General features: G+C 72.7%; 52 protein-coding genes and 1 tRNA gene (1 of these 53 only partly in view). 34 read left to right on the forward strand and 19 right to left on the reverse strand.

What is annotated here, in order from left to right:
* Window positions 1-140 precede the first annotated feature (140 nt).
* The 3 genes from ACGFYQ_RS28870 to ACGFYQ_RS28880 all read right to left on the reverse strand — a co-directional run bounded on the left by ACGFYQ_RS28870 (window position 141) and on the right by ACGFYQ_RS28880 (window position 1,399).
* Complete coding sequence (locus ACGFYQ_RS28870; protein WP_393748878.1) at window positions 141-374, reverse strand: chaplin; 234 nt, start codon at window positions 372-374, stop codon at window positions 141-143.
* A 241-nt stretch (window positions 375-615) separates the two neighbouring features.
* Window positions 616-1,026, reverse strand: coding sequence for a rodlin (locus tag ACGFYQ_RS28875; RefSeq protein WP_393748880.1), 411 nt, complete (start codon window positions 1,024-1,026; stop codon window positions 616-618).
* Window positions 1,027-1,144: 118 nt separating this feature from the next.
* The gene (locus ACGFYQ_RS28880) at window positions 1,145-1,399 is read right to left on the reverse strand and encodes a chaplin (protein WP_393748882.1); all 255 of its coding nucleotides are present in this window, start codon (window positions 1,397-1,399) and stop codon (window positions 1,145-1,147) included.
* A gap of 102 nt (window positions 1,400-1,501) precedes the next feature.
* Here ACGFYQ_RS28880 and ACGFYQ_RS28885 point away from each other — a divergent pair, with 102 nt between their 5' ends.
* From ACGFYQ_RS28885 to ACGFYQ_RS28925, 9 genes are all read left to right on the forward strand, one after another.
* The gene (locus ACGFYQ_RS28885; RefSeq protein ID WP_393748884.1) at window positions 1,502-2,680 is read left to right on the forward strand and encodes a DUF3344 domain-containing protein; all 1,179 of its coding nucleotides are present in this window, start codon (window positions 1,502-1,504) and stop codon (window positions 2,678-2,680) included.
* Between the two features lie 20 nt (window positions 2,681-2,700).
* Complete coding sequence (locus ACGFYQ_RS28890) at window positions 2,701-3,888, forward strand: glycosyltransferase (RefSeq protein WP_393748886.1); 1,188 nt, start codon at window positions 2,701-2,703, stop codon at window positions 3,886-3,888.
* Window positions 3,885-5,402, forward strand: a complete 1,518-nt coding sequence (locus tag ACGFYQ_RS28895; protein ID WP_393748888.1) for an exopolysaccharide biosynthesis polyprenyl glycosylphosphotransferase — start codon at window positions 3,885-3,887, stop codon at window positions 5,400-5,402. The genes ACGFYQ_RS28890 and ACGFYQ_RS28895 overlap by 4 nt, the downstream gene beginning before the upstream one ends.
* On the forward strand, window positions 5,402-6,808 hold the full coding sequence (locus ACGFYQ_RS28900) for an O-antigen ligase family protein (RefSeq protein WP_393748890.1): 1,407 nt from the start codon (window positions 5,402-5,404) through the stop codon (window positions 6,806-6,808). The genes ACGFYQ_RS28895 and ACGFYQ_RS28900 overlap by 1 nt, the downstream gene beginning before the upstream one ends.
* A gap of 401 nt (window positions 6,809-7,209) precedes the next feature.
* A complete protein-coding gene (gene murJ / locus ACGFYQ_RS28905; protein ID WP_393749203.1) occupies window positions 7,210-8,916 on the forward strand; it encodes a murein biosynthesis integral membrane protein MurJ in 1,707 nt (568 codons plus the stop codon).
* Window positions 8,906-9,682, forward strand: a complete 777-nt coding sequence (locus ACGFYQ_RS28910; protein WP_393748892.1) for a polysaccharide deacetylase family protein — start codon at window positions 8,906-8,908, stop codon at window positions 9,680-9,682. Before murJ ends, ACGFYQ_RS28910 begins: the two co-directional genes overlap by 11 nt.
* Window positions 9,679-11,052 (forward strand): glycosyltransferase, encoded by a 1,374-nt coding sequence (locus tag ACGFYQ_RS28915; protein ID WP_393748894.1) that lies wholly within the window; start codon window positions 9,679-9,681, stop codon window positions 11,050-11,052. The genes ACGFYQ_RS28910 and ACGFYQ_RS28915 overlap by 4 nt, the downstream gene beginning before the upstream one ends.
* Before the next feature lie 53 nt (window positions 11,053-11,105).
* Entirely contained in the window at window positions 11,106-11,849 is a 744-nt protein-coding gene (locus tag ACGFYQ_RS28920) for a lipopolysaccharide biosynthesis protein (RefSeq protein WP_393748896.1), read from the forward strand.
* Window positions 11,846-12,988, forward strand: coding sequence for a GNAT family N-acetyltransferase (locus ACGFYQ_RS28925; RefSeq protein ID WP_393748898.1), 1,143 nt, complete (start codon window positions 11,846-11,848; stop codon window positions 12,986-12,988). Before ACGFYQ_RS28920 ends, ACGFYQ_RS28925 begins: the two co-directional genes overlap by 4 nt.
* Window positions 12,989-12,993: 5 nt before the next feature.
* On the opposite strand, the gene ACGFYQ_RS28930 is transcribed toward ACGFYQ_RS28925, so the two are convergent.
* Window positions 12,994-14,553, reverse strand: coding sequence for a glycoside hydrolase family 26 protein (locus tag ACGFYQ_RS28930; RefSeq protein ID WP_393748901.1), 1,560 nt, complete (start codon window positions 14,551-14,553; stop codon window positions 12,994-12,996).
* A gap of 294 nt (window positions 14,554-14,847) precedes the next feature.
* On the opposite strand from ACGFYQ_RS28930, the gene ACGFYQ_RS28935 reads away from it, so the two are divergent.
* The 5 genes from ACGFYQ_RS28935 (at window position 14,848) to ACGFYQ_RS28955 (ending at window position 20,291) form a co-directional block, all read left to right on the forward strand.
* A complete protein-coding gene (locus ACGFYQ_RS28935; protein ID WP_393748903.1) occupies window positions 14,848-16,299 on the forward strand; it encodes an ATP-grasp domain-containing protein in 1,452 nt (483 codons plus the stop codon).
* Window positions 16,300-16,353: 54 nt separating this feature from the next.
* A complete protein-coding gene (locus ACGFYQ_RS28940) occupies window positions 16,354-17,655 on the forward strand; it encodes an NAD(P)-binding domain-containing protein (protein WP_393748905.1) in 1,302 nt (433 codons plus the stop codon).
* 34 nt (window positions 17,656-17,689) lie between these two features.
* Entirely contained in the window at window positions 17,690-17,950 is a 261-nt protein-coding gene (locus tag ACGFYQ_RS28945) for a hypothetical protein (protein WP_393748907.1), read from the forward strand.
* Between the two features lie 14 nt (window positions 17,951-17,964).
* Entirely contained in the window at window positions 17,965-20,052 is a 2,088-nt protein-coding gene (locus ACGFYQ_RS28950) for a SpoIIE family protein phosphatase (RefSeq protein ID WP_393749205.1), read from the forward strand.
* 71 nt (window positions 20,053-20,123) lie between these two features.
* Complete coding sequence (locus ACGFYQ_RS28955) at window positions 20,124-20,291, forward strand: hypothetical protein (RefSeq protein ID WP_393748909.1); 168 nt, start codon at window positions 20,124-20,126, stop codon at window positions 20,289-20,291.
* A gap of 49 nt (window positions 20,292-20,340) precedes the next feature.
* Here ACGFYQ_RS28955 and ACGFYQ_RS28960 read toward each other — a convergent pair whose 3' ends face one another.
* Complete coding sequence (locus ACGFYQ_RS28960; RefSeq protein ID WP_393748911.1) at window positions 20,341-20,787, reverse strand: DUF6299 family protein; 447 nt, start codon at window positions 20,785-20,787, stop codon at window positions 20,341-20,343.
* 155 nt (window positions 20,788-20,942) lie between these two features.
* On the opposite strand from ACGFYQ_RS28960, the gene ACGFYQ_RS28965 reads away from it, so the two are divergent.
* Together ACGFYQ_RS28965 and ACGFYQ_RS28970 are read left to right on the forward strand one after the other, a co-directional pair.
* A complete protein-coding gene (locus tag ACGFYQ_RS28965; RefSeq protein WP_393748913.1) occupies window positions 20,943-21,596 on the forward strand; it encodes a hypothetical protein in 654 nt (217 codons plus the stop codon).
* A 57-nt stretch (window positions 21,597-21,653) separates the two neighbouring features.
* Window positions 21,654-22,148 carry a DUF5949 family protein gene (locus tag ACGFYQ_RS28970; protein WP_393748915.1) on the forward strand — a complete coding sequence of 165 codons (495 nt, stop codon included), beginning with the start codon at window positions 21,654-21,656 and terminating at the stop codon, window positions 22,146-22,148.
* 123 nt (window positions 22,149-22,271) lie between these two features.
* On the opposite strand, the gene ACGFYQ_RS28975 is transcribed toward ACGFYQ_RS28970, so the two are convergent.
* Together ACGFYQ_RS28975 and ACGFYQ_RS28980 are read right to left on the reverse strand one after the other, a co-directional pair.
* Complete coding sequence (locus tag ACGFYQ_RS28975; protein WP_393748917.1) at window positions 22,272-23,519, reverse strand: cytochrome P450; 1,248 nt, start codon at window positions 23,517-23,519, stop codon at window positions 22,272-22,274.
* A 113-nt stretch (window positions 23,520-23,632) separates the two neighbouring features.
* Window positions 23,633-24,790 (reverse strand): low temperature requirement protein A, encoded by a 1,158-nt coding sequence (locus tag ACGFYQ_RS28980; protein WP_393748919.1) that lies wholly within the window; start codon window positions 24,788-24,790, stop codon window positions 23,633-23,635.
* Window positions 24,791-24,951: 161 nt separating this feature from the next.
* Between ACGFYQ_RS28980 and ACGFYQ_RS28985 the strand changes: the two genes are divergently transcribed.
* Window positions 24,952-25,866: an MFS transporter gene (locus ACGFYQ_RS28985; protein WP_393748921.1), complete on the forward strand. Its 915-nt coding sequence runs from the start codon at window positions 24,952-24,954 to the stop codon at window positions 25,864-25,866.
* A complete protein-coding gene (locus ACGFYQ_RS28990; RefSeq protein WP_393748923.1) occupies window positions 25,863-26,075 on the forward strand; it encodes a hypothetical protein in 213 nt (70 codons plus the stop codon). Before ACGFYQ_RS28985 ends, ACGFYQ_RS28990 begins: the two co-directional genes overlap by 4 nt.
* Window positions 26,076-26,103: 28 nt before the next feature.
* Here ACGFYQ_RS28990 and mscL read toward each other — a convergent pair whose 3' ends face one another.
* From mscL to ACGFYQ_RS29025, 7 genes are all read right to left on the reverse strand, one after another.
* Complete coding sequence (mscL, locus tag ACGFYQ_RS28995; RefSeq protein ID WP_393748925.1) at window positions 26,104-26,607, reverse strand: large conductance mechanosensitive channel protein MscL; 504 nt, start codon at window positions 26,605-26,607, stop codon at window positions 26,104-26,106.
* Between the two features lie 120 nt (window positions 26,608-26,727).
* Window positions 26,728-27,351: a hypothetical protein gene (locus tag ACGFYQ_RS29000; RefSeq protein ID WP_393748927.1), complete on the reverse strand. Its 624-nt coding sequence runs from the start codon at window positions 27,349-27,351 to the stop codon at window positions 26,728-26,730.
* A 158-nt stretch (window positions 27,352-27,509) separates the two neighbouring features.
* Window positions 27,510-27,992 (reverse strand): hypothetical protein, encoded by a 483-nt coding sequence (locus tag ACGFYQ_RS29005; RefSeq protein ID WP_393748929.1) that lies wholly within the window; start codon window positions 27,990-27,992, stop codon window positions 27,510-27,512.
* An 87-nt stretch (window positions 27,993-28,079) separates the two neighbouring features.
* Entirely contained in the window at window positions 28,080-28,913 is an 834-nt protein-coding gene (locus ACGFYQ_RS29010; RefSeq protein WP_393748931.1) for an S-methyl-5'-thioadenosine phosphorylase, read from the reverse strand.
* Window positions 28,914-28,986: 73 nt separating this feature from the next.
* The gene (locus tag ACGFYQ_RS29015; protein ID WP_328926118.1) at window positions 28,987-29,292 is read right to left on the reverse strand and encodes an FmdB family zinc ribbon protein; all 306 of its coding nucleotides are present in this window, start codon (window positions 29,290-29,292) and stop codon (window positions 28,987-28,989) included.
* 67 nt (window positions 29,293-29,359) lie between these two features.
* Window positions 29,360-30,796 carry an MFS transporter gene (locus ACGFYQ_RS29020; protein ID WP_393748934.1) on the reverse strand — a complete coding sequence of 479 codons (1,437 nt, stop codon included), beginning with the start codon at window positions 30,794-30,796 and terminating at the stop codon, window positions 29,360-29,362.
* Window positions 30,797-31,201: 405 nt separating this feature from the next.
* A complete protein-coding gene (locus tag ACGFYQ_RS29025; RefSeq protein ID WP_393748936.1) occupies window positions 31,202-32,674 on the reverse strand; it encodes a potassium/proton antiporter in 1,473 nt (490 codons plus the stop codon).
* Between the two features lie 306 nt (window positions 32,675-32,980).
* On the opposite strand from ACGFYQ_RS29025, the gene ACGFYQ_RS29030 reads away from it, so the two are divergent.
* Window positions 32,981-35,806, forward strand: a complete 2,826-nt coding sequence (locus ACGFYQ_RS29030) for a penicillin acylase family protein (RefSeq protein ID WP_393748938.1) — start codon at window positions 32,981-32,983, stop codon at window positions 35,804-35,806.
* On the opposite strand, the gene ACGFYQ_RS29035 is transcribed toward ACGFYQ_RS29030, so the two are convergent.
* The gene (locus ACGFYQ_RS29035) at window positions 35,790-36,431 is read right to left on the reverse strand and encodes a 5-formyltetrahydrofolate cyclo-ligase (protein WP_393748940.1); all 642 of its coding nucleotides are present in this window, start codon (window positions 36,429-36,431) and stop codon (window positions 35,790-35,792) included. The genes ACGFYQ_RS29030 and ACGFYQ_RS29035 overlap by 17 nt on opposite strands.
* 74 nt (window positions 36,432-36,505) lie before the next feature.
* On the opposite strand from ACGFYQ_RS29035, the gene galU reads away from it, so the two are divergent.
* The 8 genes from galU to ACGFYQ_RS29075 all read left to right on the forward strand — a co-directional run bounded on the left by galU (window position 36,506) and on the right by ACGFYQ_RS29075 (window position 46,014).
* Window positions 36,506-37,408: a UTP--glucose-1-phosphate uridylyltransferase GalU gene (galU, locus tag ACGFYQ_RS29040; protein ID WP_393748942.1), complete on the forward strand. Its 903-nt coding sequence runs from the start codon at window positions 36,506-36,508 to the stop codon at window positions 37,406-37,408.
* A 4-nt stretch (window positions 37,409-37,412) separates the two neighbouring features.
* Window positions 37,413-38,750, forward strand: coding sequence for a gephyrin-like molybdotransferase Glp (gene glp / locus ACGFYQ_RS29045; RefSeq protein WP_393748944.1), 1,338 nt, complete (start codon window positions 37,413-37,415; stop codon window positions 38,748-38,750).
* A 72-nt stretch (window positions 38,751-38,822) separates the two neighbouring features.
* Window positions 38,823-39,302, forward strand: a complete 480-nt coding sequence (moaC, locus tag ACGFYQ_RS29050) for a cyclic pyranopterin monophosphate synthase MoaC (RefSeq protein ID WP_030662516.1) — start codon at window positions 38,823-38,825, stop codon at window positions 39,300-39,302.
* Window positions 39,303-39,334: 32 nt separating this feature from the next.
* A complete protein-coding gene (locus ACGFYQ_RS29055; RefSeq protein ID WP_393749207.1) occupies window positions 39,335-39,883 on the forward strand; it encodes a molybdenum cofactor biosynthesis protein B in 549 nt (182 codons plus the stop codon).
* A gap of 17 nt (window positions 39,884-39,900) precedes the next feature.
* Complete coding sequence (locus tag ACGFYQ_RS29060; protein WP_393748947.1) at window positions 39,901-40,494, forward strand: GNAT family N-acetyltransferase; 594 nt, start codon at window positions 39,901-39,903, stop codon at window positions 40,492-40,494.
* A gap of 178 nt (window positions 40,495-40,672) precedes the next feature.
* Window positions 40,673-41,707 (forward strand): hypothetical protein, encoded by a 1,035-nt coding sequence (locus ACGFYQ_RS29065; protein ID WP_393748949.1) that lies wholly within the window; start codon window positions 40,673-40,675, stop codon window positions 41,705-41,707.
* Window positions 41,708-41,785: 78 nt separating this feature from the next.
* A tRNA-Ala gene (locus tag ACGFYQ_RS29070) sits at window positions 41,786-41,859 on the forward strand.
* Window positions 41,860-42,021: 162 nt separating this feature from the next.
* A complete protein-coding gene (locus ACGFYQ_RS29075; protein WP_393748951.1) occupies window positions 42,022-46,014 on the forward strand; it encodes a hypothetical protein in 3,993 nt (1,330 codons plus the stop codon).
* Window positions 46,015-46,086: 72 nt separating this feature from the next.
* Here the strand turns inward: ACGFYQ_RS29075 and ACGFYQ_RS29080 are convergent, their stop codons facing one another.
* Window positions 46,087-47,073: an aldo/keto reductase gene (locus tag ACGFYQ_RS29080; protein ID WP_393748953.1), complete on the reverse strand. Its 987-nt coding sequence runs from the start codon at window positions 47,071-47,073 to the stop codon at window positions 46,087-46,089.
* Between the two features lie 218 nt (window positions 47,074-47,291).
* Here ACGFYQ_RS29080 and ACGFYQ_RS29085 point away from each other — a divergent pair, with 218 nt between their 5' ends.
* Window positions 47,292-48,656 (forward strand): CoA transferase, encoded by a 1,365-nt coding sequence (locus tag ACGFYQ_RS29085; RefSeq protein ID WP_393748955.1) that lies wholly within the window; start codon window positions 47,292-47,294, stop codon window positions 48,654-48,656.
* A gap of 86 nt (window positions 48,657-48,742) precedes the next feature.
* Window positions 48,743-50,110 carry a protein kinase gene (locus tag ACGFYQ_RS29090; protein ID WP_393748957.1) on the forward strand — a complete coding sequence of 456 codons (1,368 nt, stop codon included), beginning with the start codon at window positions 48,743-48,745 and terminating at the stop codon, window positions 50,108-50,110.
* Here the strand turns inward: ACGFYQ_RS29090 and ACGFYQ_RS29095 are convergent.
* Complete coding sequence (locus tag ACGFYQ_RS29095; protein WP_393748959.1) at window positions 50,107-50,610, reverse strand: GNAT family N-acetyltransferase; 504 nt, start codon at window positions 50,608-50,610, stop codon at window positions 50,107-50,109. The genes ACGFYQ_RS29090 and ACGFYQ_RS29095 overlap by 4 nt on opposite strands.
* Window positions 50,611-50,648: 38 nt before the next feature.
* On the opposite strand from ACGFYQ_RS29095, the gene ACGFYQ_RS29100 reads away from it, so the two are divergent.
* On the forward strand, window positions 50,649-51,452 hold the full coding sequence (locus ACGFYQ_RS29100) for an exodeoxyribonuclease III (protein WP_393748961.1): 804 nt from the start codon (window positions 50,649-50,651) through the stop codon (window positions 51,450-51,452).
* Here ACGFYQ_RS29100 and ACGFYQ_RS29105 read toward each other — a convergent pair.
* A complete protein-coding gene (locus tag ACGFYQ_RS29105; RefSeq protein WP_393748963.1) occupies window positions 51,434-52,123 on the reverse strand; it encodes a MerR family transcriptional regulator in 690 nt (229 codons plus the stop codon). The two genes, ACGFYQ_RS29100 and ACGFYQ_RS29105, sit on opposite strands and share 19 nt — an antisense overlap.
* Window positions 52,124-52,300: 177 nt before the next feature.
* Between ACGFYQ_RS29105 and ACGFYQ_RS29110 the strand changes: the two genes are divergently transcribed.
* From ACGFYQ_RS29110 to ACGFYQ_RS29125, 4 genes are all read left to right on the forward strand, one after another.
* Window positions 52,301-53,836, forward strand: a complete 1,536-nt coding sequence (locus tag ACGFYQ_RS29110) for a flavin-containing monooxygenase (protein WP_393749209.1) — start codon at window positions 52,301-52,303, stop codon at window positions 53,834-53,836.
* Entirely contained in the window at window positions 53,833-54,759 is a 927-nt protein-coding gene (locus tag ACGFYQ_RS29115) for an alpha/beta fold hydrolase (protein WP_393748965.1), read from the forward strand. Before ACGFYQ_RS29110 ends, ACGFYQ_RS29115 begins: the two co-directional genes overlap by 4 nt.
* Window positions 54,756-55,640: an SDR family oxidoreductase gene (locus ACGFYQ_RS29120; RefSeq protein ID WP_393748967.1), complete on the forward strand. Its 885-nt coding sequence runs from the start codon at window positions 54,756-54,758 to the stop codon at window positions 55,638-55,640. Before ACGFYQ_RS29115 ends, ACGFYQ_RS29120 begins: the two co-directional genes overlap by 4 nt.
* A gap of 77 nt (window positions 55,641-55,717) precedes the next feature.
* Entirely contained in the window at window positions 55,718-55,930 is a 213-nt protein-coding gene (locus ACGFYQ_RS29125; RefSeq protein ID WP_393748969.1) for a hypothetical protein, read from the forward strand.
* Between the two features lie 64 nt (window positions 55,931-55,994).
* On the opposite strand, the gene ACGFYQ_RS29130 is transcribed toward ACGFYQ_RS29125, so the two are convergent.
* A protein-coding gene (locus ACGFYQ_RS29130) for a S41 family peptidase (protein ID WP_393748971.1) crosses the window boundary here: on the reverse strand, window positions 55,995-56,556 show its end. Its footprint extends 2,723 nt past the window's final position; 562 of the gene's 3,285 nt are visible here — the last part of the coding sequence; the start codon falls outside the window, past its right edge; it ends in the stop codon at window positions 55,995-55,997.

Genomic DNA, 56,556 nt, shown 5'->3' on the forward strand with positions numbered 1-56,556 from the left:
GGCTCTTTCCGTGGCGCTGGGCTCGGCCCCGGGCCCCGGGGGGGGGGGGGGGGGGTGGGGGGGGGGGGGCCGGGGCCCCCCCCGCCGCCCCCCCCGCGCCCACCCCGAGGAGGCTTGCCCTTGCGGGCGCAAGCGTTTCGTCAGTGGTTGACGCAGGCGTTGCCGAACGCGGGGTTCAGCAGCGCGATGATGTTCACGGTGTTGCCGCAGACGTTGATCGGGATGTTCACCGGGACCTGGAGCAGGTTGCCGGACAGGACGCCGGGGGAGCCCACGGCCTTGCCCTCGGCGACCGAGTCGGCCATGGCGGGGGAGGCGGCACCGGCGGCCATGAGAACGCCGGCGGCCAGCACCACTGCCTTCTTGTACTTCATTTGATTTCGATCCTTCCCGCAGGGGCGTATCCACTGCAGAAATAACAACGAGTGGTCCAGGGAAAAGAAACCGGGCATTTTCGGTGCCCGGCCGGGAATTCACCCCGATGATCCCGGGTGAATTCGCGGGGTCCGGAGGATTTGCGTCGCTATTCGCGGAGCCGGAGTCGGAGCGTCGGGTCATTCACGCGGCGAGGCCGCCGCGACCCGAAGGTGCGACGGCCTCGCCGGGGTTCCTCGGTCAGCTGCCGTTGGAGACGTTGCCGGAGAGGATCGGGATGTTGTCCAGGATGTGGGAGAGGGCCTCGTCGCCCTTCGCCTGCGTCGAGTTCTCGGTGCACTGCTGGTTCTGCGGGCTGGACAGGACCGGGATGTCCTGGATGCCGACGTTGAGCACGGCGAACAGGGACTGCACGTTGGCCTTGGCGGGCAGGGCGATGCAGGGCTTGTTGAAGGAGCCCTGGATCAGCGCCATTTGCGGGCTCATGGTGCCGTACGTGGCCTGGTTGCCGTAGATCTGCGAGGCACCGTTGCCGTTGACGGTGTTGACGCCGTTGTCGTTCCCGATGGCCATCGCCTGCGGCGCCATGGCGGCACCCATGCCCACAGCCGAGGCCGCAACCGCTGCCGTGGCCATCATCTTCTTGATCATTGTCGTCCCTTTTTTGCAGGATTGCCCGGTGCTGGAGCATCCAGAACAACGGCCGGGCCCCCGCTCGGGTTGCGTGGCTTCACCCGGATGCCGCCGTTTCGGACATCGCGGTTGACGCTCAGGCGTTCACGCAGGTGTTGCCGAACGCGGGGTTCAGCAGGGCGATCACGTTGACGGTGTTGCCACACAGGTTCACCGGGACGTCGACGGGGACCTGGAGCAGGTTGCCGCTCAGGACGCCGGGGGACCCGGCCGCGACGCCGTTCGCCGTCGCGCCGTCGCCACCGTGCGCGGAGGCGAGGCCCGCGCCGCCCATCAGCAGGGCGGCGCCCGCGACGGCCAGGGTGGTGCCGCGCACCAGCCTCTTCTTCATCTCCGTTTTCCCTTTCGGTTCGAACAATGGTGCAACCCATAACGACCCGCCCGCTTCGGGGGTGCGTGCTATCGCCCAAAAGGCCGTACGAGCGAGTCCGACGTGATTTCCAGCCCGGTTTCTGACAAAGTTCACTCCTGTTTTGTCCCCTTGATCGAAAATGGAGACAGGGTCATGGGTTCCTCCCGCAGAATCCTCGGCACCATCGGTCTGCTGTCCTGCCTCATCCTTTCCGCTAACGTCCCGGTGGCGGGGGCGACGGCCCCCTCACGTAAAGCCCCCGCGCCCAAGGAGCTGCCCCGGGTCCCGTTCGCTCAGCGTTACCAGGCCGTGCAGCACGGCGGGCTGGTACGGGCCTCCAACTCCGGCATCAGCTGCCGTCGGGAGGAGTCCCCGCAGGCCGAGCCGTGCGCCGACGTGAAGCGCGGCGCGGCCGGGGTCAACAGCGACTTCGAGATGTTCTACAGCGAGGTCGACAAGGACCCGGACACCTACAACTCCACCCGGGCCGAGCTCAAGGTCCCGCAGGGCGCGAAGGTCTCGTACGCCCGCCTCTACTGGGGCGGGAACCTCCGGGTGGGCGAGCAGAAACCGCCGGAGGACAACGGCCGGGTGCTGGTCGCCGAGCCGGGCGGCGCGTACAAGGAGGTCATCGCCGACACGGTGATGGGCCACCGCTCGGACGCGGGCAGCGACGCCTACCAGGCCTCCGCCGACGTGACCCCGCTGGTCCGCAAGGGCGGCGCCGGCATGTGGACGGTGGCGCAGCTCAACATCGCCATGGGCCACTCCGAGGTGGGGGCCTGGGGCGGATGGACGCTGGTCGTCGCCTACGAGCACCCGCAGGAGCCGGTCCGCCGGATCTCGCTGTGGGACGGCTTCGAGGGGCTGGCCGCCCGGGCCGGCGAGGGGCTGGTCGAGCTCGACGGCCTGGACGCGGCCGCCGGGTCCGCCGGGAAGGTCGGGCTGGTCGCGTACGACGGGGACCGGGGCACCCTCGAAGACTCACTCACCGTGACGGCCGACAGTGGCCGCCGGGTCGCCCTCAGCGATGCAGAAAATCCTTTCAATGATGTTATGAATTCCACCATCACGGAATTCGGACAACAAGCGTTCGTGCGACAGCCTGATTATGTGAACAATCTCGGCTACGACGCGGACGTGTTCGACCTGAGTCCCGTCCTCTCCGGCGGGGCCCGCAGCCTGAGTTTCAAGTTCACGGGTGAAAGCCAGGGTCATTTCCTCGGCGTGCTCTTCGTTCAGACAGACGCGCGCCGCTGAACGTAGGAGACCACTCCACCGTGCCCGCACAGCCTTGGGCAGCACAGCCCACGACCGTCCTCCATCTCACCCAGCCCGTAGACGGCGGTGTCGCCCGGGTCGTCACCGACCTCGTGCGCGCCCAGTCCGCCGCGGGCCTGCGCACCGTCGTCGGCTGCCCGCCCGGCGGCACGCTCGCCGACGCCGCCCGGGACGCCGGCGCCAGGGTGCTCGTCTGGCGCGCCGGACGGGCCCCCGGGCCCGGGCTGCCCGCCGAGGTGCTCGGCGCCCGGCGGCTGCTCCGCCAGGTCCGGCCCGACCTCCTGCACGCCCACAGCGCCAAGGCCGGGCTCGCCGGGCGGCTCGCCGCCCGCGGGTCCCTGCCCACCGTCTTCCAGCCCCACGCCTGGTCCTTCGACGCCGTCGCCGGGGCCACCGGCGCACTCGCGCTGCGCTGGGAGAGGTACGGGGCCCGCTGGGCCGACCGGGTGCTCTGCGTCAGCGAGGCCGAGCGCCGCGCCGGCGAGGCCGAGGGGATCACCGCCCGCTGGTCGGTGATCCGCAACGGCGTGGACCTGGACCACTTCCGCCCCGGCGGACCGGACCCCGACCAGGACAAGGCCCGGGCACGCGCCGGGCTTCCGCTGCCCGCCGACCTCCGCGGCGACGGACCGCTCGCCGTCTGCGCGGGCCGGCTCTGCCTCCAGAAGGGGCAGGACATCCTGCTGCGGGCCTGGCCGGAGCTGCTGGGAACCGTCCCCGGAGCCCGCCTCGCCCTCGTCGGCGACGGCCCCGACACCGAACGGCTGCGCCGCACCGCCCCTCCCGGCGTGCACTTCGCGGGCGCCGCCACCGACATCCGACCGTGGCTTCGGGCCGCCGATCTCGTTGTACTGCCGTCGCGGTGGGAAGGCATGGCGCTCGCCCCGCTCGAAGCCATGGCCTGCGGCCGCCCGGTCCTGGTCTCCGACGTCAGCGGTGCCCGGGAGAGTCTGCCGCCCGGCCAGGGACGCCTGTGCCTGGTGCCGCCGGAGGACCCGACGGCGCTGGCCAAGGCCCTGGGACGGCTCCTCGCCGAACCGCGGCTCCTCGCCGAACTCGGGGAGCAGGCCCGGCAGCACGCCCGGACCGACTTCGACGTGCGGCGGACCACGGACGCGGTCACCGGTCTGTACCACGAACTGCTGGGCAGGCCCCGGCCCTTGAACCAGGAGCGCATCAGCCGATGACGATGGACAGCGCACCCGCCCGACACGCCGGGCAGGGCGGCACGGGGCCCGCCGGCGGCGCCGGCGTCACTGCCGTTCGCCGTTCCGCGACCGCCATCCACCCCCCGCGCGGGCCCAGGGCCGGACAGGCCCGGCCCGCCGTACGCCCGCACCGCCGCCACGGGAGTACGACGGGGGTGCTCCCGCTGCTCACAGCGGACGCGCTGGCCGCCGTACTCACCGCGGCGGCGCTGCCCGGAACGGCCCTGCCGGCGCCGGCGGCCGCGGCGATCGCCGTCCTGCTCGCCGTACTGCACGCGCAGGCCGGGCTGTACCGGCCGCGGCTCGCCCCCTCGGCCTTCCTCGAACTGCCCGCGCTGGCCGGGCGGTCCGCCGTCCTGTGGTGCACCGCCGCCACGGTCGTGGCCGCCGTGGACCCGGGCCGGGCCCTGGGCTGGAGCGTGCTGCTCACCGCCGTGTGCCTCCAGGCCGTACTGGCGTGCGCGGGACGCGGGTTCGTCAACCAGCTCCGCCGCCGCACCCGCGTCCGCCGGCCCGCTTCGGTCCTCGTCGTCGGACCCGGCGCCGGGGCGGGCGCGGTGGCCGCCGCCCTGCACGGCCGGCCCGAGTACGGGCTGCGACCCGTCGGGCTCGCCGACACCGGCGCCGCCGAGGGGGACACCGGAGCCGGAGCCCTGCCGGTGCTCACCACCCATGAGGACATCCGGCGCGCTGTCATCCAGAACTCCGTGCGGCACGCGGTGTTCACCCGCCCGCCCGAGGCCGACGAGCGCACCGCCTCCCTGGTCCGCCTGTTCGACGACCACGGCTGCCGGCTCTGGCTCGCCGACCCGGCCGGCACCGCCAAGGTCACCGGCATGCGGGTGGCGCACCCCACCGACCAGCTGTGGGGGTACGCCGTTCAGCCGCTGCTGCCCCGGCCCGCGCGGCCGCTGGAGCGCTGGGCCAAGCGCGGCCTCGACGCAGCGCTCGCGCTGGTCGCGCTGGTCGCGGCCGCGCCCGTGATGGCCGCCTGCGCGCTGGCCGTACGGGTCTGGGACGGGCCGGGGGTGATCTTCCGGCAGGAGCGGGTCGGCCTGTACGGGCGCCCCTTCACCCTGCTGAAGTTCCGTACGCTGCGCGCCGACGAGCACGAGTCCGCCACCCGCTGGACGGTCGCGGGCGACCGCGGGATGAGCCCGGTCGGCTCCTTCCTGCGCAAGTCCTCGCTGGACGAGCTGCCGCAGCTGTGGAACGTCGTACGGGGTGACATGAGCCTGGTCGGCCCGCGGCCCGAACGGCCGTTCTTCGTCGCCAAGTTCTCCACCGTGCACCCCGGCTACGAGGCCCGGCACCGGATGCCCGTCGGCATCACCGGCCTGGCCCAGATCAACGGCCTGCGCGGGGACACCTCCATCGAGGACCGGGCCCGCTTCGACAACCACTACATCGACACCTGGTCGCTGTGGCAGGACCTGTGGATCCTCGCCCGCACGGCGGCCTCCTTCTTCCGCTTCCGGCTGGGGGGCAGCTGATGAGCCTTGCCGTCACTGGGAATTGGGCCCGGCCCGATCTGCCCGGGCTGTTGCGCCGGCACTGGCCGCTGCTGCCGCTCGCCGCGACCGTGCTCTTCCTGCTCGCCCCGCTCCCGGCGGGGGACGCGACCACCTCCGGGAAGGTCGGCCCGGCCGACGCGGCCTCGCTGATGCTCGTGTTCGTCTGCGCGGTGCAGGCGCTGCGCGGCCGGGTGCGGGCGCTGACCCCGCTGGGCGTGCTCGTGCTCGGGATGCCCGCCGTGGGGCTCGCGGTCGCGACGATGACCGCGGGGGATCCGTACGCCGCCCTGCCGGGCTTCGTCCGCTACCTCCAGGTCTTCGTGCTGGTCCCGGCGGCCGTGGTGCTGCTGGTGCGCGACGCCGGGGAGTTCCGGATCGCCGCCGGGTGCTTCGTGGTCCTGGCGCTGGTGCAGGGCGCGGTGGGGGTCGTGCAGTACGCGACCCACACCGGGGCCTCGTACCAGGGCGAGACCATCCGGGCCGTGGGCACCTTCGGCCCCGGTGACGTCATGGGCATGGCCACGGTGGTGGCGTACGGGCTGGTCGTGGCGACCGCCGTCGCGCTGGCGCCGGGGCTGCCGCGGCGGGTCCGGCGGATCGCCGGGGGCTGTGCCCTGGCCCTGGTACTGCCGCTGGTGCTGTCCTTCAGCCGGGGCGCGTGGATCGCGACCTTCGGCGCGGCGGTGCTGGTGATGGCGCTGGCCGGGATCCGGCGGGCCCTGAAGGTGCTGGTCGCGCTGTCGGCCGTCGGGTTCGTCCTGGTGGGCGGGCTCGGGGTCGGCTCCGAGATGGTCGCGGAGCGGCTGACCTCCATCACGCAGGTCTCCAGCGCCCCCGACCAGTCGGTGACCGACCGCTACACGATGTGGGCCGCCGCTGAGTCGATGTGGCGGGAGCGGCCGGCGGTGGGGGTGGGTCTGAAGGGCTTCCCGGCCAACCGCGACGGGCACGCCTCGCTGGGGCTGTCCTCCGGCAGTGACACCGAGGGCGCGGGGCAGGCGTACATCCGCCAGCCGCTGCTCTCCCCGCACAACATGTACCTGCTGATCCTGAGCGAGCAGGGGCTGATCGGGCTGGTCGCGCTGGCGGGCGGCTGGGCGGCGCTGCTGGTGGCGGGGTTGCGCCGGGTCGCCTCCGGCGGGGGGATGCGGGACTGCGGGCTGGTCGCCACGGGGCTGTTCGTGTGGCAGCTGACCGACTTCCTCTACGCGGACATCGGCGGACCGTCGACCGTCCTGACCGGAGTGATCATCGGACTCGCCGCCTGGTGGGCCCTTCCCTCCCGGGAGGACGCCGGTCCACCGCGCGGGGCCTCCTCGGCCGCCGGGTCCGCCTCCGGCGCGGTGTCGCGGGGTAGGGCCCCCGGGGTTGCGGCCCGCCCGTGACGGACACCACGCCTTGGCGGCCCGCCTCCGGCCCCCCGGCCGGGGCGGGCTCCGCCCGCGTCCCGGGCGCCCCCGGCAGCACGCCGGACCCGTCCCCGGGCCCGCTCCGGAACCCGGTCCTGCCCGGCCGCCCGCCGGCCCCCGGCTCCGTCGCAGGCCCCCCGCCGGCCCGCCCCTTCGCGGGCCACGGCCCGGTCCCGCCCGCCGGCTCGCCCGGCCTGCCCCCGGCCCCGCCGGACCCCGGCTTCGTCGCCGGGGCCGTACCGGGCCGTACCGGCGGCGCGGCGCTGCCGGGCTCGGCCGGTCACCCGGGGGCCGTGCAGGCGTCCGGCGGGTTCGTCACGGCCGGGGATCCCGGCGGGCGACCGGGGCGGAGCCTGCGGGTCGGCGCCCGTGCCGGTGTGCCGGGCGGGTCGGAGGCCGCGTACGGTCACGCCCTGGCCCGGCGTACGGGCGGAGGGCCCGGGGCGGGCGACCTCCCGAGTGGGAGCGGGCCGGCGCCGCTGGGCCGGTTCCTGGCCAAGGCTGCCGCCGTCACCGCCGGGCTGACCGCCGCCGGGGCCGTGTTCGGGCTGGTGCGGGACCAGACCATCGCGCACCTCTTCGGGGCCGGGCACGACAGCGACGCCTTCCTGATCGCCTGGACCGTGCCCGAGATGGCCTCGACGCTGCTCATCGAGGACGCCATGGCGCTGCTGATGGTGCCCGCCTTCAGCCAGGCCCTGTCCCGGCGGGCGGCCAGCCGGGCGGGGCTCACCCGCAAGGAGGCCCGCGCGCAGGACCCCGTACGGCTGCTGGTGGGGGCGACCCTGCCGCGGCTCGCCGTGTTCCTGGCCGCCGTGGCCTCCGTACTGATCGTGGCCGCGCCGCTCGTCGTCGCCGTACTGGCACCCGGTCTGCCCGATCCCGAACTGGCCGTCCAGTGCACCCGGATGACGGCCCTGACCGTGGTCTCCTTCGGCCTCGCCGGATACTTCAGCGCGGCGCTGCGGGCGCACAGGTCCTTCGTGCCGCCCGCCGCGATCTACGTCTCGTACAACATCGGCATCATCGGCACCATGGTCACCCTGCACCCCCTGTGGGGGGTGCGGGCGGCCGCCGCCGGGGTCGCCGCCGGCGGACTGCTGATGGCTCTCGTCCAACTGCCCGCCTTCATCCGCAACGTGGGCTTCGGCCCGCCCCGGGCCAAGGGCGCCCCGCGCAGCCAGCGCGACCGCGACCGCCCCACCCTCCTCGCCTTCGGCCTCATCGCCCCCGTGATCTTCTTCGCCGTCTTCCGGCAGTCGCAGGTGCTCGTCGAGAGGTTCCTCGCCGCCTCCCTGCCGCCCGGGGCGATCTCGCACCTCAACTACGCGCAGAAGGTGGCGCAGATGCCGATGGTGCTCTCCCTGATGATCTGCACCGTCACCTTCCCCGTCGTCGCCCAGGCGATGGCCGGCGGGGAGCGCGAGAAGGCCCGGCGCCGGGTCGAGCAGGACCTCGCCCTCGCCGCCCTCGCCGTCCTCGTGGGCAGCGCACTCGTCATCGGCTACGCGCCCCAGATCATCCAGGTCCTGTTCGAACGCGGCGCGTTCACCCACCAGGACACCCTCGCCACCGCCTCCGTCATGCGGGTCTACGCAGTCGGACTGCTCGGCCACTGCCTCGTCGGGGCGCTGTCCCGGCCCTTCTTCTCGACCGCCCGGCCCACCTGGTTCCCGGCGCTCGCGATGGGCGCCGGTCTGCTCGTCAACATCGTGGCCGGAGCCTTCGCCGTCGGCTGGTGGGGCACCTACGGCATCGCCGCCGCCAACGCGGCCGGCATCACCACGACCGCCGTCCTGCTGCTCACCGGGCTCGGCTCGCGGATCATCGCCATCCACGTCCGCCGGGTCGCCGTCAGCATCGGCCGGCTCGTGGTGTCCGCGGCCGCCGCCTGCGCCACGGGCTGGATCGCCGGGCCCATGGTCCCCGACCCGATGCTCAGCGCCGCGCTCGGCTGCCTGCTGGTCCCCGCCATGTTCGGAGCCACCGGCACGGCCATACGCGCTATCGAAGTCACCGCCCTGCCCGGTCAGATCGCCCAGTACTCCTCCCACTTCACGCAGAGGTTCCGCAATGTCCGCTGACACCGACACGGCGCCCGGCGCCGTGGTGGTCCCCACCCGCCGGACCGCTTCGCCGTGGGTCCTGATGTACCACTCGGTCGCCGAGTTCACCGATCCCGCCGAGGACCCGTACGGGATCACCGTCACGCCCCGCGCCCTGGAGGACCAGCTGCTGTGGCTGCGCTCCCGCGGCCTGCGCGGCGTGTCGGTCGGCGAGCTGCTCCGGGCCCGGGCGGCCGGGAGCGCGGCCGGGCTGGTCGGGCTGACCTTCGACGACGGCTACACCGACTTCCTGACCCACGCGCTCCCGCTGCTGCACCGCTACGACTGCACCTCCACCCTGTTCGTGCTGCCCGGGCGGCTCGGCGTGGACAACGTGTGGGACCCGCTGGGGCCGCGCAAGTCCCTGCTGACGGCCGAGGGCATCCGCGAAGTCGCCGACGCCGGGCAGGAGATCGGCTCCCACGGGCTGCTCCACCAGGACCTCACCGCGGCCGCCGACGACGTGCTCCAGCAGGAGCTGCGGGGCAGCCGCGACCTGCTGCGCGAGCTGACGGGGTCCCTGCCCGAGGGGTTCTGCTACCCGTACGGGCACCTCGACGCCCGGGTGGTCGCCGCCACGCGGGACGCCGGGTACGGGTACGCCTGCGCCATCGACCCCGGGCGGCTCGAAGGCCCGTACGCCCTGCCCCGTACGCACGTCAGCCAGGCCGACGGAGGCGCGCGGCTGCGGATCAAGCAGCTGCGCCACCAGGTGCGCGGGATGCGGCGGGCGGTGCTGCGGTGAAGGACGTCAAGGCCCTCCACGTCATCACCGGCCTCGGGGTCGGCGGCGCCGAGCAGCAACTGCGGCTGCTGCTGAGGCACATGCCGATGCGCTGCGACGTGCTGACGCTGACCAACCCCGGGGCGGTGGCCGAGGGGCTGCGCGCCGACGGGGTCCGGGTCGTGCACCTGGGGATGCGGGGCAACCGGGACCTGGGGGCGCTGCCGAGGCTGGTGAAGTTCATCCGGCGCGGCCGGTACGACCTCGTGCACACGCACCTGTACCGGGCCTGCGTGTACGGGCGCCTCGCGGCACGGCTCGCGGGCGCCGGGGCGATCGTGGCCACCGAACACTCCCTCGGCGAGGGAGAGATCGAGGGCCGGCCGCTGTCGGGCGGGGTGCGCGCCCTGTACCTGGCCGGTGAGCGGCTGGGAGCCGCGACCGTGGCCGTCTCGGACACCGTGGCCGCCCGGCTGGAGGCGTGGGGGGTGCCGGCCGAGCGGGTGCATGTCGTGCCGAACGGGATCGAGGCCGTCCGCTTCCGCTTCGACGAAGGCGTACGCCGGGCCACCCGGGCCCGGACCGGGCTGCCCGAGCGGGCCTTCGTGGTCGGCGGGGTCGGCCGGCTGGTGCCGGGCAAGCGGTTCGACGTCCTGGTGCGTGCCGTGGCCGCGCTGCCGGGGGCGCACCTGCTGCTGGCCGGGGACGGGCCCGAGCGCGCGGCCCTGCGCCTGCTCGCCGCCGAGCTCGGCGCGCAGAGCCGGATCCACCTGCTGGGGGAGCGCGATCCGCTGGGCGACAGCGCGGACGGCCGCACCCCGGGGATCCCGGCGCTGCTGGCCGCCATGGACGTCTTCGTCTCGCCGTCGCGGGAGGAGGCGTTCGGGCTGGCGGTGGTGGAGGCGCTGGCCGCCGGGCTGCCGGTGCTGCACGTGACCTGCCCCGCCATCGACGACCTGCCCGCCGCGCAGGCGCCCGGGGCGCGGCGGATCGGCACCGGCACGGAGGAGCTGGTCGCGGCGTTGCGCGGGCACATGGAGGCGGGTGCGCGTCGGCTGCCGCCGCCGCCGGTGGTTCGGCGCTACGACATCGCGCGCAGCGCGCGGCAGCTGCTGGACGTGTACGACCTGGCCCTGTCGGCCGCGCCGGGGCCGGGCTCCGCCCGGGGGTTCCGGGGCTCCGCCCCTGACCCCGCGCCTCAAACGCCGGCGGGGCTCAAAGATCGGGGCTCCGCCCCGGACCCCGCGCCTCAAACGCCGGCGGGGCTGGATGTGCCCCGGCGCCCGGCGCCTCAAGGGTCGGCGGGGCTGGAAATGCCCCGGGGCCCCGCGTCGCAAGCGTCGGCGGGGCTGGAAATGCCGAGCCCGCCGGGTGGCGCCGGCGCCCGTTGATACGTACCCCCGCCCGAAGGAATCCGTACTTCATTCAGGAAGCGAGCACGAGCATGGCCGACACCGCCGAGCAGAAGAAGACCGAGAAGAAGGCCGAGAAGAAGGCCGAGAAGAAGGCCGACCACCGCTCCGAGAAGAGCCCGCGGCGCCGGTTCACGCGGCCCCCCGTGTGGTGGCCGCTGCCCGCGTGCGCCCTGCTCGGGCTGGCCGCGGGCGGGGCGTACGGGGTGCTCAAGGCGCCCGAGTACGCCGCCACCAGCTATGTCGTCGCCGTCCCGGACGACACCACCGAGCCGGCCACCGCCCTCGGCTTCGCCCAGGCCTACGCCCGTATCGCCACCAGCAGCTCCACCCTCGCCTACGCCCAGCCCCGGGCCGGCATCGGTGCCCAGAGGCTGCGGACCCAGGTGCGGGCCGAGACCTCCCCCGAGTCGCCGATGATCGCCATCACCGGTACGTCGACGAGCCCCGCCGAGGCCGCCGACATCGCCAACGCGGTCGCCGACGCCCTGACACTGAGCAGCAATCAGGCCGCCAAGAACACCGGCGTGCAGCTGCTCCTCTTCAACCAGGCGGTCGCGCCGAGCGCCCCGGCCTCCCCGTCCGCCGCCATCAGCGGCGCCGTCGGGATGTGTGCCGGCGGTCTGCTCGGCGGGCTGTGGCTGCTCGCCCGGCCCGGCCGTCGCAAGGAGGAGAAGGAGGAGCAGGAGGGGGGCCGGCCGGTCGTCGAGGAGTACCCCTCGCTCCCCGCGCAGGGTGAGCACACCGAGACCAAGGAGAAGGAGTCCGTGCGATGAGTTCGGGCTCCGCCGGGGCCCTGTCGGTGACGCTGTGCCGCGACCCCCGGCAGTTCGCCGCGCTGGAGGAGCCGTGGAACCGGCTCTTCCGCGCCTGTCCCACCGCCACGCCCTTCCAGAGCCACGCCTGGCTGCACTCCTGGTGGCTGTCGTACGGGAAGGACGGCCGGCTCCGGATCGTCCTCGTGCGGCGCGGCGAGGAGCTGGTCGGCGCGGCCGCGCTGATGCTCGTACACCGGCCGCTGCCGCTGCTGGTGCCGCTCGGCGGCCCCATCACCGACTACTTCGACGTGCTCGTGGCCGCCGAGCACGCCGACCAGGTCGTCCCGGCGCTGGCCCGCGGGCTGCACCGGGCAGCCCGGGGCGCCGTCGTCGACCTGCGCGAGGTGCGCCCCGGGGCCGCCGCCGAAGCGGTGTACGAGGCCTGGACCGGTGCGCGCAGCAAGCTCACCGACTCCACCTGCATGGAGCTGCCCACGCTGCCGTTCGACGAGCTGGTCAAGCGGATGCCGGCCTCCGGGGCCCAGCGGGTGCGGGCCAAGCTCCGCAAGACCGACGCGGCCGGGATCGAGGAGCACGAGGTCACCGAGCCGGAAGTGCCGCGTGCCGTACGGACCCTGCTGCGGCTGCACGAGAAGCAGTGGCGCGGCCGCGGGGTGACCCCCGAGCACCTCAGGCCCCGCTTCGCCGAGCACCTGACCCGGGCCACCCGGCGGATGGTGCGGGCGGGGGAGGGCCGGCTGACGGAGTTCCGGCTGGACGGGAAGGTGGTGGCGGCCAACGTCACGCTGCTGTCGGCGGGGCTGAGCGGCGGCTACCTGTACGGCGCCGATCCGGACCTGCGTGCGCGCAAGGTGGACGTGGCGACGCTGCTGCTGCGCTACGAGGCGGGGCGGGCGCTCGCCGACGGCCGCCCGGTGGTGAGCTTCCTGCGCGGCAACGAGCCGTACAAGAACCACTGGCGGCCCGAGACGGTGGTCAACCAGCGGTTCCTGCTGGCCACGAGCGCGCTCGCGCCCCTGCTGCGGCTGCACGAGTCGCAGGTGACGGGGCGCGAGCGGGCGGTGGACGCGTTGCGGGAGGCGCTGCCGGCCGCCCGGGACTGGCGGGCGCGGCTCAACGAACTGCGGGTGCGATGACCCGTCTAGAAGGGCCAGAAGTCCGAGCTCTCGCCCCAGTCGAGCTTGATGCAGACCGACTGCTTGCCGACCAGCTTGGAGAGCCACTCCCCGAAGTTGAGCGGGATGCACCACTGCGTGCTGTTGACCGGAGGCCCCTCCGGTTCCGGCAGCGGCTGGGGCGTGGGGGTCGGGACCGGCGTCGGCGTCACGGGCGCGGGCTCGGGCTTCGGCACGACCGGGCTCGGGACGACGGGGGACGGCTCCGGGGTCGGAGTCGGTGTCGGGACCTCGGGTGTGGGGACTTCGGGGGCCGGGACCTCGGGTGTGGGGACCACCGGCGTCGGAACCACCGGCGAGGGCACGGGCGTCGGCGTCGGCTCGGGGACCTCGGGCGTGGGCTCGGGGACCTCGGGCGTCGGGACGAGCGGGCTGGGGGTCACGGGGAGCTGGGTCGCCGGGAGCGTGACCTCGGGCGTGGGTTCGGGCACCTCGGGTGTCGGAACGGCCGGTGTGGGCACCACGGGCGTGGGCACCACGGGGGTCGGGACGACCGGGGTCGGGACCACGGGCGTGGGCACCACCGGGGTCGGGATCACCGGGCCGGGCATCTCCGGCCTCAGCGCGTCGCGGAAGACCTTCGCGGACTGCGGGTTCTGCTTGCACTGCCACACGCCGTGCGGGCAGTAGTCGGTGATGGTGTGGTAGAGCGGCTTGTGCTGCTCGATCCACTTCAGCATGCGCCGGACGTACTCCGCGTTGTCCCCGCGCCGGAACAGCCCCCACTCCGGGTAGGAGATCTCCTTGCCGTGTGCTTTCGCGAAGTCGACGTGCTGCTGGAGTCCGTACGGCTGGGTGATCTGCTCGTCGAAGTCGCGGCCGGGACCCTGGTCGTACGAATCCATTCCGATGACGTCGACCACGTCGTCGCCGGGGTAGCAGTTGGTCCAGCCGATCGCGTCCGTACCCCTGTTCGGGGCGAAGTCGAACTTGAACTTCTGGCCGGGTACCGACCGCATCGCGTTGACGACGCGCCTCCAGTACGCCTTCCAGTTCTCCGGGTCCGGCCCGCAGCGGTGGGAGTAGGTGCTGCCGTTCATCTCCCAGCCGAGCACGATCACCGTGTCCGGGACGCCCAGGTCCACGAGCCGCTCGGCGAGCCGCTCGAAGTGCACGTCGTACCGGCCCGACGCGCCCGCCCTGATCAGCCAGGCCACCTGGCGGTCGGACAGACCGTCCTCGTTCCGCTCCTGCATGGGCACGTTGAGGACGAACATCCGGTCGTCCTCCGCCAGGCGCCACTGCGCCCAGCTCTCCAGGAAGGAGACGTTGCCCTCGATCCCCGCCCACCGGTCGCCGGGCAGGTAGGTGTGTCCGACCCGGATCTGCTTGTCGCCCAGCCAGCGCGACAGGTAGGGGATCCGGGCCACGCCGGGCTGCCCGTAGTGGAGGTAGGCGCCCATGGCGATGTCCGAGCCCTGGGCGCGGTCGTTCTCGGGTTCCGCGAGCGCGGCCCCGGTGGCGAGCAGTCCGGCCGTGACCGTACCGATGCAGGTGCTCGCCAGTCGGCGGCGTGGTGTGGGCATGGCGTCTCCCGAGCTTTCCTGAATCGGTGTGCTTACCAAAGACGTTAGACATCACATCTGACGAATGGCCTGTCCGGTGACTGCCGCATAGGCCATTCGCAGCTGCGCACCATCCCCGCTTGGTCCGACTAGGTGAAAGACGCCGTTGCCATGCACGCGTATCTCAACCATGTGCCCGCAGTTCTGCTCAGACTCGATCGGAATCCGTTCCACCACGGAACCCTTGGCGCCGTCAGATCCCTTGGCCGCAAGGGCGTGGAGGTGCATGCCGTCGTCGAGGCCGGGGGAGGACCCATGGTGCGGTCGAGGTATCTGCGCACCGTGCATCCGGGGCCGCCCGGCGGGCTGGACCCCGAGGCGCCCGAGGCGTTGCTGGAGTGCCTGACCGGGGTGTCGGAGCGGATCGGCCGGCCGGCCGTGCTCGTCGCCATGGACGATCTGAGCGCCATCGCGGTGTCCCGGGTGGCACCGATGCTGACGGACCGTTTCCGGATTCCCCATCAGCCCGACAACCTGCCCGCCCGGGTGGCCGACAAGGCCGAGCTGGCGCGGCTCTGCGCGCGGTGGGACGTCCCGCACCCGGAGACCGTCGTCCCGGCGAGTGGCGCCGAGGCGGCGGATGCCGCCTGGCGGCTCGGCCTGCCGGTGGTCGCCAAGTGGAGCCGGCCCTGGCTGTTGCCGACCGGGTCCGACGGACTGCGGAGCACCACACTGGTGCACACCGCCGGGGAGGCGCGGCGGCTGTACGAGCGCTCCGCCGAGGCCGGGAGCCGGCTGCTGCTCCAGCGGTTCCTGCCGGCCGGACCGGACACCGACTGGTTCTTCCACGGCGCCTTCGGCCGCGGCGGGCAACCGCTGCTCGTGGGATCGGGGCGCAAGGAGCTGTCCTGGCCGGTGCGGACGGGGCTGACGGCGGTGGGGCGCTGGCTGCCGGATCCGGCGGTGGAGGAGGCGGGGCTGCGGCTGGCCGAACGCCTCGGCTACCAGGGGATCCTGGACATGGACTTCCGCCGGGACGAGCGGGGCATCTTCCGGCTGGTGGACTTCAACCCGCGCCCGGGCGCGCAGTTCCGGCTGTTCACGGACGCCGCCGGGCTGGACGTCGTACAGGCGATGTACCTGGATCTGACGGGCCAGCGGGTCCCGGCGTCCTCGGGCGGGCCGGGCCGGGTGTTCGTCGCCGAGAACTACGCACTGCTGTCTGCGGTGCGCGGCCGCTCGCCGCTTCGCCTGGCGGCCGGCCCTGCCGATCCGGTGATGCCCGGTCAGGTCCCTGCCGCCGGAGTGCCTGCGGCTGCGCCGGGCAGGGGGGCGAGCCCCGACGATCCGGCGTTGCCGGTCACGGAGACCGGGGCGCCGGGCCGGCGCACGGACCCGGCCGGGCCGGTCGTGGCCGGTGCGGCGTGCCCGACGTCGGCGGGCCGCGCGGGCGCTTCCGTGCGGATTCTGCCGAAGAGGGAGCGCGGACGCGTCGAGGCGGCCTGGTTCGCCGCCGACGACCTGCTGCCCTTCCTGGCGATGCTCGGCGCCTTCCTCGGGCGCGGTTTCGCGAAGGGCGTCCGCGCCCTGTGGGGCATCCCCGCGAGGCAGGGGCGGCGCACGGCCCGCACGGCCCGCACCGCCCGCGCGGTGTTCCGGGCGCCCCGTCAGCGCGCGCCGGAGCAGCCGCCCACCACGGGCGGAGGCGCCTCTCGTCCGGCTCCGCCGGAGGCACCGGCGGAGCCGGACGAGCTGGTGACCCGTTGACCCCGCCCGGGCCGGGTTGATGACCATGGAGCTGGAGGAACGGCCGTGAGGCGGATGGACGATCTCGTGGTGGTCGGCGCGGGCCCGTACGGGCTGTCGATCGCCGCGCACGCGGCGGGTGCGGGGCTGGACGTACGGCTGCTGGGGCGGCCCATGGCCTCCTGGCGCGACCACATGCCCGAGGGCATGTACCTGAAGTCGGAGCCCTGGTCGTCCAACCTGTCCGCGCCGGACGGGCGGTTCACGCTGGCCGACTACTGCGCCACGCGCGGACTGCCCGCGGAACACGGCACTCCGCTGCCCATCGGCGCGTTCAGTTCGTACGGGATGTGGTTCGCCCGCCATGCCACGCCCGAGGTGGAGGAGGTGACCGTCACGGAGGTGACCCCGCAGGGCGACGGTTTCCGCGTCCGCATCGCCGAGGGACCGCCGCTGCTGGCCCGTACGGTCGCCCTCGCGGTCGGGGTGATGCCGTTCGTCCACCATCCCCCGGCGCTGCGCGACTTGCCGCCGGGCCACTACTCGCACAGCAGCGGCCACCGGGACCTGTCCGGCTTCGCCGGCCGCGAGGTCGCCGTGCTCGGCGCCGGGCAGGCGGCCCTGGAGACCGCCGCCCTGCTGGCCGAGCAGGGCGCCCGGCCGTGCCTGGTCGCCCGGCGCTCCCGGCTGAACTGGAACACCGTGCCGCAGCCCCTGGTCAGGCCCCGGCTGCGGGCCCTGCGCGATCCGCACAGCGGGCTCGGCACGGGCTGGCGCAGCTGGGTGTGGTCGGAGCTGCCGTGGGCGGTGCGGCGGCTGCCCCCGGCCACCCGGGAGCGGATCGCGGCGACCGCGCTGGGCCCGGCCGGCGCCTGGTGGCTGCGGGACCGGTTCGAGCGGCGTGTCCCCGTCCTGCTCGGGCACCACCTGCACCGGGCTGTGGCGGTGGGCGAGCGGACCCGGCTCGGGCTGACCACCAGGGCCGGGGAGTCCGTGGTCCTGGACACCGCGCACGTCATCGCGGCCACCGGGTTCACCCCGGACCTGGGCCGGCTGGAACTGCTCGACGCGGGGCTGCGGGCCGCGCTGGCGACCGTGGGGGAGAGCCGGACTCCGGAGCTGAGCCCCGGCTTCGAGTCCTCGTGGCCGGGACTGTTCTTCGCGGGGCTGCTGACGGCTCCCTCATTCGGCCCTTCCATGCGATTCGTCCACGGCGCGGGGTTCACGGCGGGGAGACTGGTGGGAGGAGTCCGAAAGCGCCTCGGCGCCCGGGGCCCGCTGCCGGGCTCCACCGGTGACGTCCGGTACTCCCCCGGGCTGCGCCCGGGGGGACCCCCAGGGGCCGCAGCCGGGCATCCGAAGACGTATCCGCGGTGAGATCCGCGGTGAGACGCGGTGAGAGGGGTCCGCGATGAGCGCGGAGCGAGCAGAGGGCCGCGGCTGGGTACGCATTCCCGCCAGCCGCGGGGAACAGCCCGCCGCGGCGAGGCCCGCCACGGCCAGGACCGGCGGGTACGACCGCGGCCCGTACGCGACGGGTTCCCACGCCGCCCAGCCCCCGATCTACCTCTCCCTCGTCAAGCGCTGGCGGGAGGCCGGGCGCACCCTTCCGGGGCATCCTGACGAGGAGTGGGACCGGCTGATCTCCCAGCCGTGCTGGCCCGGCCGTTAGGTGGTGTGAGTCTCGTGGCAGCGGCGGAGCGCGACAGCCCCGAGCAGGGCCGGCAGGCCCCCGTGACCGGGGCCGGGGAACGGCTCGCGCTCAACGGCATGGGCAGTTTCGAGTGGGACCTGGGCGCCGACACGCTGGCCCTGGACGAGGCCGGCTCGGCCGTGTTCGACCTGGAGCCGGAGGAGTTCGACGGCACCCCGCAGGCCCTGGGCCTGCGGATCCGGCCCGAGGACGCCGCCCGGCTGCGCGACACCATCGCGGGGGTCCTGGACAGCGGCGAGGAGTCGTACGGCGCCTACTTCACGGTGCAGCGGCGCGACGGCCGCGACCAGTGGACCCACACCCAGGGCCGGGTGATCCGGGACGAGGACGGGCAGCCGCGGCGGGTCGTGGGGATCGTCCGGGACGCGACGGCGGAGCTGGCGCAGGCCACGCTGCTGCGCAAACTGGAGACGGCCCGGGCCCAGCAGACGACGATCGTCCAGCGGACCACGGAGGCCCTCTCGCGGGCGGTGACGGTCGACGACGTCACGGCCGCGCTGACCGGTGCGGGCGCGCTGGAGCGGCTCGGCGCGGACGGGCTGGCCCTGGGGCTGGTCGAGGGCGGCACGATCAAGATGATCGCGATGAGCGGGGAGACGCTGGAGATCCTCAGCGAGCGCAACCTCACGCGGCTGGACGGATCGCTTCCGCTGTCGCACGCGGTGATCACCCGGCAGGCACGTTTCGTCACCTCGCTCTCGGCGCTCGGCGAGGAGTTCCCGCTCCTCAGGGACTACCTGAACCGGATCCAGTACGACGCGGCCGCCTATCTGCCGCTGATCGCGCAGGCCAAGGCCATCGGCGGGCTGGTCCTCTTCTACCGGCGGCGCACCGAGTTCAGCCCGGAGGAGAAGAACCTCTGCCTGGGTCTGGCGGGCATCGTGGCCCAGTCGCTCCAGCGGGCTCTCCTCTTCGACCAGGAGCGGGAGTTCGCGACGGGCCTCCAGGCCGCCATGCTGCCGCGCCGGATCCCCGAGATCACGGGCGGGGAGATCGCGGTCCGCTACCACTCCGCCTGGAGCGGGCGGGAGGTCGGCGGGGACTGGTACGACGTGATCGCGCTGCCCCGCGACCGGGTCGGGATCGTGGTGGGCGACGTACAGGGCCACGACACGCACGCGGCGGCCATCATGGGCCAGTTGCGGATCGCGCTGCGGGCGTACGCGGGGGAGGGCCATCCCCCGTCCACCGTGCTGGCGCGGGCCTCGCGCTTCCTCGCCGAGCTGGACACCGAGCGCTTCGCGACCTGCATGTACGCCCAGGTGGACCTGGAGACCGGCGGCGTACGGGCCGTGCGCGCGGGCCACCTCGGCCCGCTGATCCGGCACACGGACGGCCGTACGGGCTGGCCCAACGTGCGCGGCGGCCTGCCGCTCGGGCTGGCCTCGGTCTTCGAGCAGGAGGAGTTCCCCGAGACCCGACTCGACCTGGTGCCGGGGGAGACGCTGGTGCTGTGCACGGACGGCCTGGTGGAGGAGCCGGGCACGGCCATCACCCAGGGCATGGAGGCCCTCGCCCACGCGGTGCGCAGCGGCCCGCAGGAGGCCGGGGCGCTCGCCGACCACCTCCTGGACCGGCTCTGGGAGCGCTGGGGCTCCGGGGACGACGTGGCCCTGCTGGTGCTGCGCCGGGCCCCCGACCCGGGCACCCACCGGGCCCCTCGCATCCACCAGTACATCCACCAGGCCGACCCGGAAGGGCTCTCGGAGGCCCGCTACGCGCTGCGTCAGGCCCTGCGCGACTGGGGCATGCCGGACCTCGCCGACGACGTGGAACTGGCGGCCGGGGAACTGCTGGTCAACGCCCTGCTGCACACCGACGGCGGGGCGGTGCTGACCATGGAGGTGCTGCCCGAGCCGGTCCGGCGGATCCGGCTGTGGGTCAAGGACCGGTCCAGCGTGTGGCCGCGCCGGCGCACCCCGGGCGAGGCAGCCACCACGGGGCGCGGGCTGCTGCTCGTGGACGCGCTGGCCACGCACTGGGGCGTGGAGTCCCGGGGCGACGGCAAGGCCGTGTGGTGCGAGTTCGACGCGGCGGGCAGCCCCCGGAGCGCGGGGTGAGCGGGCTCTCACGCCGAGTTGTGGGGTGCCGGGGGCGGGGTGATGATGCGGACCATGGAACGGAACGTGCTGTGCGCAGGCTGAGCAAGGGCGCCGTGACGGGCATCCTGGCCCTGCTCCTGCTGGCCGCCGGAGTACCGACGGTCGTGGACTGGACGACGGGGCGGCCGCACGCGGACCCCGGGTGCCAGTCGGTGGCGTTCATGTCGATGACGGACGTCGCGCCCGAGTGCCGGTAGCGGCGGCTACCGGCCGGGCGTCCGCCCGGCCGGAGCGGCCGGTGCGGGCTTAGTGGTGGGTGGTCAGCTCGATCTCCTGGCGGTCCTCCGCGACCGTGTCGACGGAGCGCGGCAGCAGGCCCGAGAAGTGGATCTCGTTGAGCTGGGCCTCGGCGAGCGCCGGGCCGGGGTGGACCTTCGGCGTGTACTTGAGCGAGCCGGTGGCCTGCCACTCGTGCTCCTGCCCGTCGCAGTGCGCCTCGCCGCCGCCGAAGGCGAGCCGGGTGCCGTCCTGGATGACGGCCGCCGCGATCTGCAGCTTCGCCCCCTTGGGTGACGCGGCCTCGCAGTGGTAGGTGCCGGAAAGGATGACCGTTCCGTCCTCGGAAATGTGACCGTACGGATGTACGGAAATTCCCTGGTCGAAAACGGTGGCCTGGGCCGAGCCGGTGAATACCGTGGCGGCGGTCAGTGCGGAGAAGGCGGTCAGAGCCAGTCGGCGGCCGATGGTGCGCATTTGTTCCTCCAGGTGGGAGCGGGGGGCGGTAATCCGCCGGAACGCATTGTGCTGGCATATGGGCGGCAACTCTCTTCCCACACTCGTGTCGGTGTGTGCAATTGCCCGCTCGGGCGCGTGAGACTGGCCGAAATACATCCCCGAAGGGATCCTGCATGCGCCAGTCCGCTGTCCCCGCCCGTTTCCCCGTCCTCGCCGCCGCTCTCCTCCCGGTCCGCCGCCCCGTCCTCGCCGCCGCCCTCCTCCCCGTCCTCCTGCTGGGCGCCACGGCCTGCCAGAGCGCGCCCGAGGGGGCCGCGCTCGCCCCCGCCGCCGCCCCCGCCGTCCCGGTGGACGGCGGTGCGGTGGACGACGGGGCGCCCGGCGCGGAGGAAGCCCCCGCCCGGACCGGGGCGAAGGATGCCCATGTGGGTGAGGCCGTACGGGTGCACGGCGACCAGATCGGCCGGCACCTGCAGGCCGTGCTGGGCGCGTACGTGGACCCCGCGGTCAGCGTGGAGAAGAACTTCGCCCCGCCGGCCGGCAAGCGCTGGGTGGCCGCCTCGATGTCGTTCGTCAACGTGGGCGGGGCCTCGTACGGGGCGCTCGGACGCATGTGGGCGCACGACAGCGCGGGGCAGCGCCACCCGGTGGTGCCCACCGGCGAGCTGACGACCGGCAAACCGCTCGTCTTCGATTCCCTCGCGGTCGGTGAGCGGGCCGAGGGATGGGTCGTGTTCGAAATCCCGGAAAACGCTCGCATTGTGCGCATCCAGTACCAGGACGCGAACATGCAGGCGAATTCCGGAACGGGATTCTGGGCCGTCTAGCCCGCCTGGGTGAAAGGCCGTGAAAGGGCCGGGCGGGAGACCACTAGGGTGCGGCGCATGACTTCTACTCAAGCCGAAATCGACCGGTCCGTGCTCGGCACCCTTTCGGTGCTCGCCTGGATCGGCGACCCCTCCGAAGGCCACGACATCCCGTACCTCCTCGCCTACACCCTCGGCGACGGCCCGCAGGGCGAGAAGGCCAGCGAGGAGGCCGCTCGCGGGCTGCTGGAGGAGATCGGCCTGCCCATCGGCGACGTGGTCATGGACGGCACCCGCAGCCCGCGCACCTTCGCGGTGCAGATCCTGCTCGCGGGCAACCAGATCGCGTTGACCCTGCCCGGGCTGAACGCGACCTGCACCGCCCCGGACGAGTGGGTCGCCGCGGCCAACGAGAGCGGCCAGGCGTACTTCCTCTTCGCCACGCGTCCGTGGGCCGAGGCAGTCCCGGGCCGGCCGGTGTCCGCCGAGGTCCTCCAGGCGTTCGCGGGTGACGAGGAAGTGCTGACGAGCAGCGCCCACTGCGTCATCACGGTGCAGAGCCTGCAGCAGTAGCCGCGTACGGGTCTGCCACCACGTGCTCCGGCCGCCGGGCTCCCAGCCTGCCCGGTGGCCGGTTCCGCTTGTGCGGGCTCACGGGTTCCGTGCTCACGGGCTCCCGTGCTCAGGTCGCCGTGTTCAGGGCCGCTCGAAGGCGAACTTGAGCGAGCGGACCCGGTTGTCGAAGTTCGACCCGGCCAGATCCGGCAGCCCCACCGCGCGCAGGCCCACCGGGCGGGTCAGCAGCTCGCGGAAGAGGGCCTTCATCTCCACCCGGGCCAGGTGCGCGCCCAGGCAGAAATGCGGCCCGCCGCCGCCGAACCCGAGGTGCGGGTTGGGCGAGCGGGTGATGTCGAAGGCGTCGGGGTCCGGGAAGACGGCCTCGTCGCGGTTGGCGGAGGCGTAGTACAGGACCACCTTGTCGCCCGGCTGGAACAGGTGCCCGTCCAGGGTGTGTTCGGCGGCGACCGTCCGGCGGAACTGGATGATCGGCGTCGAGTGGCGGATCATCTCGTCCACCGCGCCGTCCGCGTACTTCTCGAAGTCCGAGAGCAGCAGGTCCCGTTGGCCCGGGTTGTCGGTCAACAGGGTCAGCCCGTGCGTGATCGCGTTGCGGGTCGTCTCCACCCCGGCCACCATCAGGAGCGAGAAGAAGGCACCGAGCTGGCGGGCGCCGAGGGCCTGGCCGTCGACGTTCGCGCACACCAGAGCCGAGATCAGGTCGTCCGTGGGGTTCTTGCGCCGCTCCCGCCCGATGCCGGCCACCATCCGCTGCATCCTGGCGAGCGCCCGCAGGCCGCGCCCGGGCATCCGCAGCCGGGCGGCCAGACCGCGCTCCACGCCGATGTGCTCGGAGGCGTGGTTGACGCGGTCGGCGATCTCCGCCCGGTAGCGCTCCGGGATGCCCATCATGTTGCAGATGACCTCCAGGGGCAGCCGGGAAGCCACCGCCGAGACGAACTCGTCGGGCTCTTCCGCGAGTACGTCGTCCACGATGCGGGCCGCCACCGCGTGGATGTCCTCCTCGGCGGCCGCCAGCAGACGGGGCGTGAAGGCCCGCTGCACGATCTTGCGCAGCTGGGCGTGGTCGGGGCCGTCCAGGTTGACCATCGAGTCGCCGAACAGGGCGCGGACCCAGCGGGCGGGCTCGGGGGTGGTGACGCCGGGGGCGCTGGCGAAGACTTTGGGGAGGCGGCTCGCCTCCTGCACCTGGGCGTGGCGTACGAGGGCCCAGTGGCCGGTGCCCTCGGGAACGAAGACGGGGGCTTCGAGGGCGCGCAGGCGGGCGAAGACCGCCAGGCGGTGGGAGGGGGGTTGCTGCCAGAAGCCCGGCTCGGCCAGTTCCCCTCCGGGGTCGGTGCCGTGGCGTTGTGCGGGGAGTGTCATGGCCGTGCCTCTTCCTGTAGCCGTTCCGCTGAGCTGCTGAACGGGTTCGGGGGTGCAGGAGTGACGGTTCGGCGCGGCGCCGTTGCCGGGGCTCCGCCCCGGGCCCCGGGGCCTCAGACGCCGGCGGTGCTGGATCTTGTGGCCAGGGTCAGGCCGATCGCAACCGTGGCCGTTGCGGCCAGGCCCGCGTAGAGGACCGCGTACGAGCCCGTCCAGGTGCAGGCGAGGAGCGCGAGGGCGGAGAGCGGGAGGGTCAGCTGCTGGGCGAGTCCCCGCTTGAAGTGGCGGGAGTGCAGCAGCCAGACCATGAACAGGAAGACCGCGGCCGGGACGGTGACGGCGGCGTTGGCGGCCAGCTGCGAGATGTGCGCCTTGCCGACCGTGTGCTCGACCGCGACCTCGATGCCCGCACCGATCGCCGCGCCCGAGGCGAAGATCAGCAGGTGGCCGTAGCCCCACGGGATGGCCTCGCGGTTGGAGGTCAGGTGCTCGTGCATCGGCACCGCGAAGTAGATCCACCACGCGGCGAAGACGATCAGCAGCCCGCCGGCGGCGATGGGCAGCAGCTGCCCCAGTGCCTCGTGCTCGTCGATCGCCGACTTCACCGCCACCGTGCTCGCGGCGATCGTCTCGCCCAGCACGATGATGGTGAACAGGCCGTACCGCTCCACGATGTGGTGGGCGTGCCAGGGCGTCTGGTGCCCGCGCTCGGCGATCACCGGGACGAGCAGCTCGGCGGCGGCCACGACCAGGAACAGCCAGCGCTTGGCGTCGTCCGGGGCGAACAGCAGCGCCACCCAGCCGGCCTGGCAGATCACCAGCCCGGCCGCGTACTTCAGCGCCGCCGTCCGCGCCTCGCCGTGCTCCCCGGCCGCGGCCCTCAGCCACTGCGCCGTCAGGGCGACGCGCATGATGACGTAGCCGATGACGGCGACCGTCCAGTCGTTCTCGTCGAAGGCCTGGCCCACCCCGGCCGCGTAGACGAGCACGCCGGCGATCTGCACGAGGGTCGCGATCCGGTAGGGCACGTCGTCGACGTCGTAGGCGGAGGCGAACCAGGTGAAGTTCATCCACGCCCACCACACGCCGAAGAAGACGAAGAAGTAGCCGATCACCCCGGTGCCGGGGTGGCCCTCCGCCAGCGCGTGCACCAGCCGGGCGCCGGCCTGAGCGATCGCGACGACGAAGCAGAGGTCGAAGAACAGCTCCAGCGGGGTGGAGGCGCGGTGGTCCTCGTCCCGGCTGCGGGCGGTCATGGGGGTGTAGGCCATACCGGCCAGCAGACCAGAGGACGCGCGCCGCGGCGGGGCGGACGCGCTGACGAACGTCGTGGGGGTGGACAGGACCTTGTCCTGTGGCGCACGCGACGTTCGCCCCTGCCGGGGGGTGCCTCCGCAGGCGGAGTCTGGGTACGTCAGGACCCACCCTCGGCGTGAGCGTGGTCCAGCTGGTCGCCCCGCTGGTGGTCACCGCCGCCGTACTCGGCGCCCCGGCGGGCGGGCCGCAGCACGACGCCGAGGAGAGCACCGACATCTGGCTGCAGAACGGCGCCTTCCTGTGGGTGCCGCTGCTGGTGATCATGGCGCTGCTCGCCTGGTTCCTGATGAACGACCTCAAGGTGGCCGCCGCCCCCTTCAGCTGGCAGACGGTCATCTTCAAGCGCAAGCACAACTGGCTGATGACCTGGCTCTACGTCGGCACCTTCGGGTCCTTCATCGGCTTCGCCGCGGGCCTGCCCCTGCTGATCAAGAACAACTTCGAGACCCAGGGCTACCAGGCGACCACCTGTGCCTGGATCGGCCCCTTCGTCGGCGCGCTCATGCGCTGGGCCGGCGGCTGGCTCTCCGACAAGATGGGCGGCGCCAGGGTCACCCTGCTGCCTTTCGTGGGCATGGCCGCCTCGCTGGTGGTGGTGACCTTCGCGCTGCCGCACGAGGGCGACGCGGGAAGCTTCTGGGCCTTCTTCATCGGCTTCCTGGCGGCCTTCGCCTTCTCCGGCCTCGGCAACGGCTCGACCTTCCGGCAGATCCCGGTGATCTTCCGGGACCAGCACATGCGGGAGGCCGCGGGCCAGGGGCCCGAGGCACGGGGCGCCGCGTTGAAGCAGTCCGAGATGGAGGCGGGCGCGGTCACCGGCTTCTCCTCCGCCATCGCCGCCTACGGCTTCTTCTTTATCCCCGCGATGTTCGCGGCCATGGCGGTCACCAGCGCGCTGTGGATGTTCATCGGCTTCTACGCGACCTGCCTGGCGGTGGTGGTTCTACGCCCGCCCCGGTGCCGAGGCCCCCAGCTGAGCGGGGCCGGAGGTGGGGACGGGCGTGGGGGCGGCCGTACCCTGGACGCATGAGCACCGCCCCCGCCTCCGACCCGCAGCCCGCGCAGCCCGTGCCCGAGGCCGAGAAGTCCCGGCCGAAGCCCAGGCTGGTCTTCGACGACCCGCTGGACCAGCAGTCGTCGGACGACACCGACCGCGGCTGGGGCGAGCGGCCGCCCGCCGGAGGAAGCGCGGCCGACCTGGCCCGCTTCCTCGACGAGAAGCCCCCGCACCACATCTGAGCCGTCGCGCCGGCCGCATGCGCCGCAGCTAGAACGCGTCGCGCGACCCCGGTGCCCCGGTACCCCCGCCGCCGGGGCCGCGCTGCGTGACCAGGACGTCCCGGATGTCCTTGAGGACCTCCAGCTCGGTGATCTCGATGCTCTCCTGGACGCCTTCCCTCGCCTTGCGGCGCGCCTCCACCTTGGCGAGGTACTTCGCCATCGGCAGCACCATCAGGAAGTACACGACGGCGGCGGTGATCAGGAAGGTGAGCGCCGCGTTGAGCACCGAGCCCCAGAGGATCTCGACGCCCGTGGGCTGGCCGCTCGCGTCCAGCCCGCACGGGTCCTTCAGGCACGACTTGTAGACGTCGAGGTTCTTCGTCCCGATGGCCCCCACCAGCGGGCTGATGATCCCCTTGACGATGGAGTTCACGATGTTCGTGAACGCCGCGCCGATGACCACCGCGACCGCCAGGTCGACCACGTTGCCGCGCATCAGGAAGGCTTTGAAGCCCGCCAGGACGCTGTCCTTCTTCTTTTCGCTCACCACTGAGCCTTTCTTCGCATGTGCCGAACACGGAGCCAACGGTTCCGAAAGCTACGGCAGTCCGGGCGCGGCGTGTCCAATCGGCCCCCACTGTGATGTGACTTGACTGTCCGGGTGTGCGAATCAACACAATGTCACCGCCAGCCGGGCCGTCGTGCCCGCCCCCACGAGAGCGCGTGCGGTGTCCCGGGGCACGGACAGGACCACGAGCGCCCCACCGTCCCCAACACCCTGGTCGGGATCGGGCACTTCGGCAACCCGGGCCCCCGCGGCCACCACCCTGGGCGGTCCGGCGCGCTCCGCGGCGACCACGTCGACGTGGTCCCCGGGCCGTAGCAACCGCACCGTCGCCGCGTCCGCGATGCGCACGGGGGCCGACACCATCCGCACCGCTGCGGGCGGCGACGCTCCCGGGGAGGCCCGTACCGCCAGGGGCGCGGCGCCCCGCGAGGCCTGAGCCTCCGTCCCGCCCACGGCCAGCGCCGCAGCCGCGACGGCCAGCCCGGCCGAGACGGCCCGGCGCCGAAGCCGCAGGGCCCTGCGCAGCCGGTCCCCGCCCCGCCCGACCCTCAGCGGAGGAAACGGCGGGACCGGGCGCGCGGGGGGACATGTGGACGAGCACGCGGAAGGGAGGGCGGAAGAGGACACCGATGACGACGCCGAGGAGGACGCCGAGGAGGACGCCGATGAGGACGCAGAAGTGGGCGTAGAAGTGGGCGTAGAAGTGGGCGTAGGCGTACGGGACATGAAGGCCACCACCAGACGGAGTGAGTCGCTGTGCCCGGACCCGGCGCCCGGACACATCTCACGATCCGGCCTCCCGCCGGATCCCGCTCCGGCCTGTGGACGATCCTCAGCTTGTGGACAATCCCGTCACTCCCCGGGGGGACCTCCGGGGCACCGGTTCACGCGAGGTCCAGCCCGAGGGCGGTGAGCAGCCGGTCGGCGAGGTCCTCCGCGAAGGCCTCGGAGCCGGTGAGGGCGGCCCGGACCCCCGCCGGATCGGCGGTCAGCCCCGCGGCCGCCGCCCAGTCGAGCGCGCCCTCCAGGGCCGGCTGGACGGGGAACCGGTCGAGCGGTATCCCGTACCCCTGCGCCGTGTCCCGGTTCAGCAGGCCCTTCCAGTGGCCTCCGGCGAACGTGGCGCCCTCGACGAAGCCGACGTCGCTGTCGAGGTACGCCACCGTGATCACCGGCGCCCCGGTCCGTCGCGCCAGTGCCTCGGCCCCGCCGGCCGGCTGGTCGGCGAAGTGCAACGCCGCCCAGCCACCGCCCAGTTCCGCGGCGTCGTCGCCGCCCCCGACCGTATCGAACCCGGCCCCGGCCGCGAACTCCCGCAGCTCTTCCACCGTGGCGCGGGCCACGGCCGTCCCCGTTGAATTCCCCATGCCGGGAGGCTAGGCCCCGCCACTGACAAAAGGTTTCGGCAGCTACGGGAGCCGCGGCGACCACGCGAACTACGGGAGCTACGGCGGCTACGGCAGCTCGATGCCCAGGTCCCAGCCGTCGTGCGCGTGCGTGCACAGGCAGTCGCGCGATTCCGTCGCCGGCAGGGCCGCCACCGCGTCGAAGAGCACCTCGCGCAGGCGGCCGACGTTCTCGCCGAAGACCTTCAGCACCTCCGTGTGCGACACGCCCTCACCGGTCTCGGCGCCCGCGTCCAGGTCCGTGACCAGGGCCATCGAGGTGTAGCAGAGCCCCAGCTCACGCGCGAGGACCGCCTCCGGGTGCCCCGTCATGCCGACCACCGACCAGCCCGCCGCCGCGTGCCACAGCGACTCGGCGCGCGTGGAGAAGCGAGGCCCCTCGATGACGACCATGGTGCCGCCGTCGACCGGCTCCCAGCTCCGTCCCCGGGCCGCCGCCAGCGCGAACTCGCGCCCCACCGGGCAGTACGGGTCGGCGAAGGTGGTGTGCACGACGTTCGGGACGCTGCCGTCGGGCAGCGTCTCCCCGTCGAAGAAGGTCTGCGCCCGGGACTTCGTACGGTCGACCAGCTGGTCGGGCACGAGCAGCGTGCCCGGACCGTACTCGGCCCGAAGGCCGCCGACCGCGCACGGGCCCAGCACCTGGCGGACCCCGACCGAACGCAGGGCCCACAGGTTGGCCCGATAGTTGATCTTGTGCGGCGGGACGGTGTGGCTACGCCCGTGCCGGGGCAGGAACGCCACCTGGCGGCCGGCCAGTTCGCCCACGTACAGGGAGTCACTCGGGGGCCCGTACGGGGTCTCCACCTGGATCTCGGAGACGTCCTCCAGGAAGGAGTAGAAGCCCGATCCGCCGATCACACCGATCTCTGCATTCACCATGCGGCCACCCTAACCGGGCATGCCGAAGGCCCCGCTGCCCGGGCAGGGCGGGCGGGGCCTCAGGGAGAAGCGGTCAGGCGGCCGAGGTGGAGCTGCTGCCCGTGCTCGACGACGTCGAGGAGGACGCGGCGGCCGGGGCGGCGGCAGCCGTCGTCGTGGACGACGAGGCCGGCTTCGAGGCAGGCGTGCTGCTCGACGAGGCGCCGCGGCTGTCGTTCCGGTAGAAACCGGAGCCCTTGAAGACGATGCCGACCGCGGAGAACACCTTCTTCAGGCGTCCGTCACAGCTCGGGCACACGGTCAGCGCGTCATCCGTGAACTTCTGCACGGCCTCAAGGCCCTCACCGCACTCGGTGCACTGGTACTGGTAGGTCGGCACGAATTTCCTCCTGGCACTCTGACTCAATGAGTGCTAACGACGCTCCATGGTGACGTATTCCGGCGGATCAGTCCACCGTCACCGGCACGCGGTGACCCATCCCACGCTCGTTCACCCGGTTCCGGGCGGCCGGCGAGGCGTTCCGCGCGGTACGCGGCGAGGCGCTCGGCGCGGTGGCCGCGGCGGTGCTCGGCGCCACAGCCGCAGTCGCAGGGGCAGGGGCAGGGGCAGGGGCCGCGGCAGCGCCCGGGGCGGACGCGTTCACGATCCGGCTCGGAGCCTGGGGAGCCTTCGGCGCCAGCTTCGCGCGCAGCGCCAGCAGCGTGGCCAGCGCGAGCACGGTGGCACCCATGGGCACCAGGAAGCCGTACGAGGACCCGTGCGCGTCCGTCAGACGGCCGGCCAGGGTGACCGCGAGGGCCTGCCCGAAGGCGATGGAACCGGTCAGCCAGGTGAACGCCTCGGTCCGGGCATTGGCCGGGACCAGCTGCTCGACCATCGTGTAGCCGGTGATCAGGGCGGGGGCGATGAACAGGCCGACGACCAGGCCGAGCGCGCCCAGCAGGATCATCGAGTGGGCGGCCCACAGCACGGACGCGGCGGCGGTGAGGCCGATGTAGCCGAGGATCAGCCGGCGGCGCGGGCCGATCTTCCAGGCGACGGCGCCCATGGCGATGCCGGCGACCATGTTGCCGGCCGCGAAGACGCCGTAGAGCAGGCCGTTGGCGCCGGGGTTGCCGATCTCGTTGGAGAAGGCGGCCAGCGAGACCTGCATGCCGCCGAAGACGGCGCCGATCCCGAGGAAGGCGAAGATCAGGACGCGCAGGCCCGGGAAGGAGAGCGCGAAGGCGCGCTTCTCACCGGTGGCCGAGGGCGCGTGCGGCTTGGGCTGCGTGGCCCGCCGGGCCGCGAAGAGCAGACCGCCGAGCAGCGTCAGCGTGGCCTCGGTGACCAGGCCCGCGGCGGGGTGGACACCGGTGCACAGCGCGGTCGCCAGGACCGGGCCGACGACGAAGGTGAACTCGTCGGTGACGGACTCGAAGGCGGCGGCCGTCGGCAGCAGGGGCGAGCCCTCCAGCTTGGCGGCCCAGCGCGCCCGGACCATCGGCCCGACCTGCGGCACCGAGGCACCGGCGGGTACGGCGGCCAGCGCCAGCGCCCAGACCGGCGCGCCCAGCAGGGCGAGCGCCGCCAGGCCGCTGACGGCGGCGGCGTGCGTGAGGACGACCGGGATCAGGACGGCGCTCTGGCCGAAGCGGTCGGTGAAGATGCCCATCAGCGGGGCGGACAGCGCCATCGAGACGCCGGTGACGGCCGCGACGATGCCGGCGCTGCCGTAGGAGCCGGTGGTGTGCTGGATGAGCAGCAGGATGCTGATGGTCAGCATGCCGAAGGGGAGCCGGGCGGCGAAGCCGGGGAGTACGAAGCCGAGGGCGCCGGGTGTGCGCAGGAGCTGCCCGTAGCCGGGGCGGGCGGACGTGTCGGTCGTGACCGCGGATGTCACGGCCTTGCCTTTCCGCTGCCTGGTAGAGCGTCCCCGTCTGCGGACGGTGCTTCGCCTTGTGAGCGGCCGCACCCGTACATGTGGGAGCCCCGAGAGCTGTCCTCTTGCGCAGAACCGAGTGATACCTGGGCGCCCACTGCGGGAGGGTGCCACGGCCGCTTTGCGGTCGCGCCAGCTCTGCGTCAGGCAGAGTTGGTTCGATCTGTTGTGCCTTCATCGTACAGGGGAGTGCCCTACCACGCCCTGTGATTACGGTGACAAGCTGTGTCTTCACCTGCGATTAATGGCAGCTTCGCATGTGCGGCCCCATGAAATAGGGGCGAACCCGGTCAGACTCCACCGTAAATGGCCGAATTAGAACGCCGCTCTAAACGGTCCCGCCGCCGGAATTCATGATTCCGGACCTCAGGTCCGGGGTCCCGGAGACCCGTTCCCGCCCGTCCCCAGCCACCCGGCCAGCTTGCCGCCCCGGGCCACCGCACGCAGCCGCGCCTCGGCCGCGTCCCGTACCGGATCCGTGGCCACCACCAGCAGCTCGTCCCCGCGCCGCAGCACGGTCGACGGCAGCGGTACGAAGCTCTTCGCGTCCCGGACCACCAGCGTGACCGAGGCCCCGGGCGGCAGCCGCAGCTCGCTGACCTCCACGCCGTGCATGCGCGAGGCAGGCGGGATCGCGAAGGAGAGCAGGTGTCCGCGCAGTTTCTCCAGCGGCGCCGACTCGATGCCGAGGTCGGAGGCGGTCTCCTCCGACTCCCCGAGCCTGAGCTTGCGCGCCAGCCAGGGCAGGGTCGGCCCCTGCACCAGGGTGTAGACGACGACCAGCACGAAGACGATGTTGAAGACGCGGTCGCTGCCCTCGATACCGGACACCATCGGGATGGTCGCCAGGATGATGGGCACGGCGCCGCGCAGGCCCGCCCACGACATCAGGACCTGCTCCCGCCACGGGATCCGGAAGGGCAGCAGGCTGACGAACACCTCCAGCGGCCGCGCCAGCATCGTGAGGACCAGCCCGATGACCACGGCGGGCCAGAAGTCGTGCACCAGCTCGTGCGGGGTGACCAGCAGGCCGAGCAGGACGAACATGCCGATCTGCGCGATCCAGCCGAGGCCGTCCGCGAATCCCCGGGTGGCCGGCCAGTGCGGGAGCTTCGCGTTCCCGAGCACCATCGCCGCCAGGTACACGGCGAGGAAGCCGGAGCCGTGCGCCAGCGCGCCGGCCGCGTACGCGGTCACGGCGATCGCCATCACGGCGATCGGGTAGAGGCCGGAGGCGGGCAGTGCCACGTGCCGCAGGCCGTACGCGCCCAGGAAGCCCACCGTCAGGCCGATCGCGACGCCGATCGCCAGCTCAAGGGCGATCGTGCCGAGGAGGACGTACCAGTCGTCCACCGGCCCGACGGCCGCGAAGGCCACGACGAGGATGACGACGGGCGCGTCGTTGAAGCCGGACTCCGCTTCCAGCACACCCGTGATCCGGGCGGGGAGCGGGACCTTGCGCAGGACGGAGAAGACGGCAGCCGCGTCGGTCGAGGAGACGACCGCGCCGATCAGCAGGGCCTGGCGCCATTCCAGGCCGACGAGGTAGTGCGCCCCCGCGGCCGTGACGCCGACGCTGACCGCGACGCCCACCAGGGACAGCACGATCGCGGCCGGCAGGGCCGGTTTGATCTCTTTCCACTTGGTGCCCAGACCACCCTCGGCGAGGATCACGACGAGTGCGGCATAACCGATGACCTGGGTCAGCTCGGCGTTGTCGAATACGACGTTGCCGATGCCGTCCTGGCCTATCGCGATGCCTATGCCGAGGTAGATGAGCAGGCTGGGAAGGCCGCTGCGTGAAGAGATGCGTACCGCCGCGACGGCGACGAGCAGCACGAGCGAGCAGACCAGCAGAAGCTCATTGAGCGTGTGGACGGTCAGCGGGCGGCCCTTTCCTCAAAGCGCACCGGCGGATCGTTCCGCTGGCGGCATATTCGGCAAGTACTTCGTTACCTTACCTAATCTTTGACGGAGTCTTTACGCGATACCCACATTGTGAAACGCGTGTTCGGCCCTGTCCTCGGAAGCCGGGCACCCTCGTCCCGGATCGGGCCCTCCACCCTGGCGGATCAACGGGTACGGTCCTGCGCCTATGGTTGCTCCCAGCACTCCCAGGACCACCCTGCCCCTCTAAGGACAGCGATGCCCGCCAACGAAACCGCTCCTCCCGTCAAGAAGAAGGGACGACGCGCCCGTCTGATCGTGCTCGTCCTGGTCCTGGCTCTCTTCGCGGGCCTCGGCTACGGGGCGTACTGGGGCGTGGACAGCGTGCGCGCCTCCTTCCCCCAGACCACCGGCTCCCTCAAGGTGCCGGGCCTCACCGGGACCGTCGACGTCAAACGCGATGCCCACGGCATTCCCCAGCTCTACGCCGACAACGACGACGACCTCTTCCGCGCGCAGGGCTTCGTGCACGCGCAGGACCGGTTCTGGGAGATGGACGTACGCCGTCACATGACCTCGGGGCGGCTCTCGGAGATGTTCGGCTCCGGCCAGGTCGAGACCGACGCCTTCCTGCGCACGCTGGGCTGGCGCCAGGTCGCCCAGACCGAGTACGACAAGAAGCTCTCGGACGAGACGAAGAAGAACCTCCAGGCCTACGCCGACGGGGTCAACGCGTACCTGAAGGGGAAGTCCGGCAAGGACCTCTCCGTCGAGCACGCCGCCCTCAAGCTCAGCGACGACTACCAGCCCGAGCAGTGGTCGCCGGTGGACTCGGTGGCCTGGCTCAAGGCGATGGCCTGGGACCTGCGCGGCAACATGCAGGACGAGATCGACCGCGCGCTGATGTCGACCAAGCTCTCGCAGGCGCAGATCGACGAGCTCTACCCGCCGTACCCCTTCGACCGGAACAAGCCGATCGTCGAGGGCGGCAAGGTCGAGGGCGGCAAGTACGTACCCCAGGCCTCCGGCGGCTCCGGCTCCACGGGCTCCGGCTCCGCCCCCGCCATTGGCTCGCAGGCCTCCACCGGAACGGGCACCGCCACCGGCCTCGCCGACAACGCCACCGCCCAGGGCGCGACCGTGGGCCTGCGCACCCAGCTGACCTCCCTCGCCAAGACCCTGGACGAGATCCCCGCGATCCTCGGCCCCAACGGCAGCGGCATCGGATCGAACTCCTGGGTGATCTCCGGCCGCTACACGACCACCGGCAAGCCGCTGCTCGCGAACGACCCGCACCTGTCCCCGCAGCTGCCCTCGGTCTGGTACCAGATGGGCCTGCACTGCCGCACGGTCTCGCCCCAGTGCCAGTACGACGTGGCCGGCTACACCTTCTCCGGCATGCCGGGCGTGGTCATAGGCCACAACGCCGAGATCGCCTGGGGCATGACCAACCTCGGCGCGGACGTCACCGACCTCTACCTGGAGCAGGTCAAGCCCGAGGGCTACGTCTACGACAACAAGGTGGTCCCCTTCACCACCCGTGACGAGGTCATCAAGGTCGCGGGCGGCGCCAGCAAGAAGATGACCGTCCGCATCACCAACAACGGTCCGCTCGTCTCCGACCGCAGCGACGAGCTCGGCACGGTCGGCTCCCGCGCCCCCGTCGCCGGCTCCGCCCCCGACCGCGGCAATGGCTACGCCGTCGCCCTGCGCTGGACCGCCCTGGAACCGGGCAAGTCGATGGACGCGGTCTTCAAGCTGGACAAGGCCAAGGACTTCAAGTCCTTCCGGGAGGCCGCCGCCGACTTCGAGGTGCCCTCCCAGAACCTGATCTACGCCGACAACAAGAACCTCAACGGCAACATCGGCTACCAGGCCCCGGGCCGGATCCCGGTCCGCGGCGCCGGCGACGGCCGGATGCCCGCGCCGGGCTGGGACTCCAAGTACGCCTGGAAGACCGGCAAGGACGGCAACGTCGAGTACATCCCGCAGAACGAGCTGCCCTTCGACTCCAACCCTTCCCGCGGCTACATCGTCACCGCCAACCAGGCGGTCGTGGAGAGCGGCACCGGCGCCGGCAAGTACCCGTACCTGCTGACCACCGACTGGGGCTACGGCGCCCGAAGCCAGCGGATCAACGACCTCATCGAGGCGAAGATCAAGGACAGCGGCAAGATCTCGACCGACGACATGCGCGCCATGCAGATGGACAACAGCAGCGAGATCGCCGCGCTGCTGACCCCGATGCTGGCCAAGATCGACGTCTCGGACCCGGACGTGCGCTCCGCGCAGAAGCTCCTGGACGGCTGGAACTACACCCAGGAGCCCGACTCGGCCGCCGCCGCCTACTTCAACGCGGTCTGGCGCAACATCCTCAAGCTGGCCTTCGGCGACAAGATGCCCAAGGAGCTGCGGATCGAGGGCAGCTGCATGAACGTGCGCGCCGACAGCCGGGGCCCGGCCGACGAGCTCGCCGAGGTGGTCCGCGAATGCGGCACCCGCGGCCCCGACTCGGCGCAGCCGGACGGCGGCGACCGCTGGTTCGAGGTGGTCCGCCGCCTGGTCAAGGACGAGAAGTCGCCGTGGTGGTCCTCGCCGAAGAAGGGCTTCACCCAGCCGGCCACCGCCACCCGCGACGAGCTGTTCGCCCGGGCCATGCACGACGCCCGCTGGGAGCTGACCGCCAAGCTCGGTAAGGACCAGTCCACCTGGAGCTGGGGCCGGCTGCACCAGCTGACGCTGAAGAACCAGACGATCGGCACCGAGGGCCCCGGCTTCATGCAGTGGCTCCTCAACCGCGGCCCGTGGAACCTGGGCGGCGGCGAGGCCACCGTCAACGCGACCGGCTGGAACGCCTCCAGCGGCTACGGGGTCACCTGGGTGCCGTCGATGCGGATGGTCGTCAACCTCAACGACCTCGACAAGTCCCGCTGGATCAACCTGACGGGCGCCTCGGGTCACGCGTACAACGGCAACTACACGGACCAGACGACGATGTGGGCCAAGGGCGAACTGCTCGACTGGCCCTTCGGCAAGGACGCGGTCGACAAGGCCACGGTCGACACCCTCACGCTGAAGCCGTGAAACGGACCACCCCCGACGGGGTGGCCACCGCCTGAACGGGGTGGTCGTGCGGTTCCTCCGGGACCCGCGCGACCACCTCGTCGTCGTAGAGGAGCACGACCAGCGCGGGGTCCGCCCCGGCGCGCTCCAGCCGCTCCAGCACCCGGTCGTACGAGCCCCCGCCGCGGCCCAGCCGCATCCCGCGCGCGTCCACCGCGAGCCCGGGCAGCAGTACGGCGTCGGCCGCGGTCACCGCGTCCGGCCCGAGCGCCGGCCCGGTCGGCTCCAGCAGCCGCATCTTCCCCGGGTGCGCGGCCTCGGCGAGGCCGCCCGGACCTTCGTACGCCGCCCAGTCGAGGTCGTTGTCGGGCAGCAGCAGGGGGAGCAGCACCCGCTTGCCGGCCGCGCGCAGGGCGTCGAGCAGGGCGCGGGTGCCGGGCTCCGTGCCGACCGAGACGTACGCCGCGACCGTGCGGGCGTCGGCCAGTTCGGGCAGTTCCAGCGCCGTGACGGCGAGCGCGGTGGCCGCCGTGCGGCAGGTTTCGGGGGACAAGGCGCGGCGGGCGGCGAGGAGTTCTCGGCGCAGTTGAGCCTTGGCTGAGGCGGGGCGCGGGTTCTCTGTCACAGGGAATTCAAATCTCGTCATGAAATCGGCACATAAGTGGACCTACCTACTGCGATCTGGGCTGGCGTTCGGCAGGACCCACTATCGTTCGGGGCATGACTATGTTGCACCCCGTGATCAAGAAGGCCGTGATTCCGGCTGCGGGCCTCGGCACTCGCTTCCTTCCGGCGACCAAGGCGACCCCGAAGGAAATGCTCCCCGTAGTGGACAAGCCGGCCATCCAGTACGTGGTCGAGGAGGCCGTGGCGGCCGGGCTCGACGACGTGCTGATGATCACTGGGCGTAACAAGCGCCCGCTGGAAGACCACTTCGACCGGAACTACGAGCTGGAGTCGGCCCTGATCGCCAAGGGCGACGACGACCGGCTGAAGAAGGTCCAGGAATCCAGCGACCTGGCCACCATGCACTACGTCCGCCAGGGCGACCCGCGGGGCCTGGGCCACGCCGTGCTGTGCGCCGAGCCGCACGTCGGCCGCGAGCCCTTCGCCGTCCTGCTCGGCGACGACCTCATCGACCCGCGCGACCCGCTGCTGCGTCAGATGGCCGACATCTACGCCCGCACCGGCGGCACCGTCATCGCCCTCATGGAGGTGGACCCGGCCAGCGTCCACCTCTACGGCTGCGCCGCCGTCGAGGCCACGGACGAGGAGGACGTGGTCCGGATCACCGGCCTCGTCGAGAAGCCCGAGCCCGAGGACGCCCCCAGCAACTACGCGGTCATCGGACGGTACGTCCTGAACCCCGCGATCTTCGACATACTGCGGGAGACCGAGCCGGGCCGCGGTGGGGAGATCCAGCTCACCGACGCCCTGCAGAAGCTGGCCGCCGACGAGACCGTCGGCGGTCCGGTGCACGGCGTGGTCTTCCGGGGCCGCCGCTACGACACCGGCGACCGCGCCGACTACCTGCGGGCCATCGTCCGCCTCGCGTGTGAGCGTGAGGACCTGGGCCCGGAGTTCCGCACCTGGCTTCACCGTTACGTCACGGAGGAGATGTAGCACCTTGACCAGTTCCGCACCGCAGGACACCGGCCACCGTCTGTGGTCCGTGGACGAGCACCTCGCGGACGTCCTCTCCACCGTCCGGCCGCTGGAGCCCATCGAGCTCCAGCTGCTGGACGCCCAGGGCTGTGTCCTGGTCGAGGACGTCACCGTGCCCGTCGCCCTCCCGCCCTTCGACAACAGCTCCATGGACGGCTACGCCGTCCGTACGGCCGACGTCCAGGGCGCGAGCGAGGAGTTCCCCGCGGTGCTGACGGTCATCGGGGACGTCGCGGCGGGCAGCGGCGAGCTGCCCACCGTGGGCCCCGGCGAGGCCGCGCGCATCATGACCGGCGCCCCGCTGCCGCCCGGCGCCGAAGCCGTCGTACCGGTCGAGTGGACCGACGGCGGTACGGGCGCGGGCGCGGCCTCCGGGATGACCCCGGCCAGCGCAGCCCCCGAGGGCGCGGGCGGCGAGGTGCGGGTGCACCGGGCCGCCGAGGCGCGGGCGCACGTCCGCTCGCGGGGCAGTGACGTACAGGCCGGCGACCTGGCCCTGGCGGCCGGCACGGTCCTCGGGCCGCCGCAGATCGCCCTGCTGGCCGCCATCGGGCGCGGCACCGTACGGGTGCGGCCGCGCCCGCGCGTGGTCGTCCTGTCCACCGGCAGCGAGCTGGTCCAGCCGGGCGAGGCGCTGACCGCCGGGACGATCTACGACTCCAACAGCTTCGCGCTGGCCGCGGCCGCGCGGGACGCCGGGGCCATCGCCTACCGGGTCGGCGCCGTCGCGGACGACGCCGACACCCTGCGCGCCACCATCGAGGACCAGCTGATCCGGGCCGACCTGCTGGTGACCACCGGCGGCGTCAGCGTCGGCGCGTACGACGTGGTCAAGGAGGCGCTGACCTCCGTGGCCGGCGGCGACGAGGACGTCGACGGCGGCGGGATCGACTTCCGCAAGCTCGCCATGCAGCCCGGCAAGCCGCAGGGCTTCGGCACCATCGGCCCGGACCACACCCCGCTGCTGGCGCTGCCCGGCAACCCGGTGTCCTCGTACGTCTCCTTCGAGCTGTTCGTGCGCCCCGCGATCCGCGCGCTCATGGGCCTGCCGGAGTCCGAGGTGGGCCGGCCGACCGTACGGGCGGTGCTCAAGGCCGACAAGGCGCTCGGCTCCCCGGCAGGCCGCCGCCAGTTCCTGCGCGGCACGTACGACGCCCAGGCCGGCACGGTCAGCCCGGTCGGCGGATCGGGCTCGCACCTGATCGCCGCGCTGGCGCACGCGGACTCGCTGATGGTCGTACCGGAGGACGTCACCTCGGTGGAGCCCGGGAGCGAGCTGGAAGTGGTCCTGCTCGGCTGAGGCCCGGCGGATGCGGGTAGCGTGTGTCGCACCACACAGGCCCTTCCGGGGCCCAGAGCGGAGCGGCACAGCATGAGTACCGAGAGCAGGCTCACCCACATCGACGAGGCCGGCGCGGCCCGGATGGTCGACGTGTCCGCGAAGGACGTCACCACGCGCACGGCGCGGGCCAGCGGGCGGGTACTCGTCTCCCCCCGGGTGATCGAGCTGCTGCGCGGCGAGGGCGTTCCCAAGGGCGATGCCCTCGCCACCGCGCGGATCGCCGGGATCATGGGTGCGAAGAAGACCCCCGACCTGATCCCGCTGTGCCACCCGCTGGCCGTGTCCGGTGTGAAGGTGGACCTGTCGGTCGCCGACGACGCCGTCGAGATCCTCGCCACCGTGAAGACGACCGACCGCACGGGCGTCGAGATGGAGGCCCTGACTGCTGTGGCCGTGGCCGGGCTCACCGTGATCGACATGGTGAAGGCCGTCGACAAGGGCGCGGTCATCACGGACGTCCGGGTGGAGGAGAAGACCGGCGGCAAGTCCGGCGACTGGGCGCGCTCGTGAACGCCCCGCGCGGCGGCGAGGTGCACAGCCACGTGGCGCCGGAGGTGGCTCCGGCGCCGGCCACGGCGGCCGCGTCGGCGGGCCGGGCCCTCGTCGTCACGGCCTCGAACCGGGCCTCGCAGGGCGTGTACGCGGACAAGGGCGGGCCGCTGCTGGCCGAGGCGCTGGAGAAGCTCGGCTTCGCGGTGGACGGCCCCCGGGTCGTCCCCGACGGCGATCCCGTCGGGCAGGCGCTGCGCGAGGGCGTGGCCGCCGGGTACGACGTCATCCTGACCACGGGCGGGACCGGCATCTCGCCGACCGACCGGACCCCGGAGGCCACCGCCGAGGTGCTGGACTACGAGGTCCCGGGCATCCCGCAGGCCATCCGCGCCGAAGGGCTGGCCAAGGTGCCCACCGCGGCCCTGTCCCGGGGCCTGGCGGGCGTGGCGGGACGCACGCTGATCGTCAACCTGCCGGGTTCGACGGGCGGGGTGCGCGACGGGCTCGCCGTCCTGTCCCGCCTCCTCCCGCACGCCGTGGACCAGATCCGCGGCGGCGACCACCCCAGACCGGCGGACGCTTCCGGGAGCACGAGCTGAACGGCCCCTCCTGGCCGGTGGTCCTGAGGGACGGCGACGTCACGCTCCGGCCGATAAAGCTGCGGGACCAGAAGGCCTGGCGCGAGGTCAACCGGCGCAACCGCGACTGGCTCCGGCCGTGGGAGGCGACGATTCCGCCGCCCGCGCCGTGGGGGCCGGTGATCCAGCGGCCGACGTACCGCCAGATGGTCCGCCACCTGCGGGCGGAGGCGAACGCGGGCCGGATGCTGCCCTTCGTCATCGAGTACCAGGGCCGTCTCGTCGGACAGCTGACGGTCGCCGGGATCACCTGGGGATCGATGTGCGCGGGCCACGTCGGGTACTGGGTGGACCGCGACGTGGCGGGCCGCGGCGTGATGCCGACGGCGGTCGCGCTCGCGATCGACCACTGCTTCGGGAAGGTCGGGCTGCACCGGATCGAGGTGTGCATCCGCCCGGAGAACACGCCGAGCCGACGGGTCGTGGAGAAGCTGGGCCTGCGCGAGGAGGGCCTGAGGCCGCGTTACCTGCACATCGACGGGGCCTGGCGCGACCACCTCGTGTACGCGGTCACGGTGGAGGAGGTGCCGGAGGGGCTGCTGCGCCGCTGGTACCGGACACGGCTGGAATGACGGTGTCCCGCCGAAGCGATAAAGCGAATATCTGTTCGAATTGCGAGCCTCACGGAACCGATTCGCCCATAACCTGATCCGAAGAATCACAAAAAAAGTCCGTGATATCAGCGAGATCGCGCGACACACCGGCCCAATTGGCCGATCCCCTCGCCCGCGCCCCTCTACGGTGTGAGGTGTGAGCAGCAGCGGCCTCATCTACGCAGTCATTGTCGGGGCCTGGGCCGCCTACTTGGTGCCCATGTGGCTCCGGAGGCAGGACGAGCTGAACGAAGCCCGTCCGACGGAACGCTTCTCCACTGCCATTCGGCTGCTTTCCGGCCGGGCGGGAATGGAGCGCCGTTACGCCAAGGGGCTGCGTGAGCGCGGTGACGAGCAGGCGGGGCCCCAGCCCCACGCGGACCCGGACGCCGCGACGGAAACGGTGAATTCCGTGGACGCCGACGCCCGGGCCGTTGTCGTGCCCCCGACCAGGGCGGAGCCGAGACCGGCCACCGCCGAGCGGGAGCAGCGCGCGGAGCGGGCCCGGCGCGAACAGCGCCTCCAGGTCCTCGCGCGCCGCCGGCGCACGACCGCGCTCCTCTTCCTCGTCTTCACCCTCGGCGCGATCGTCGCCGCGGTGGGCGGGCTGCGCTTCCTGTGGGCCCCCGCCGTGCCCGCCCTGCTGCTGAGCACGTACATCGTGCACCTGCGGGTGCAGGAGCGGCGCCGCTACGAGTTCACGATGGACCGGCGGCGCGCCGAGGCGGCCGCGCGGCACCTGCGGGAGAACCGCCCGCGCCGCCGGCACCCCGAGGACACCTCCGCCGCGGGCACCGAACCGGACCCTGCGCCACCGGTCTCCCCGCAGGAAGCCGGACGGCGCGCGCTGGTCGAGCAGACCGACCACGCCGAGTGGGTGGACCAGCAGCGCGAACGCGAACGCGGCCCCGCCCGCGGTGACAGCTGGGAGCCGGTCCCGGTCCCGCTGCCCACGTACGTGACGGCCCCGGTCGCCCCGCGCGCCACGGGCCCGGCGACCCCGGACGCGTGGAGCTCGACCCGTTCCAGCACGGCCGAGCCGACGGAGCCGCGCCTGCGCGCCCAGCCCGCGGCCCCGAAGCCGGAGCCGAAGACCCCGAGTACCCCGCGCCCGCGCGGCCGCGACCGCGGCCGTACCCCGCTGTTCGACCAGTACGAGAGCGACGACCGGCCGCGGGCCGCGAACGAGTGATCGGTGACCTGCGCGGACGCTCCCGGATACCGGTTTTGGAGCACCCGCGCGGGGATGCTAATGTTTCACACGTCGCAAGGGCCTGTGGCGCAGTCTGGTAGCGCACCTCGTTCGCATCGAGGGGGTCTGGGGTTCAAATCCCCACAGGTCCACAGACGATGAAGATCCCGTCCGATCGCAAGATCGGGCGGGATCTTCGTGTTTTCCGGGTCCGTAATCCCCTTGGGCTTCCCACTCAGCCGACGGTTAAACTCCGCCTGCCCGCAACCCGTGTGATGGTCACGAGGGTCGGGCCTGCTTGAACTGGGGGGTTCATGAGTTTGCTGCCGATCGGCAGAAGAGTGCGGGACAGACGGGGGAGAAGCCGCGGGGCGGTCGCCTCCGGTGCGTTGCTGCTCGCCGTCCTGACCGCGTTCACCGGCCAGACCGGATCCGCGTTCGCGGCGGCCGCGCCGCCCGCGGCCACCGCCTCGCCGCAGTCCGAGCCCGCCGCGCCGGCCCCGGCCGGGCCCAAGGCCCCGCCGAAGGCGGACCCGAAGGCCGACCACGAGGCCGCCGTGCGGGCGCTGGCGAAGAGCGACGCGGCCGAGGCCTGCCCGGCGGCCCTCGCGCCGCACACGACCGTCACCTGCACGGTCGACCCGTACAAGACCGCCTCCTTCACGCTCGCACTGCCGCAGCAGAAGGACGTCGTCCTGCTCCAGGTCCTCACGGGGAGCTGGGCCAACTCCAAGCTGGTGGCGCCGGACGGCACCACCGTCGCCTGCGAGAACGTCCTCGGCTCCGGCTACTCCAGTGGGGCGCTGCGCTGCCCCACGGGCGCGGCCGGCACCTACACCGTGCAGGTCAAGGACGGCAGCGGCTCGCCGAACACCGTCTCGGTGTCGTACGTCCCGCTGCTCACCTCCACCGCCTGCAAGGCGGTCGGCGCCGCCGACCGCAAGCTCGGCGCCCCGACCGTGTTCCAGGGTTCGCCGGCCGCCGGCTCGGCGGGCGACTGCTACACGCTGGACCTGTCGGCGAACGACGTGCTGCGCGCGCACGCCTCCACCTACCGGGTGCTGCAGACGGTCTACGACGTCACCGGCAAGGAGATCTGCTCCACGCGGAGCCACGAGGGCGACACCCTCGACTGCAAGCTCACGGGTACCGCGCCGTACCGGATGTCGGTGCTGCAGGCCTCGGGCGCCGAGCAGGCGTACGACGTCACCGTGGCGCGGCTCTCCCAGCCGGAGGGCTGTGCGGTGGTGGAGCCGCAGGCCTTCGGCACCGCTCCGGACCTGAGCTCCACGACGCGCTGCCGCACCCTGCGGGTCCCGCAGGCCGGTGTGTACGCCTTCCAGCCGGTCTCGTCCGGTGCCACCCCGTACGGCGGGCTGTTCGCGGCCGACGGCACTCCGGTTGCCGACTGCGCCCAGGGCACCTGCCAGCTGACCGCTGGTGACCACACCTGGGTCGTCGATCCCCGCAGTGGCGATGTCGGTGCGTTCGGGATGGCCCTCCACTCCGCCAAGGAGACCCGGGGCTGCACCGCGACCCACGACAACGGCCTGGTGGCCGGTCCGGCCGCCGGGACGTTCGGGGGAGCCGGGCAGAAGCTGTGCCTGACGCTTCCGACCGCCACCGGCAAGGGCGTCTACCTGATCAACCGGCCGCCCGCCGAGGGCACGGACGCCACCGTCGTCGTCTACGACGCGGCGGGCGCCGAGCAGTGCAAGAACGACGGCCGCTTCTACGCCGTCTGCAAGCTGACCGGTACCGCGCCGTTCCGCGCCGTGCTGAGCGGCACGCCGGACCTGGCGTACGGCCTGGTTGTCCACCGCACCGGCGAGACCGCGGGCTGCACCGCCTGGCAGCAGACCGGCTTCGACGGCACCTGGGGCGCCGAGGTCTCGCTGACCCCGGCCGACCGGCTGCGCTGCATGAGCGTGCCGGCGGACCGGCACTCCACCGCGGAGATGCTCGACTACGCCAACAACGCGAACACGGTGAACGCCTCGGTCCGGCTGGTCGACCCCGCGGGCAACGAGGCCTGCTCCACGGTCGGTTCCTCCACCACCATCTGCTCGCTCGCGGCAGGTGTGGCGTACACCGCCCCGCTGATCCTCTCCGGCTGGCAGCCGGACACGTACAAGCTGGTCCGGCGTGACGTCTCGGCGACCGCGAAGTGCGCCACGCCCGCCTCGACGGCAGTCGGCGGCCCGTCGCTCCCGTTCGACCTGACGTCCGCGCTCGACGCCCGCTGCGTGCGGGTCACCGGCGCGGCCACGGACAAGATCTGGCTGAGCTCGCGGACCCTCGAGGACCCGCGGTACGCACCGTCGACGCTGCTGATGGCGGTCGATGCCAACGGCAAGTACGTCTGCCGCCAGGGGGGTGCCTCCTGCCGGGTCACCGGCTCGACCTCGTACGTGGCGATCGTGCTGGCCTCCGGTTACAAGGACAAGCCGATCCACACCAACGTGGACACCTGGAAGGTCGGCACGGCGGCCGGCTGGGCGCCGGAGTGCACCGCCAACCCCATCTCGGTCAACGGGTTCCCGGCGCGGAGCGGGGTGCTCTCCGAGTCCTCGACGGGCTACTGCGCCGTGGTCGACGTGAAGCCCAATCAGGCGTTCAAGGTTGTCGGTACCAGCAGCTCGACCACCAGCGAGAACCCGTCGCTGAACCTGCACGGTGCAGCTCAGTGGACGAGTACGAGCGTCGAGTTCCAGTGCAACCAGTCGTGGGGCGTGTTCGGTGCCCGGTGCCTGACCCTCGGGAACGCCGAGGCCGGCCGGGCCGTACTCGTGATGAGTGCCGGTCGCAGTGCCACGCCCGTGGAGTTCAGCATCCAGGGACTGTGCGACTCCGAGTGCGTCTACCCGCAGCCGGGGGCTCTGCCCACGTCGATCAGCCCCGCGACGGGCGCCGCCGGGACGCAGACCCACGCCGTCGTCCGCGGCACCGGGCTCACCCTGGACACCAAGCTCCATCTGGTGCGCAGTGACACGGGGGGCGATCCGAGGCCGGTCATGAAGGTGCTTTCCGTGAACGCCGACGGCACCGCGCTCGACGTGCTGGTCGACACCAACGGCCTGGAGCCGGGCACCTATGACGTGGTGCGCGACGGCTACGTGTCCACTCCCGGAGTGCCCTCCCCGGGCTACCTGCCGAAGGCGTACACGGTGACGGCGGCGGCCACGCTGTCGAAGAGCCGGTTCGTGCCGATCACGCCGTCGCGGTTCCTGGACACCCGTGACGGTGTCGGGGCGACGAAGGCGCGGGTCGGTCCCGGTGGCGTGGTCACGCTCCAGGTCGCGGGCGTCAAGGGCGTCCCGGCGACCGGGGTGACCGCGGTCGTCATGAACGTGACCGCCGTCAACCCGACCGAGGCCGGGCACGTGATGGTCTACCCGAACGGGCAGCCGAAGCCCGCGGTGTCGAACCTCAACTTCTCGGCCGGGCAGATCGTGCCCAACCTGGTGACCGTCCCGGTCGTCAACGGGAAGGTGGACCTGCGCAACAACGCGGGTTCGGTCGACCTGATCGCGGACGTGACGGGGTACTTCACCGACAAGGCGGCGACGGGCTCGGCCTTCACGCCGATCACGCCGTCGCGGTTCCTGGACACCCGTGACGGTGTCGGGGCCAACAAGGCGCGGGTCGGTCCGGGCGGTGTCGTCACGCTTCAGGTCGCGGGTGTGAAGGGCGTCCCGGCGAGCGGGGTGACCGCGGTCGTGATGAACGTGACCGCCGTCAACCCGACGGAGGCCGGGCACGTGACCGTCTACCCGAACGGGCAGGCGGCACCGGGGGTGTCGAACCTCAACTTCACCGCCGGGCAGGTCGTTCCGAACCTGGTGACCGTGCCGGTGGTGAACGGAAAGGTCGACCTGCGCAACAACTCGGGTTCGGTGGACCTGATCGCCGACGTCACGGGCTACTACTCGGCGAACGGGTCGACGTTCTCGGCCGGTTCTCCGGTGCGGTTGCTCGACACCCGCACGGGTACCGGCGCCCGTGCCGGGGCGGTCGGCCAGGGTGGCATCGTCAGCCTGCAGGTCGCCGGGGTCGAGGGCGTGCCGCTGAGCGGGGTGACCGCGGTGGTCCTGAACGTCACCGTCACCAACCCCACCCAGGACGGTCACCTCATCGTCCAGCCGCACGGGGTCGAGCGTCCGAACGTCTCGAACCTCAACTTCAAGGCCGGGCAGACCGTCTCCAACCTGGTCGTGGTTCCGGTCGTGGACGGCCGGGTGACCTTCTACAACAACACCGGATCCGCGGACGTGATCGCCGACCTGAACGGCTGCTTCACCTCCTGAGGGACCGAGTGAACGACGAGGGGCCCGTCCGATCGTGAGATCGGACGGGCCCCTCCGTCGTGGGCCCGCCGGTCAGTTCACCGAGTCGAGCCTGGCGCGCTGCTCGGGCGTCAGGTCGAGTTCCACCGCTCCGAGGTTCTCCTCCAGCTGGGCCACCGAGGAGGCGCCGACCAGCGGGAGCACCGGGATGTCGCCGCCCATCAGCCAGGACAGGACGACCTGGTTCACGGTGGCCCCGGTCTCGGCGGCGACCTCGCGGACCGCGCGCAGGCGGGGCTCGGTGCCCGCGTGCTCGAAGCCGGGACCGAGCGGTTTGTCGTCGCGTACGTAGGCACCGGCGATCAACGGGGAGTAGGAGACCTGCGTGAGGGACGGGTTGTCCCGGAGGTAGCTGAGCAGGTCGCCGCTGACCAGGCCCTGGTTGCCGTCGGGCGAGCGCAGGCTGGGGACGTCGGTGCGCTGGCGCAGGTAGCTGTGGTGGTGCTGGAGCACCTCGTAGCCCGGTACGCCGGCCGCGGCGGCCAGCGTACGGGCGCGCTCCACGCGCCAGGCCCAGTGGTTGCTGGCGCCGAGCAGGCCGGCCGTGCCGTCCGCGACGACATCGGCGAAGCCCTGGACGGTCTCCTCCAGCGGGGTGTTCTCGTCCATGATGTGCGCGTACAGCAGGTGGATGCGCTCGATGCCGAGGCGCTCGCGGCTGCGCTCCGCGGACTCGCGGATGACCTTGGGGGACAGGCCCTCCACATCGAGGCTGAAGCCGCTGGTGGGCTGGTTGGGGCGGGCGCCGAGCTTGGTGGCGACGGTGATCTCGTCGCCGATGCCGCGGCTGCGCAGCCAGCGGCCGACCAGCTCCTCGCTCTCGCCGCCCTGGGTGCCGTTCACCCAGAAGGCGTAGTTGTTGGAGGTGTCGATGAAGGTGCCGCCCGCCTCCACGAAACGGTCGAGGATCGCGTACGAGGTGGCCTCGTCGACGGTCGTGCCGAAGGTCATCGTGCCGAGGCTCAGCACGCTCACTTCGCGACGGGTCTCGGGTGCGGAGCCGATGACGCGGTACTTCACGGTGGTGCCTTTCGGTTCGGTTCGGATCGGGGGTCCGGGACCGGGCATCGCCGCGCAGACCGGGTGGTTCCCCATCACGCGCCGGAGAGCGTTTTCCGTTCAACGTACATGAAGGCCAGGGGGAGGTGAAGTGCCCTTCTCCGCAGCCGCGTTGCATCGGTGACCAGGGCGAATCCGCCCTCGGGCGCGTCCGCCCGGACGTCCCCGAGAATGGCCGCATGACGATCACCGATGAGCGGGACGGCGGAACGGCACAGGCCTGGGCGGCGCTCGGCGGGGCGCCGGAGCTCGCCGGGCGGGTGCGGTACCGAGGGGCGGGCGATCTGGGGGAAGGGCCGCTGCCGGTACGGGAGTTGGCGCGCGCCGCGGTCGGGGCGTGCGCGCTGGCCGCTGCGGAGCTGGCCGCGGTGCGGGCGGGGGACGGGCCGGACGGCCTCGCCCCGCCCGTCGTGGACGAGGGCGCGGTCGCGACGGCCTTCGTCAGCGAGCGGCACCTGCGGGTGCGGGGGCGGAAGCCGGTGAGCTTCGCGCCCCTGTCCGGCTTCTGGCGGGCGGCCGACGGCTGGGTCCGTACGCACGCCAACTATCCGCACCACGAAGCGGCGCTGGTACGGGCGTTGGGAATGCGGTCCGCGACACCGGAGGCGGTGCGGGCCGCGGTGGCCGGGCGCGCGGCCGCCGACGTGCAGGAACTCGTCTACGGGGAGGGCGGGCTGGCCGTCGCCGTGGCGGGCCGGTACGGGGATCCGCGGCCGCTGGTGGAGACCGTACGGGAGACCGGGGAGCCGGGCCGGACGCTCGGACCCGCCCCGGCCGGGCTGCCCGCGGCCGGGGTGCGGGTGCTGGACCTGACCCGGGTCATCGCGGGGCCGGTGGCGACGCGCACGCTCGGACTGCTGGGCGCGGACGTCCTGCGGATCGACTCGCCGGGGCTGCCGGAGGCGGACGACGCCTACGCGGACACCGGATTCGGCAAGCGGTCCGCGCTGCTGGACCTCGCGGCCGCGCGGGACCGGGCGGTGTTCGACGGGCTGCTGGCCGAGGCGGACGTGGTGGTGACCGGGTACCGGCCGGGGGCGCTGGAGCGGTACGGGCTCGGGGCGGCGGACCTGCTGGAGCGGCGGCCGGGGCTGGTGGTGGCCCAGCTGTGCGCGTGGGGATGGGACGGTCCGTGGGCCGGGCGGCGGGGATTCGACTCGCTGGTGCAGGCGGGCTACGGGATCGCCGCGCGGTACGCCGGTCCGGACGGTGTGCCCGGGGTGCTGCCGGCGCAGGCCCTGGACCACGGCACGGGATATCTGGTGGCGGCGGCCGTACTGAGGGCATTGGCCGAGGGGCGGCGCGGGCGCGCCCTGCGGTTCTCCCTGGCGGGAACGGCCTCGTGGCTGGTCCGGGACGTCCCGGCGGCCGCCCCGGCGGCCGCGGGGTACGCGGGGTACGCGGCGGAGCCGTGGCTCCGGGAGACGGACTCGGGATACGGGCAGCTCCGTTACGCCGCCGGCCCCTTCGGGGACTGGAACCGCGGCCCGTCCCGCTGGGGCACGGACGCCGCGGCCTGGCTCCCGCGCCCGGCCGGGGCGTAGGGGTGTCCCGCCGAGGGGTGTCCGAAGATCGCTCATAGTGCGAGGCGCGGGAGGTAGCCTGCCGTCCGACCACCTGGGGGAAGAAGATGCGGGCAGGGATCGGGCCGGGGCAGTCCCTGGCCCAGGGGCGGTACGTGATCGAGGAGTTGATCGGCGAGGGCGGCATGGCCGCCGTCCACCGGGCACGGGACACCGCACTCGACCGCCCGGTCGCCGTGAAGACGATGAACGCCGCCGTCGCCGCCGACGCGGGCAGCCGCGAACGCTTCCGGCGGGAGGCGAAGGCCGTCGCGGCCATCAGCCACGCGGGGGTCGTCGCGGTCCACGACGTCGGCGAGGAGGAGCTGCCCTCCGGCCGGGTGCCGTACATCGTGATGGAGTACGTCCACGGGCGCACCCTCGGGCACTCGGTGCCCGGCCGGCCCGGTGACCTGCCGCTGGCCGACGCCCTGCGACTCGTCTCCGGCATACTCGCCGCGCTCGGCGCCAGCCATGCGCGCGGGATGGTCCACCGGGACATCAAGCCCGCCAACGTGATGGTGGGGCAGGACGGGTCGGTCAAGGTGATGGACTTCGGCATCGCCCGTGCCCTCGACCACCAGGCCACGGCACTCACCGGCACCGGATTCACGGTCGGTACCCCGCACTACATGTCCCCGGAGCAGTTCGAGCCCGGCCGGCCCGTCGACGGCCGGTCCGATCTGTACGCCGTGGGGGTCGTCCTCTTCCAGCTGCTCACCGGAGGGCTGCCGTTCGACGGGGACTCAGGCTTCCGGATCGGCTACCAGCACGTGACGGCGAAGCCGCCCGCCCTCGCCGAGCTGGGTGCGCACGTGCCGCCCGAGACCGAGGCACTGGTCGCGCGAGCCCTGGCGAAGAACCCGGACGACCGGTTCCCCGACGCGGACTCCATGCGGGCCGAGGTCGAGCGGATACGCCTGGCGGCGGTCACCGCCGCCAGGGCTCCGGGCGACGGCCGCGGCGGACACCCGCCCACCCGGGTGGACGGCTTCGCCGACGGCGGCATCCTCGCCGAGGCCCGCACCGACGAGCGCATCCTCGCCCAGGCCCACACCGACGGCGGCGTCCTCGCCGAGGCGTCCACCGCCCGCGCGCCGCGCCCGGTGCCCGTGCCTCCGCACCGGCCGGGCCTGACGGGAGCCGTGCAGGCGCTGCGGCAGCAGCGCTGGCTGCTCGCCGGAGCCTACGGCGAGCTCGTCATCGCCGGCCTGCTCGTCGCCATCGTCCTGTACCGGGACGTCTCGACGCTCCAGCAGTGGGCGAGCCTCGCCGCCTGCCTCCTCGGCTGCCACCTGGCCGTCAAGGCCGGCGCGCCCTGGACCGGCGGGCGACGGGATCCCGGGGCGCTCCTGGCCACCGCCGCCGCGTTCGTCGCGCTGCTGATCAACGCTTCCCTCGGCCTCACGGTGCTCATGAAGATGCTGATGGGCTAGGCCACGTCCGGGGCCAGCGGCTTGGTCATGCAGCGGCTGGAGTCGTGGAAGCGGTAGTGGCCGAACTTGGCGGACAAGGAGTAGCCCGCGGAGAGGTACAGGGCGATCGCCTCCGGCTGCTGGTCGCCCGTTTCCAGGACCATCCGGACCCGGCCCGCCGCGCGGGCGTCCTCCTCCAGTGCCGCCAGGATCCGGCGGGCCAGGCCCAGGCCGCGCGCCTCCGGGATCACGTACATGCGCTTCAGCTCGGCGTCGCCGTCCGAGTAGCCCTCGTCGTTCTGCTCCTGGCCGCGCCAGCCGCCGCTCGCGACCGGGGCGCCCGCGGCGTCGTACGCCAGGAGGTAGAGGCCGTTCGGCCGGGCGAACATCGCCGGGTCGAGGAAGGTGACGTCACCCTCGCCGTCGTACCGCTCCTGGTACTCGAGCTGGACCTGGTCGTTGAGCTTGACCGCGTCCGGGTGGTCGTACGGCACCGCGCGGAGGTTTATACCGTGAGACATTCGAATATCGTACGGAACCATCCCGCTAAGGTGCAGGGATGCTCACCGTGACCTCCGTGAATGTGAATGGGATCCGCGCCGCCGCCAAGAAGGGCTTCGGGGCATGGCTCGAAGGATCCGACGCCGATGTGGTCTGCCTTCAGGAGGTACGGGCCGAGGAGGGGCAGATTCCGGCGGAGGTCCGGACTCCCGAGGGCTGGCACACCGTGTTCGCGCCGGCCGCCGCCAAGGGGCGGGCCGGGGTCGCGCTGTACACGCGGCGCGCGCCCGAGCGGGTGCAGGTCGGATTCGGGAGTGACGAGTTCGACACCAGCGGGCGGTACCTCGAGATCGATCTGCCCGGTGTGACGGTCGCCAGCCTCTACCTGCCCTCCGGTGAGGCCGGGACCGAGAGGCAGGACGAGAAGTACCGGTTCATGGCGGAGTTCCACACCTACCTCCAGACGCTGAGGGCGCGGGCCGCCGCGGACGGGCGCGAGGTCGTGGTCTGCGGCGACTGGAACATCTGCCACCAGGAAGCCGACCTCAAGAACTGGAAGACCAACCGGAAGAACGCGGGCTTCCTCCCCGAGGAGCGGGAGTGGCTCGGGAAGGTCTACGCGGAGGCCGGGTACGTCGACGTCGTGCGGGCCCTGCACCCCGACACCGAGGGCCCGTACTCCTGGTGGTCCTACCGCGGGCGGGCCTTCGACAACGACGCCGGCTGGCGCATCGACCTCCAGGTCGCGACGCCCGGCCTGGCCGCGAAGGCGGTGAAGGCGTTCGTGGAGCGCGCCGAGACGCACCCCGAGCGCTGGTCCGACCACGCGCCCGTGACCGTCGTCTACGAGCTCGGGGTTTGACCGGATCCGGATGCCAGCAGTCGGTCCATCGCCATCGTCAGCTCGGCTTCGACCACACTCTTGGCCAGCGGGCGCAGGCGCGGGAGGGCGTCCTGCGGGAGGTGGGCCGTGATCAGCTCGTTGAACAGGGCCGCCATCGCGTCCGCGTGCTCGCGGACGCGGCGGCCCGTCTCCAGGACGGCCGCCAGCGGGACGCCCTCGCGGACCAGGGCCGAGGAGACGTCCAGCAGACGCCGGCTGACGTGCACGATCTCGTCTCCGTCGGTGGCGAGGTAGCCGAGGTCGAGCGAGGCCGCCAGGTTCTCCGGGGTGACCTCGCCCTCGAAGTAGTCGGCCAGCGCCTCCGGCGTCAGCCGGACCGGGGTCTCCTCCGACCAGCCGATGCCGAGCAGCTCGCCGAGCTGGCTGACGTCGCGGCCGCTCTCGAAGGCGGCGGTCAGCTCCGCGATGCCGCCGAGGGTGTGGCCGCGCTCCAGCAGGGCGGCGATGGTGCGCAGCCGGGCCAGGTGGTGGTCGTCGTACCAGGCGATGCGGCCCTCGCGGCGCGGCGGCGGGAGCAGCTTGCGCTCGCGGTAGAAGCGCAGGGTGCGGACCGGGATGCCGGCCGCCTCGGCCAGTTCCTCCGTGCGGTACTCGCGCACTGTCTTCGCTTCCGTCTCTTCCTTCGCCACAGCCGCAGCCTATGGCGTACCGGCAGTAACTTTCCGGGCTTGACCCCTACCCATGAGTACGGGGCTGCTCTACTCTCCCGATTGTGCCAGTGATTGCTGGCAGCGTTGCAGGTGCGGATGTGGATGCGGATGCGGAAGGTGGCGGGCATGGGCGGCAGCATGGGCGGCGGCAGTGACATCGCACGACGTGAGCATGTACGCGTGGCGGTGATCGGGTCCGGATTCGGCGGGCTCGGCGCTGCCGTGCGGCTGCGGCGCGAGGGGATCACCGACTTCGTCGTACTGGAGCGGGCCGACTCGGTCGGCGGGACCTGGCGCGACAACAGCTACCCCGGGTGCGCGTGCGACGTCCCCTCCCACCTGTACTCCTTCTCCTTCGCGCCCAATCCGGACTGGCCCCGGACCTTCTCGGGGCAGCCGGCCATCCGCGCGTACCTGGAGCACGTCGCCGACACCTTCGGACTGCGCCCGCACATCCGGCTCGACTCCGAGGTCCGGATGATGCGCTGGGACGCGGACGAGCTGCGCTGGGAGATCGAGACCTCCGCCGGTCCGCTCACCGCCGACGTGGTGGTGTCGGCGACCGGGCCGCTGTCCGACCCGAAGATGCCGGAGGTCCCGGGGCTCGCCGAGTTCCCCGGCAAGGTCTTCCACTCGGCCCGCTGGGACCACGACTACGACCTCCGCGGCAAGCGCGTCGCCATGATCGGTACGGGGGCCTCCGCCATCCAGATCGTGCCGGCCATCGCCCCCGAGGTGGAGCGCCTGACGCTCTTCCAGCGGACCCCGCCGTGGGTCATGCCGCGCACCGACCGGGCCATCACCGCCGTCGAGCGGTGGTTGCACCGCCAGCTGCCCTTCACCCGGGCGGCGCGGCGCGGGCTGCTGTGGGGCATCCGGGAACTCCAGGTCAGCGCCTTCACCAAGCGGCCGAACCAGCTCGGGCTCATCGAATCGCTCGCCAAGGCCAACATGGCGCGCTCGATCAAGGACCCGGCGCTGCGCGCCAAGCTGACGCCGTCCTACCGGATCGGCTGCAAGCGGATTCTGCTCTCCAGCGAGTACTACCCGGCCCTGGCCCGCCCGGACGTGGACCTGGTCGCCTCCGGGCTGAAGGAGATCCGCGGCTCGGTCCTGGTGGCCGCCGACGGGACGGAGACCGAGGTCGACGCGATCATCTTCGGCACCGGCTTCCACGTCACGGACATGCCGATCGCCGACCGGGTGGTCGGCGCGGACGGCCAGACCCTCGCGGACGCCTGGAAGGACGGGATGCAGGCGCTGCGCGGGGCCACGGCGGCCGGCTTCCCCAACTGGATGACGATCATCGGCCCGAACACCGGGCTCGGGAACAGCTCGATGATCCTGATGATCGAGTCGCAGCTCAACTACATGGCCGATTACCTGCGGCAGCTGGGCGTGCTGGGCGGGAGGGTCGCGCTGGCGGCGCGGCCGTCGGCGGTGAACAAGTGGAACCGGCACGTGCAGGCTCGGATGGAGCGGACGGTGTGGAACACCGGCGGCTGCACCAGCTGGTACCTGGACGCCCAGGGCCGCAACACCACCGTCTGGCCCGGTACGACCGGCGAGTTCCGCCGGGAGACGCGGAGCGTCGATCTGGCGGAGTACGAGGTCGTACGCGTCCGGGAGCGGGAGCGGGTCCCCGCTGGATTTGCCTCCAGCGGGACTGAAGAGGCGGAGGGTGCGGCATGAGTCGCATAGGGCACGTCACTTCCGGTCCCTACGCCCCGCCGGTCGCGCGGCGCGAGTTCGTCGCCGTTTCCGCCGACGGAGCGCAGCTGCACGTCGAGGTGCACGGGGACGAGGGCGCGCCGGCCGTGGTGCTGGCGCACGGCTGGACCTGCTCCACCGCGTTCTGGGCCGCCCAGATACGGGAGCTGGCGAAGGACCACCGGGTCATCGCCTACGACCAGCGGGGCCACGGACGCAGCCCCGCCGCCTGGGAGCACAGCACCACCGCCCTCGCCGACGACCTGGTCGCCGTACTCGCGGCCGCCCTCGCCCCCGGGGAGCGGGCGGTCGTCGCCGGGCACTCCATGGGCGGCATGACGGTCATGGCGGCCGCCGCCCGCCCGGAGTTCGCCGAGCGCGTCGCGGCCGCGCTGCTGTGCAGCACCGGCAGCGCCCGGCTGGTCGCGGAGGCGCGGGTCCTGCCCCTGCGCGCCGGGCGGGCGAGGACCCGTATCACCGGCGCGGTGCTCGGCTCGCGCGCCCCGCTCGGACCGGTCACGCCCGTCGCGAAGAAGGTCCTCAAGTACGCCACCATGGGCGCCGGTTCCGCGCCCGACAAGGTCGAGGCGTGCGCCCGTATCGTGCACGCCTGCCCCACCGCGGTCCGCCGCGCGTGGTCCCAGGTGCTGGCCGGGCTGGACCTGGACGCCGACGTGGCCCGGCTCACCGTGCCCACCGCCGTCATCGGCGGCAAGGACGACCGGCTCACCCCCGTCGTGCACGCCCGCGGGCTCGCGGCCGCGCTCCCGAACTGCGTGGGCCTCACCGAGCTCACAGGCATGGGGCACATGACCCCGATCGAGGCCCCGGAGGCCGTCACCGACGCCGTGCGCGAGCTGGCGTCCCTGTACCTGCCCGCCGTGAAGAAGGAGAAGACGCCGTGAGCGCTCGCAGGAGTCTGGAAGGCCGGGTCGCCGTCGTCACCGGCGCCGCCCGCGGGGTCGGCGAACTGCTCGCCCGCAAACTCTCCGCGCGCGGCGCGAAGATCGCCCTCGTCGGCCTGGAGCCGGAGGCCCTCAAGGAGGTCTCCGAGCGGCTGCACACCGACAGCGACCACTGGTACGCCGACGTCACCGACCACGAGGCCATGGCCCGGGTCGCGCAGGAGGTCAAGCAGCGCTTCGGCAAGGTAGACATCGTCGTCGCCAACGCGGGCGTGGCCTCCGGCGGGCCCTTCGCCGACTCCGACCCCGACGCCTGGCGCCGGGTGATCGAGGTCAACCTCATCGGCGGGGCCGTCACCGCCCGCGCCTTCCTGCCCGTCCTGACCGAGAGCCGCGGCTACTTCCTCCAGATCGCCTCGCTCGCCGCGATCACCCCGGCGCCGATGATGACCGCCTACTGCGCCTCCAAGTCCGGTGTCGAGGCGTTCGCCCACTGCCTGCGCGCCGAGGTCGGCCACAAGGGCGTCAAGGTCGGCGTCGGCTACCTCTCCTGGACGGACACGGACATGGTGCGCGGCGCCGACCAGGACGAGGTCATGCGGGAGCTGCGCCAGCGGCTGCCGTGGCCCTCGAACCGCACGTACCCGCTGGGCCCGGCCGTCGACCGGATCGTCGCGGGCATCGAGCGGCGCTCGGCACACGTGTACGCGCAGTGGTGGCTGCGCGGGATGCAGGGCGTGCGCGGCTACCTGCCGGGGATCATCGGGGCCGTCGGGCAGCGCGAGATGAAGCGGTTCGAGCCGCGGCTGGCCGGTGTTTCCAAGGGACTTGTGGGGGCCGGCGGGGCCGCGGACGAGCGGGAGCGCACGCAGAGTAACTGATCGAAATGCGAGCTTTGTCCGCCCATGCCAGTCTGGTCGAGGCCCCACCACCAACACCCCTTCTGGAGTGAAAAAGCATGGGTATCAAGGACCAGTTCCAGGACAAGGCGAACGAGCTCAAGGAGCAGGCGCGGAAGGCAACGCAGGGCGCGAAGGGCGAAACGTCCGAACGCGCCAAGCAGACGAAGGGCAAGAAGCCCCAGAGCCCGCAGCAGCCGGACACGGCGCGCCAGTCGCAGCAGCCGGACACGGCGCGCCAGTCGTGGGATGACGTCGACGACAACTTCTAGCGGCTCTGAGCTGCCCCGAGGGGCGCGATCCGGACGGATCGCGCCCCTCGCGCATGCCCCCGCGCTACGGCCTCGGCGGCAGCTTCGGGCGGCGCAGGTTCGGCACGTCCGTGTAGCCGGGCGGCACCGCGGCCGGGTCCTGCTCCAGCAGTTCCAGCGCCAGGTGCACGGCGTCGTCCAGCCCCGCGTGCCGCCCCTCCGCCCAGTCGAGCGGGGTGCGCAGGACCGCGAAGTCCGGTTCCACGCCGTTGTTCTCCACCGACCACCCGTACTCCGGGAACCAGGCGGCATTCATCGGCACCGTGATCACCGTGCCGTCGCCCAGGGTGTGCCGGCCGGTCATGCCGACCACCCCGCCCCAGGTGCGCTGGCCCACCACCGGGCCCAGCCCCAGCAGTTTGAAGGCCGCCGTGATCATGTCGCCGTCCGAGGAGGTCGCCTCGTCGGCGAGCGCCACGATCGGACCGCGGGGCGCGTTGGAGGCGTACGAGACCGGCTGGGCATTGCGCGTCAGGTCCCAGCCGAGGATCGAGCGGGTCAGCTTCTCCACCACCAGCTCGCTGATGTGCCCGCCCGCGTTGCCGCGTACGTCCACGAGCAGCGCGGGCCGGGACATCTCCATCCGC

The organism is Streptomyces sp. NPDC048258, from assembly GCF_043201995.1.
Taxonomy (GTDB): Bacteria; Actinomycetota; Actinomycetes; order Streptomycetales; family Streptomycetaceae; genus Streptomyces.

Bases quoted from the DNA above. Each gene is read 5' to 3' on its own strand.
- ACGFYQ_RS29075 (WP_393748951.1), top strand. From the start codon at position 42,022: ATGAGTTTGCTGCCGATCGGCAGAAGAGTGCGGGACAGACGGGGGAGA.
- ACGFYQ_RS28965 (WP_393748913.1), top strand. From the start codon at position 20,943: ATGCGCCAGTCCGCTGTCCCCGCCCGTTTCCCCGTCCTCGCCGCCGCT.
- ACGFYQ_RS28945 (WP_393748907.1), top strand. From the start codon at position 17,690: ATGAGCGCGGAGCGAGCAGAGGGCCGCGGCTGGGTACGCATTCCCGCC.
- ACGFYQ_RS28925 (WP_393748898.1), top strand. From the start codon at position 11,846: ATGAGTTCGGGCTCCGCCGGGGCCCTGTCGGTGACGCTGTGCCGCGAC.
- ACGFYQ_RS28880 (WP_393748882.1), bottom strand. From the start codon at position 1,399: ATGAAGAAGAGGCTGGTGCGCGGCACCACCCTGGCCGTCGCGGGCGCC.
- ACGFYQ_RS28895 (WP_393748888.1), top strand. From the start codon at position 3,885: ATGACGATGGACAGCGCACCCGCCCGACACGCCGGGCAGGGCGGCACG.
- ACGFYQ_RS28935 (WP_393748903.1), top strand. From the start codon at position 14,848: ATGGTGCGGTCGAGGTATCTGCGCACCGTGCATCCGGGGCCGCCCGGC.
- ACGFYQ_RS28975 (WP_393748917.1), bottom strand. From the start codon at position 23,519: ATGACACTCCCCGCACAACGCCACGGCACCGACCCCGGAGGGGAACTG.
- ACGFYQ_RS29000 (WP_393748927.1), bottom strand. From the start codon at position 27,351: ATGTCCCGTACGCCTACGCCCACTTCTACGCCCACTTCTACGCCCACT.
- ACGFYQ_RS28980 (WP_393748919.1), bottom strand. From the start codon at position 24,790: ATGGCCTACACCCCCATGACCGCCCGCAGCCGGGACGAGGACCACCGC.
- ACGFYQ_RS28960 (WP_393748911.1), bottom strand. From the start codon at position 20,787: ATGCGCACCATCGGCCGCCGACTGGCTCTGACCGCCTTCTCCGCACTG.
- ACGFYQ_RS28940 (WP_393748905.1), top strand. From the start codon at position 16,354: ATGGACGATCTCGTGGTGGTCGGCGCGGGCCCGTACGGGCTGTCGATC.
- ACGFYQ_RS29115 (WP_393748965.1), top strand. From the start codon at position 53,833: ATGAGTCGCATAGGGCACGTCACTTCCGGTCCCTACGCCCCGCCGGTC.
- ACGFYQ_RS28875 (WP_393748880.1), bottom strand. From the start codon at position 1,026: ATGATCAAGAAGATGATGGCCACGGCAGCGGTTGCGGCCTCGGCTGTG.
- ACGFYQ_RS28920 (WP_393748896.1), top strand. From the start codon at position 11,106: ATGGCCGACACCGCCGAGCAGAAGAAGACCGAGAAGAAGGCCGAGAAG.
- ACGFYQ_RS29030 (WP_393748938.1), top strand. From the start codon at position 32,981: ATGCCCGCCAACGAAACCGCTCCTCCCGTCAAGAAGAAGGGACGACGC.
- ACGFYQ_RS29005 (WP_393748929.1), bottom strand. From the start codon at position 27,992: ATGGGGAATTCAACGGGGACGGCCGTGGCCCGCGCCACGGTGGAAGAG.
- ACGFYQ_RS29090 (WP_393748957.1), top strand. From the start codon at position 48,743: ATGCGGGCAGGGATCGGGCCGGGGCAGTCCCTGGCCCAGGGGCGGTAC.
- ACGFYQ_RS29010 (WP_393748931.1), bottom strand. From the start codon at position 28,913: ATGGTGAATGCAGAGATCGGTGTGATCGGCGGATCGGGCTTCTACTCC.
- ACGFYQ_RS28990 (WP_393748923.1), top strand. From the start codon at position 25,863: ATGAGCACCGCCCCCGCCTCCGACCCGCAGCCCGCGCAGCCCGTGCCC.
- ACGFYQ_RS28930 (WP_393748901.1), bottom strand. From the start codon at position 14,553: ATGCCCACACCACGCCGCCGACTGGCGAGCACCTGCATCGGTACGGTC.
- galU (WP_393748942.1), top strand. From the start codon at position 36,506: ATGACTATGTTGCACCCCGTGATCAAGAAGGCCGTGATTCCGGCTGCG.
- ACGFYQ_RS29125 (WP_393748969.1), top strand. From the start codon at position 55,718: ATGGGTATCAAGGACCAGTTCCAGGACAAGGCGAACGAGCTCAAGGAG.
- ACGFYQ_RS28910 (WP_393748892.1), top strand. From the start codon at position 8,906: ATGTCCGCTGACACCGACACGGCGCCCGGCGCCGTGGTGGTCCCCACC.
- ACGFYQ_RS29035 (WP_393748940.1), bottom strand. From the start codon at position 36,431: ATGACGAGATTTGAATTCCCTGTGACAGAGAACCCGCGCCCCGCCTCA.
- ACGFYQ_RS28900 (WP_393748890.1), top strand. From the start codon at position 5,402: ATGAGCCTTGCCGTCACTGGGAATTGGGCCCGGCCCGATCTGCCCGGG.
- ACGFYQ_RS29100 (WP_393748961.1), top strand. From the start codon at position 50,649: ATGCTCACCGTGACCTCCGTGAATGTGAATGGGATCCGCGCCGCCGCC.
- ACGFYQ_RS29085 (WP_393748955.1), top strand. From the start codon at position 47,292: ATGACGATCACCGATGAGCGGGACGGCGGAACGGCACAGGCCTGGGCG.
- moaC (WP_030662516.1), top strand. From the start codon at position 38,823: ATGAGTACCGAGAGCAGGCTCACCCACATCGACGAGGCCGGCGCGGCC.
- ACGFYQ_RS28870 (WP_393748878.1), bottom strand. From the start codon at position 374: ATGAAGTACAAGAAGGCAGTGGTGCTGGCCGCCGGCGTTCTCATGGCC.
- ACGFYQ_RS29095 (WP_393748959.1), bottom strand. From the start codon at position 50,610: ATGTCTCACGGTATAAACCTCCGCGCGGTGCCGTACGACCACCCGGAC.
- ACGFYQ_RS28970 (WP_393748915.1), top strand. From the start codon at position 21,654: ATGACTTCTACTCAAGCCGAAATCGACCGGTCCGTGCTCGGCACCCTT.